General features: G+C 70.6%; 58 protein-coding genes and 4 tRNA genes (2 of these 62 only partly in view). 24 read left to right on the top strand and 38 right to left on the bottom strand.

Annotated elements, in window-relative coordinates:
• A protein-coding gene (locus BLT36_RS08445; protein ID WP_139166407.1) for a copper resistance CopC family protein crosses the window boundary here: on the top strand, window positions 1-306 show its final stretch. It extends 363 nt beyond the left edge of the window; only the last 306 of its 669 coding nucleotides appear in the window; the start codon falls outside the window, past its left edge; the stop codon is at window positions 304-306.
• A gap of 85 nt (window positions 307-391) precedes the next feature.
• On the opposite strand, the gene BLT36_RS08440 is transcribed toward BLT36_RS08445, so the two are convergent.
• The 5 genes from BLT36_RS08440 to BLT36_RS08420 form a co-directional block, all read right to left on the bottom strand.
• A complete protein-coding gene (locus BLT36_RS08440) occupies window positions 392-1,051 on the bottom strand; it encodes an ATP-dependent Clp protease proteolytic subunit (protein ID WP_092093929.1) in 660 nt (219 codons plus the stop codon).
• A gap of 26 nt (window positions 1,052-1,077) precedes the next feature.
• Window positions 1,078-1,707, bottom strand: a complete 630-nt coding sequence (locus tag BLT36_RS08435; RefSeq protein ID WP_092093927.1) for an ATP-dependent Clp protease proteolytic subunit — start codon at window positions 1,705-1,707, stop codon at window positions 1,078-1,080.
• 156 nt (window positions 1,708-1,863) lie between these two features.
• Window positions 1,864-3,171: a trigger factor gene (gene tig / locus BLT36_RS08430; protein ID WP_175529546.1), complete on the bottom strand. Its 1,308-nt coding sequence runs from the start codon at window positions 3,169-3,171 to the stop codon at window positions 1,864-1,866.
• A 52-nt stretch (window positions 3,172-3,223) separates the two neighbouring features.
• Window positions 3,224-3,300: transfer RNA gene (locus tag BLT36_RS08425), tRNA-Pro, on the bottom strand.
• Window positions 3,301-3,357: 57 nt separating this feature from the next.
• Window positions 3,358-3,669 (bottom strand): hypothetical protein, encoded by a 312-nt coding sequence (locus BLT36_RS08420; protein ID WP_092093924.1) that lies wholly within the window; start codon window positions 3,667-3,669, stop codon window positions 3,358-3,360.
• Window positions 3,670-3,723: 54 nt separating this feature from the next.
• On the opposite strand from BLT36_RS08420, the gene BLT36_RS08415 reads away from it, so the two are divergent.
• Window positions 3,724-3,794: transfer RNA gene (locus tag BLT36_RS08415), tRNA-Gly, on the top strand.
• A gap of 265 nt (window positions 3,795-4,059) precedes the next feature.
• Here the strand turns inward: BLT36_RS08415 and BLT36_RS08410 are convergent.
• From BLT36_RS08410 to BLT36_RS08365, 10 genes are all read right to left on the bottom strand, one after another.
• Window positions 4,060-4,362 (bottom strand): DUF4190 domain-containing protein, encoded by a 303-nt coding sequence (locus BLT36_RS08410; RefSeq protein WP_092093923.1) that lies wholly within the window; start codon window positions 4,360-4,362, stop codon window positions 4,060-4,062.
• A gap of 78 nt (window positions 4,363-4,440) precedes the next feature.
• Window positions 4,441-4,854, bottom strand: coding sequence for a PIN domain-containing protein (locus tag BLT36_RS08405; protein WP_092093921.1), 414 nt, complete (start codon window positions 4,852-4,854; stop codon window positions 4,441-4,443).
• 38 nt (window positions 4,855-4,892) lie between these two features.
• On the bottom strand, window positions 4,893-5,219 hold the full coding sequence (locus BLT36_RS08400; protein WP_092093919.1) for a hypothetical protein: 327 nt from the start codon (window positions 5,217-5,219) through the stop codon (window positions 4,893-4,895).
• A 323-nt stretch (window positions 5,220-5,542) separates the two neighbouring features.
• Window positions 5,543-5,833 carry a DUF1905 domain-containing protein gene (locus tag BLT36_RS08395; RefSeq protein ID WP_092093918.1) on the bottom strand — a complete coding sequence of 97 codons (291 nt, stop codon included), beginning with the start codon at window positions 5,831-5,833 and terminating at the stop codon, window positions 5,543-5,545.
• Window positions 5,834-5,966: 133 nt separating this feature from the next.
• On the bottom strand, window positions 5,967-6,926 hold the full coding sequence (locus tag BLT36_RS08390) for an endo-beta-N-acetylglucosaminidase H (RefSeq protein WP_092093916.1): 960 nt from the start codon (window positions 6,924-6,926) through the stop codon (window positions 5,967-5,969).
• Between the two features lie 84 nt (window positions 6,927-7,010).
• On the bottom strand, window positions 7,011-10,019 hold the full coding sequence (locus BLT36_RS08385) for an alpha-mannosidase (RefSeq protein WP_092093915.1): 3,009 nt from the start codon (window positions 10,017-10,019) through the stop codon (window positions 7,011-7,013).
• 25 nt (window positions 10,020-10,044) lie between these two features.
• A complete protein-coding gene (locus tag BLT36_RS08380) occupies window positions 10,045-11,400 on the bottom strand; it encodes a glycoside hydrolase 5 family protein (protein ID WP_092093913.1) in 1,356 nt (451 codons plus the stop codon).
• Window positions 11,400-12,362 (bottom strand): carbohydrate ABC transporter permease, encoded by a 963-nt coding sequence (locus BLT36_RS08375; RefSeq protein WP_217638270.1) that lies wholly within the window; start codon window positions 12,360-12,362, stop codon window positions 11,400-11,402. The genes BLT36_RS08380 and BLT36_RS08375 overlap by 1 nt, the downstream gene beginning before the upstream one ends.
• Window positions 12,359-13,237, bottom strand: coding sequence for a carbohydrate ABC transporter permease (locus BLT36_RS08370; RefSeq protein WP_092093911.1), 879 nt, complete (start codon window positions 13,235-13,237; stop codon window positions 12,359-12,361). The genes BLT36_RS08375 and BLT36_RS08370 overlap by 4 nt, the downstream gene beginning before the upstream one ends.
• 19 nt (window positions 13,238-13,256) lie before the next feature.
• Window positions 13,257-14,549: an ABC transporter substrate-binding protein gene (locus tag BLT36_RS08365; RefSeq protein WP_092093909.1), complete on the bottom strand. Its 1,293-nt coding sequence runs from the start codon at window positions 14,547-14,549 to the stop codon at window positions 13,257-13,259.
• 147 nt (window positions 14,550-14,696) lie between these two features.
• Between BLT36_RS08365 and BLT36_RS08360 the strand changes: the two genes are divergently transcribed.
• From BLT36_RS08360 to BLT36_RS18705, 3 genes are all read left to right on the top strand, one after another.
• On the top strand, window positions 14,697-15,728 hold the full coding sequence (locus BLT36_RS08360; RefSeq protein WP_092093906.1) for a LacI family DNA-binding transcriptional regulator: 1,032 nt from the start codon (window positions 14,697-14,699) through the stop codon (window positions 15,726-15,728).
• Between the two features lie 90 nt (window positions 15,729-15,818).
• On the top strand, window positions 15,819-16,142 hold the full coding sequence (locus BLT36_RS08355; protein WP_092093904.1) for a hypothetical protein: 324 nt from the start codon (window positions 15,819-15,821) through the stop codon (window positions 16,140-16,142).
• Window positions 16,143-16,243: 101 nt separating this feature from the next.
• The gene (locus BLT36_RS18705) at window positions 16,244-16,396 is read left to right on the top strand and encodes a hypothetical protein (protein WP_175529545.1); all 153 of its coding nucleotides are present in this window, start codon (window positions 16,244-16,246) and stop codon (window positions 16,394-16,396) included.
• 33 nt (window positions 16,397-16,429) lie between these two features.
• On the opposite strand, the gene BLT36_RS08350 is transcribed toward BLT36_RS18705, so the two are convergent.
• Genes BLT36_RS08350 through BLT36_RS08340 form a run of 3 tightly spaced genes read right to left on the bottom strand, consistent with a single transcriptional unit; the run spans window position 16,430 to window position 19,529 of the window.
• Window positions 16,430-17,308 carry an EamA family transporter gene (locus BLT36_RS08350; protein WP_092093901.1) on the bottom strand — a complete coding sequence of 293 codons (879 nt, stop codon included), beginning with the start codon at window positions 17,306-17,308 and terminating at the stop codon, window positions 16,430-16,432.
• Between the two features lie 10 nt (window positions 17,309-17,318).
• Window positions 17,319-17,981, bottom strand: coding sequence for a response regulator transcription factor (locus tag BLT36_RS08345; RefSeq protein WP_092093899.1), 663 nt, complete (start codon window positions 17,979-17,981; stop codon window positions 17,319-17,321).
• A gap of 39 nt (window positions 17,982-18,020) precedes the next feature.
• Window positions 18,021-19,529 (bottom strand): sensor histidine kinase, encoded by a 1,509-nt coding sequence (locus BLT36_RS08340; protein WP_092093896.1) that lies wholly within the window; start codon window positions 19,527-19,529, stop codon window positions 18,021-18,023.
• 97 nt (window positions 19,530-19,626) lie between these two features.
• On the opposite strand from BLT36_RS08340, the gene BLT36_RS08335 reads away from it, so the two are divergent.
• Entirely contained in the window at window positions 19,627-20,208 is a 582-nt protein-coding gene (locus tag BLT36_RS08335) for a hypothetical protein (RefSeq protein WP_092093894.1), read from the top strand.
• A 23-nt stretch (window positions 20,209-20,231) separates the two neighbouring features.
• Here BLT36_RS08335 and BLT36_RS08330 read toward each other — a convergent pair whose 3' ends face one another.
• Window positions 20,232-21,635 carry a serine hydrolase gene (locus tag BLT36_RS08330; RefSeq protein ID WP_092093891.1) on the bottom strand — a complete coding sequence of 468 codons (1,404 nt, stop codon included), beginning with the start codon at window positions 21,633-21,635 and terminating at the stop codon, window positions 20,232-20,234.
• A 33-nt stretch (window positions 21,636-21,668) separates the two neighbouring features.
• Between BLT36_RS08330 and BLT36_RS08325 the strand changes: the two genes are divergently transcribed.
• Together BLT36_RS08325 and BLT36_RS08320 are read left to right on the top strand one after the other, a co-directional pair.
• The gene (locus tag BLT36_RS08325) at window positions 21,669-22,295 is read left to right on the top strand and encodes an FMN-binding negative transcriptional regulator (protein WP_092093889.1); all 627 of its coding nucleotides are present in this window, start codon (window positions 21,669-21,671) and stop codon (window positions 22,293-22,295) included.
• The gene (locus BLT36_RS08320; RefSeq protein WP_092093886.1) at window positions 22,292-23,809 is read left to right on the top strand and encodes an amidohydrolase; all 1,518 of its coding nucleotides are present in this window, start codon (window positions 22,292-22,294) and stop codon (window positions 23,807-23,809) included. Before BLT36_RS08325 ends, BLT36_RS08320 begins: the two co-directional genes overlap by 4 nt.
• A 24-nt stretch (window positions 23,810-23,833) precedes the next feature.
• On the opposite strand, the gene BLT36_RS08315 is transcribed toward BLT36_RS08320, so the two are convergent.
• From BLT36_RS08315 to BLT36_RS08305, 3 genes are read right to left on the bottom strand one after another with little or no spacing between them, the layout of a single operon-like run.
• Window positions 23,834-24,763 (bottom strand): Fpg/Nei family DNA glycosylase, encoded by a 930-nt coding sequence (locus BLT36_RS08315; protein ID WP_092093884.1) that lies wholly within the window; start codon window positions 24,761-24,763, stop codon window positions 23,834-23,836.
• A gap of 28 nt (window positions 24,764-24,791) precedes the next feature.
• Window positions 24,792-25,280 (bottom strand): ribose-5-phosphate isomerase, encoded by a 489-nt coding sequence (locus BLT36_RS08310; protein ID WP_092093881.1) that lies wholly within the window; start codon window positions 25,278-25,280, stop codon window positions 24,792-24,794.
• A gap of 22 nt (window positions 25,281-25,302) precedes the next feature.
• On the bottom strand, window positions 25,303-25,911 hold the full coding sequence (locus BLT36_RS08305; protein WP_092093878.1) for a helix-turn-helix domain-containing protein: 609 nt from the start codon (window positions 25,909-25,911) through the stop codon (window positions 25,303-25,305).
• On the opposite strand from BLT36_RS08305, the gene BLT36_RS08300 reads away from it, so the two are divergent.
• A complete protein-coding gene (locus BLT36_RS08300) occupies window positions 25,910-26,437 on the top strand; it encodes a GNAT family N-acetyltransferase (protein ID WP_092093875.1) in 528 nt (175 codons plus the stop codon). The two genes, BLT36_RS08305 and BLT36_RS08300, sit on opposite strands and share 2 nt — an antisense overlap.
• Window positions 26,438-26,447: 10 nt before the next feature.
• Here BLT36_RS08300 and BLT36_RS08295 read toward each other — a convergent pair whose 3' ends face one another.
• From BLT36_RS08295 to BLT36_RS08285, 3 genes are all read right to left on the bottom strand, one after another.
• On the bottom strand, window positions 26,448-27,200 hold the full coding sequence (locus BLT36_RS08295; RefSeq protein ID WP_139166405.1) for a hypothetical protein: 753 nt from the start codon (window positions 27,198-27,200) through the stop codon (window positions 26,448-26,450).
• 285 nt (window positions 27,201-27,485) lie between these two features.
• Entirely contained in the window at window positions 27,486-27,941 is a 456-nt protein-coding gene (locus BLT36_RS08290; RefSeq protein WP_092093870.1) for a hypothetical protein, read from the bottom strand.
• 200 nt (window positions 27,942-28,141) lie between these two features.
• A complete protein-coding gene (locus tag BLT36_RS08285) occupies window positions 28,142-28,702 on the bottom strand; it encodes a mycothiol-dependent nitroreductase Rv2466c family protein (RefSeq protein ID WP_092094507.1) in 561 nt (186 codons plus the stop codon).
• Window positions 28,703-28,907: 205 nt separating this feature from the next.
• Between BLT36_RS08285 and pepN the strand changes: the two genes are divergently transcribed.
• The 3 genes from pepN (at window position 28,908) to BLT36_RS08270 (ending at window position 33,099) form a co-directional block, all read left to right on the top strand.
• Complete coding sequence (pepN, locus tag BLT36_RS08280) at window positions 28,908-31,487, top strand: aminopeptidase N (RefSeq protein ID WP_092093867.1); 2,580 nt, start codon at window positions 28,908-28,910, stop codon at window positions 31,485-31,487.
• Window positions 31,488-31,564: 77 nt separating this feature from the next.
• A complete protein-coding gene (locus tag BLT36_RS08275; protein ID WP_092093865.1) occupies window positions 31,565-32,641 on the top strand; it encodes a mechanosensitive ion channel family protein in 1,077 nt (358 codons plus the stop codon).
• 47 nt (window positions 32,642-32,688) lie between these two features.
• Window positions 32,689-33,099, top strand: coding sequence for a globin (locus BLT36_RS08270; RefSeq protein ID WP_092094505.1), 411 nt, complete (start codon window positions 32,689-32,691; stop codon window positions 33,097-33,099).
• A gap of 80 nt (window positions 33,100-33,179) precedes the next feature.
• Here BLT36_RS08270 and BLT36_RS08265 read toward each other — a convergent pair whose 3' ends face one another.
• Window positions 33,180-34,022: an NAD(P)H-binding protein gene (locus tag BLT36_RS08265; RefSeq protein WP_092093862.1), complete on the bottom strand. Its 843-nt coding sequence runs from the start codon at window positions 34,020-34,022 to the stop codon at window positions 33,180-33,182.
• 37 nt (window positions 34,023-34,059) lie between these two features.
• The gene (locus BLT36_RS08260) at window positions 34,060-34,761 is read right to left on the bottom strand and encodes a DUF8185 domain-containing protein (RefSeq protein WP_092093859.1); all 702 of its coding nucleotides are present in this window, start codon (window positions 34,759-34,761) and stop codon (window positions 34,060-34,062) included.
• Between the two features lie 110 nt (window positions 34,762-34,871).
• Here BLT36_RS08260 and BLT36_RS08255 point away from each other — a divergent pair, with 110 nt between their 5' ends.
• Window positions 34,872-35,729 carry an acyl-CoA thioesterase gene (locus BLT36_RS08255; RefSeq protein ID WP_092093857.1) on the top strand — a complete coding sequence of 286 codons (858 nt, stop codon included), beginning with the start codon at window positions 34,872-34,874 and terminating at the stop codon, window positions 35,727-35,729.
• 52 nt (window positions 35,730-35,781) lie between these two features.
• Here the strand turns inward: BLT36_RS08255 and BLT36_RS08250 are convergent, their stop codons facing one another.
• Together BLT36_RS08250 and ettA are read right to left on the bottom strand one after the other, a co-directional pair.
• The gene (locus BLT36_RS08250) at window positions 35,782-36,237 is read right to left on the bottom strand and encodes an acyl-CoA thioesterase (protein WP_092093854.1); all 456 of its coding nucleotides are present in this window, start codon (window positions 36,235-36,237) and stop codon (window positions 35,782-35,784) included.
• Between the two features lie 29 nt (window positions 36,238-36,266).
• On the bottom strand, window positions 36,267-37,952 hold the full coding sequence (gene ettA / locus BLT36_RS08245) for an energy-dependent translational throttle protein EttA (RefSeq protein ID WP_092093851.1): 1,686 nt from the start codon (window positions 37,950-37,952) through the stop codon (window positions 36,267-36,269).
• 129 nt (window positions 37,953-38,081) lie between these two features.
• On the opposite strand from ettA, the gene BLT36_RS08240 reads away from it, so the two are divergent.
• Entirely contained in the window at window positions 38,082-38,804 is a 723-nt protein-coding gene (locus tag BLT36_RS08240) for a hypothetical protein (RefSeq protein ID WP_092093849.1), read from the top strand.
• 37 nt (window positions 38,805-38,841) lie between these two features.
• On the opposite strand, the gene BLT36_RS08235 is transcribed toward BLT36_RS08240, so the two are convergent.
• The 3 genes from BLT36_RS08235 to msrA all read right to left on the bottom strand — a co-directional run bounded on the left by BLT36_RS08235 (window position 38,842) and on the right by msrA (window position 40,375).
• Window positions 38,842-39,447, bottom strand: a complete 606-nt coding sequence (locus BLT36_RS08235; RefSeq protein WP_092093846.1) for a single-stranded DNA-binding protein — start codon at window positions 39,445-39,447, stop codon at window positions 38,842-38,844.
• 143 nt (window positions 39,448-39,590) lie between these two features.
• The gene (locus tag BLT36_RS08230) at window positions 39,591-39,809 is read right to left on the bottom strand and encodes a hypothetical protein (protein WP_092094503.1); all 219 of its coding nucleotides are present in this window, start codon (window positions 39,807-39,809) and stop codon (window positions 39,591-39,593) included.
• 38 nt (window positions 39,810-39,847) lie between these two features.
• The gene (gene msrA / locus BLT36_RS08225; protein ID WP_092093844.1) at window positions 39,848-40,375 is read right to left on the bottom strand and encodes a peptide-methionine (S)-S-oxide reductase MsrA; all 528 of its coding nucleotides are present in this window, start codon (window positions 40,373-40,375) and stop codon (window positions 39,848-39,850) included.
• A 163-nt stretch (window positions 40,376-40,538) separates the two neighbouring features.
• Here msrA and BLT36_RS08220 point away from each other — a divergent pair, with 163 nt between their 5' ends.
• Window positions 40,539-40,805 (top strand): hypothetical protein, encoded by a 267-nt coding sequence (locus BLT36_RS08220; RefSeq protein ID WP_092093841.1) that lies wholly within the window; start codon window positions 40,539-40,541, stop codon window positions 40,803-40,805.
• A gap of 114 nt (window positions 40,806-40,919) precedes the next feature.
• Window positions 40,920-42,221 (top strand): hypothetical protein, encoded by a 1,302-nt coding sequence (locus BLT36_RS08215; RefSeq protein ID WP_092093838.1) that lies wholly within the window; start codon window positions 40,920-40,922, stop codon window positions 42,219-42,221.
• 97 nt (window positions 42,222-42,318) lie between these two features.
• Here BLT36_RS08215 and BLT36_RS08210 read toward each other — a convergent pair.
• The 3 genes from BLT36_RS08210 to BLT36_RS08200 form a co-directional block, all read right to left on the bottom strand.
• Window positions 42,319-42,391: transfer RNA gene (locus BLT36_RS08210), tRNA-Arg, on the bottom strand.
• 14 nt (window positions 42,392-42,405) lie between these two features.
• A complete protein-coding gene (locus BLT36_RS08205) occupies window positions 42,406-42,966 on the bottom strand; it encodes a P-loop NTPase family protein (protein WP_092093836.1) in 561 nt (186 codons plus the stop codon).
• A gap of 56 nt (window positions 42,967-43,022) precedes the next feature.
• A complete protein-coding gene (locus BLT36_RS08200; RefSeq protein WP_092093833.1) occupies window positions 43,023-45,362 on the bottom strand; it encodes an ArnT family glycosyltransferase in 2,340 nt (779 codons plus the stop codon).
• 143 nt (window positions 45,363-45,505) lie between these two features.
• Between BLT36_RS08200 and BLT36_RS08195 the strand changes: the two genes are divergently transcribed.
• From BLT36_RS08195 to BLT36_RS08185, 3 genes are read left to right on the top strand one after another with little or no spacing between them, the layout of a single operon-like run.
• A complete protein-coding gene (locus BLT36_RS08195) occupies window positions 45,506-46,255 on the top strand; it encodes an acylneuraminate cytidylyltransferase family protein (RefSeq protein WP_092093831.1) in 750 nt (249 codons plus the stop codon).
• The gene (locus tag BLT36_RS08190) at window positions 46,252-47,124 is read left to right on the top strand and encodes an N-acetylneuraminate synthase family protein (protein ID WP_092093828.1); all 873 of its coding nucleotides are present in this window, start codon (window positions 46,252-46,254) and stop codon (window positions 47,122-47,124) included. Before BLT36_RS08195 ends, BLT36_RS08190 begins: the two co-directional genes overlap by 4 nt.
• The gene (locus BLT36_RS08185; protein ID WP_139166404.1) at window positions 47,121-48,584 is read left to right on the top strand and encodes a DUF6716 putative glycosyltransferase; all 1,464 of its coding nucleotides are present in this window, start codon (window positions 47,121-47,123) and stop codon (window positions 48,582-48,584) included. The genes BLT36_RS08190 and BLT36_RS08185 overlap by 4 nt, the downstream gene beginning before the upstream one ends.
• On the opposite strand, the gene BLT36_RS08180 is transcribed toward BLT36_RS08185, so the two are convergent.
• Together BLT36_RS08180 and BLT36_RS08175 are read right to left on the bottom strand one after the other, a co-directional pair.
• Window positions 48,528-48,788 carry a thioredoxin family protein gene (locus tag BLT36_RS08180; protein ID WP_092093823.1) on the bottom strand — a complete coding sequence of 87 codons (261 nt, stop codon included), beginning with the start codon at window positions 48,786-48,788 and terminating at the stop codon, window positions 48,528-48,530. The two genes, BLT36_RS08185 and BLT36_RS08180, sit on opposite strands and share 57 nt — an antisense overlap.
• Window positions 48,789-48,816: 28 nt before the next feature.
• On the bottom strand, window positions 48,817-49,107 hold the full coding sequence (locus BLT36_RS08175; protein WP_092093820.1) for a hypothetical protein: 291 nt from the start codon (window positions 49,105-49,107) through the stop codon (window positions 48,817-48,819).
• A 75-nt stretch (window positions 49,108-49,182) separates the two neighbouring features.
• Between BLT36_RS08175 and BLT36_RS08170 the strand changes: the two genes are divergently transcribed.
• The 5 genes from BLT36_RS08170 (at window position 49,183) to BLT36_RS08150 (ending at window position 52,786) form a co-directional block, all read left to right on the top strand.
• A complete protein-coding gene (locus BLT36_RS08170) occupies window positions 49,183-49,665 on the top strand; it encodes a MarR family winged helix-turn-helix transcriptional regulator (RefSeq protein ID WP_092093816.1) in 483 nt (160 codons plus the stop codon).
• Window positions 49,662-50,900: an MFS transporter gene (locus BLT36_RS08165; protein ID WP_092093814.1), complete on the top strand. Its 1,239-nt coding sequence runs from the start codon at window positions 49,662-49,664 to the stop codon at window positions 50,898-50,900. Before BLT36_RS08170 ends, BLT36_RS08165 begins: the two co-directional genes overlap by 4 nt.
• Window positions 50,901-51,513: 613 nt before the next feature.
• Window positions 51,514-52,152 (top strand): oligoribonuclease, encoded by a 639-nt coding sequence (gene orn, locus BLT36_RS08160; protein ID WP_092093811.1) that lies wholly within the window; start codon window positions 51,514-51,516, stop codon window positions 52,150-52,152.
• 75 nt (window positions 52,153-52,227) lie between these two features.
• Window positions 52,228-52,303 (top strand) — tRNA-His (locus BLT36_RS08155).
• Between the two features lie 138 nt (window positions 52,304-52,441).
• Window positions 52,442-52,786 carry a metallopeptidase family protein gene (locus BLT36_RS08150; protein WP_070416619.1) on the top strand — a complete coding sequence of 115 codons (345 nt, stop codon included), beginning with the start codon at window positions 52,442-52,444 and terminating at the stop codon, window positions 52,784-52,786.
• A 71-nt stretch (window positions 52,787-52,857) separates the two neighbouring features.
• Here BLT36_RS08150 and BLT36_RS08145 read toward each other — a convergent pair whose 3' ends face one another.
• A protein-coding gene (locus tag BLT36_RS08145; protein WP_254787445.1) for an acyl-CoA dehydrogenase family protein crosses the window boundary here: on the bottom strand, window positions 52,858-54,015 show its 3' portion. It continues 132 nt past the right edge of the window; the window shows 1,158 of its 1,290 coding nt (coding positions 133-1,290); its start codon lies off the right edge, out of view; it ends in the stop codon at window positions 52,858-52,860.

The following is a 54,015-nucleotide window of genomic DNA, read 5'->3' as shown; positions in this document are numbered from 1 at the left end:
TGGCAGATCATCTCCGCCGACGGCCACACGGTGTCCGACGAGTACTCGTTCACGTGGGACGCCCCCGCCGGGTTCCGGCCCGCGACCGGACAGACCAAGCCGCCGACCTGCGCGACGGACGAGGGCAACGCTGACGGGAGCGCCAGCGCGACCACGGGCACAGCCTCGGGCGAGACGGACTCGACGACTTCCGACGCGATCTGGATCGGCGCCGGCGGCATCGTCGTGGTCGGCGTGGTCGTCGCCGTCCTGCTCCTCCTCCGCCGCCGTCCCGCACCCGCGCAGGACGACACCGACGAGGACTGAGCACCCCGCGGGGCCGCCCGCCGGACCCGGAGTACGACGAAGGCCCCGCACCATCGGTGCGGGGCCTTCGTCGTACTGGCTGTCGTTACTTGACGAGCGCCGGCAGGTTCTTGCGGCTCGTGAGGACCTGGTCGATCAGGCCGTACTCGAGCGCCTCTTCGGCGGACATGATCTTGTCGCGCTCGATGTCGTTGTTCACCTGCGCCGGCGTGCGGTTCGAGTGCTTCGACAGGGTCTCCTCGAGCCAGGTGCGCATGCGGAGGATCTCCGCCGCCTGGATCTCGATGTCGGAGGCCTGACCGCCACCCTGCTGGACAGCAGGCTGGTGGATGAGCACACGGGCGTTCGGCAGGGCCAGACGCTTGCCGGGGGTGCCGGCAGCGAGGAGCACCGACGCGGCCGAAGCGGCCTGGCCGAGGCACACCGTCTGGATCTGCGGACGGATGTACTGCATCGTGTCGTAGATCGCCGTCATCGCGGTGAACGAGCCACCGGGCGAGTTGATGTACATCACGATGTCGCGGTCCGGGTCCATCGACTCGAGGACGAGCAGCTGGGCCATGACGTCGTCGGCCGACGCGTCGTCGACCTGGACGCCGAGGAACACGATGCGGTCCTCGAAGAGCTTCGCGTACGGGTCCTGCCGCTTGTAGCCGTAGGCCGTGCGCTCTTCGAAGCTCGGCAGGATGTACCGATCAGTGGGGGCCGGGACGTTCTGCGCGCCACCGAGCATGGGGAGATGCATTCTCGTTTCCTTTTCTTCGGTGGGGGTCAGGACTGGGCGTCGGGCTCGGCGGCGTCGGTCTGGGTCTCGCCGTCGCCGACGGTTCCACCGCCACCGATGACCTCGGTCGAGGACGCGCGGAGGTGGTCGACGAAGCCGTACTCGAGGGCTTCCTGCGCGGTGAACCAGTTGTCGCGGTCGTTGTCCTTGAGGACCTGCTCGATCGTCTTGCCGGTCTGCTCCGCAGTGAGCTCCGCCATCCGCTGCTTCATGTCGAGGATGACCTTCGCCTGCGTCTGGATGTCGGCAGCGGTGCCGCCGAAGCCACCGGACGGCTGGTGCAGCAGCACCCGCGCGTTCGGCGTGATGTAGCGCTTGCCCGGCGTGCCCGACGAGAGCAGGAACTGCCCCATCGAGGCGGCGAGGCCGATGCCCACCGTGACGATGTCGTTCGGCACGAACTGCATCGTGTCGTAGATCGCCATGCCGGCGGTGATCGAACCACCGGGCGAGTTGATGTAGAGGTAGATGTCCTTCTCAGGGTCCTCGGCGGCGAGCATCAGCAGCTTGGCTGCGATCTCGTTCGAGTTGTCGTCGCGGACCTCGGAGCCGAGCCACACGATCCGGTCTCTCAGAAGGCGGTCAAAAACACTGGGGTTCAGTGTTGCTTCGGCCATGGAAAAGCTCCCGTTCAGTTGTCGCTTGATGTCGAACTTATCGGGTGCAACGCACCACTTCTCGTCTGTTCGCCGACAGCAATGCAGCCGGCCCCGAAACGGACTGGAGGCGCGGTGCCAGCTGGCACCGCGCCTCCAGTCAGAAGGTGGTCGCGACTACTCCGCGTCCTCCGACGGGGTCTGCGCGACGCCCGCCGTGAAGGCGGACAGGTCGACGTCGTCGCCGTTGGTGTCCTTGACGGTCACCTTGGCGAGGACGGTCGCGACCGCCTTCGAGCGGGCGACCTCGCCGACCATGCCGGGGATCTGACCGTTCTGGTCGATCACCTTGATGAACTCGCCCGGCTCCATGCCGTACTGCGCAGCAGCCTGGATGAGGTACTGGGTGAGCTCTTCCTGCGAGACCTGGATCTCTTCCTTCTCGGCGATCGAGTCGAGGAGGATCTGCGAGCGGAAGGCCTTCTCGCTGGACTCGGAGACCTCCTTGCGGTGCTCGTCGTCCTCGAGACGGTTCTCCTGCTCGAGGTGACGGTGCACCTCGTCCTCGATGAGCTTCTCCGAGATCGGGATGTTGACGTCCTCGATGAGCTTCTCGACGAGCTTGTCGCGAGCCGCGGCGCCCTGACCGAAGGTCTTGGACTTCGCGATCTGCTCCTTGAGGTCCGCCTTCAGCTCGTCGATCGTGTCGAACTGGCTGGCGATCTGCGCGAACTCGTCGTCGGCCTCGGGGAGCTCGCGCTCCTTGACGGCGGTGACGGTCACGGCGATCTGAGCGGTCTCGCCCTCGCGGTCGCCACCGACGAGCTTCGACTCGAAGGTGGTGGACTCGCCAGCGGTGAGGGACTCGAGCGCCTCGTCGATGCCCTCGAGCAGGTCGCCCGAGCCGATCTCGTAGGAGACACCGGTGGCCGAGTCGACCTCGTCGTCACCGATGGTGGCGGTGAGGTCGATCTGGGCGAAGTCACCCGTGGTCGCCGGACGGTCGACCGTCACGAGGGTGCCGAAGCGGGTGCGCAGGTTCTGCAGCTCCTCCTCGATCTCCTCGTCCGACACCTCGACGGCGTCGACGGTCAGCTCGTACTTGTCGTACTCCGGCAGATCGAACTCCGGACGCACGTCCACCTCGAAGGTGAGGACGAGGTCGCCGGTGAAGTCCTTGACGTTCGGGAGCTCGGAGACGTCGGCCTCGGCGCGACCGAGGATGCGCAGCTCCTGCTCCTCCACCGCCTGGCGGTAGAAGTTGTCGATCGCGTCGCCGACGGCGTGGTTCAGGACCTCGCCGCGGCCGACACGCTGGTCGACGATCGCCGGCGGGACCTTGCCCTTGCGGAAGCCGGGGATGTTGATCTGCTCGGCGATGTGCTTGTACGCGTGGTCGATGCTCGGCTTGAGATCTTCCGGCGTCACGTTCACGGTGAGCTTGACGCGGGTGTCGCTCACCTTGTCGACGGTGCTGGTGGCCAAGGGATGTTCTCCTGTTGGTTGACGTTCGTGTGGTCGGTGCTTCTCGAAGACCTGGTCGGGGCGACAGGATTTGAACCTGCGACCTCCCGCTCCCAAAGCGGGCGCTCTACCAAGCTGAGCTACGCCCCGTTTGACTGGGCCAGGGTGCGCGCGCACGCCGAAGCGGCGCGTGCGACGCCGACGAGTCTAGCGGTCCCCCGGTGCTCGGTTCCCGGGAGCTTCCCCGTCGTCCTCCGCCGCGTGTCGGAGACCCTGCCGCCACTGCACGCCGACGACGACCTGCACGCCGAGCGCGGCCACCCCGAGCACGATGCCGGCGACGATCCGCCACACGTGCAGGAGTGCGTGCGCGGGCTGCCCCTGGGGATCCCCGAACAGCTCCGGCCGCAGCGAGAACACCACCGCCGCGAGGAGCACCAGCACGTACGAGAGGACCCGCGACCGCCGGATCGTCCGCTCGGCGGAACCGTCCGGCTTCGGGATGACGCGCCCTGGCATGTCACTGCTCGTTCGTCCGCTACGATGATCTGGCTGCGCCTGGTGCGCAGGCGCGGGGATGTAGCTCAATGGTAGAGCCCCAGTCTTCCAAACTGGCCACGCGGGTTCGATTCCCGTCATCCCCTCTGTATGGGTAGGCGCTTCGCGCGAGGTCGTCAGTCTTCTGCACCGAGGCCGCTGGGCGGCGGCGTTTTGTGGCGAGACTCCGCGCCGCGGACAGTCCGCGCGGAGGGACGGACGCAGGGTGTCCGTCGCGCCGAGTCTCGGCGACGGCCAGTGCGGTCGGGCCGCACCACAGCGTGACACCACCGCCACGTGGCGGGGATCTCCACGTGGAACGGCAACGGCCCGCCAGCAGGACGCTGACGGGCCTGGGTCACGGACCGGTCGTCACCAGATGGTGCCGGCACCGAGGAACACGCTGAGGAAGGCGATCCCTCCGAGGATGAGACCGGTGAGGGCCATCCCGAAGCCGACTCCGACCCGGCGGGCACGGACGATCCCGGTGATGCCGAAGATGATCGCGAGGATGTTCGGGATGCCACCGAGGAACAGCCCGATGAAGAAGGGGATGCCGGTGAACAGGAATCCGGCGATGCCGAGGATCAGCGCGGCGACGGCGAGACCGTTGCCCTGACGCTGCTGCACGAGGTAGGGCTGAACGGGAACCTGCGGGGCGTGAAGATCACTCATACTTCGACTGTAGGAGAACACACAGGCGGCATACAGCCCCCGTCCGGGGGCGCCGGGGTAGGCCGCCTTCGAGCAACGTCAGGACGGCGTGGTCTCAGCAGCCAGGGCAGACGACGGACTGACTGCGATCATCCCGTCTGCCGCAGCGAGGAGAGTCGGGTCCGCGGTGACGAGGGCGTCGGCCTGCAGCATCGCGACGGCGAGGTACTCCGCCGGCCCGATCTCGTCCCAGCCGAGCTCCGTCGCCACCCTCCACGCCGTCGCCCGGGACACCCTGTCCCCGAGAAGCCGGATCCGCAACCCCGCGAGCCCGTCGAGCTGCTGCCGCGCCGCGCGCTCGTCGAGCGCCCCGGACCGGACCTCGCGGTAGATCGCCGCCATCACGTGGGAGCGCAGGACCGCCGGCCCGACCAGCCGGTGTGCGGCGTCGACCACCACCTCGCCGCGGATGATACGCAGCGCGAACGTGGCGTCGATCCCGAACCTCGTCATGTCCGCAGTCTCCTCCGCGGCTCCCGCCTGCGACCGGCTCAGGCGTGAACGGAGCCGCGCGAGTCCGCTTCGATCTCCTGGCGGAGCATGCGGTAGTGGTCCTCCCAGCCAGGAGTCCCCCCACCGGCCGCGTGCAGCGCACTCCGGACGGCACCGATGCCCGCTTCGAGCGCGTGGACTTCGCTCGAGGCATCGACGTTGAGCGAGAAGGTCAGCGTCTTGCTCGCGATGTCCACAGCGAGGTCCTGGTCGAAGACGTCCTCATCGTCGAAGAAGGCGTCTGCCACCGCATCGACATCCGATCGGATCGTCTGGTCATCGGCGTCAGTCGCCTCGCACTCGAGACGAAGGGAGTATGTCGTCATGATGGCCTCCAGTCACCAGCAGTCTAGGCGCGAGCATCGGTGGGCGAGATTGGCGAGGTAGCGACGACTCGAGGGCGTCAGGTGCACCATGTGCAGGTGCATCCCACAGGGGCACAGCCCCTTGTAGTGCTTCTTGCCCTTCACGAATCGCCAGCCACGAGCTTCCGCAGATTGCATGAAGCGCTCGATGTCCTTCTTCGGATGCCGCGGACGTTCCACCATCTCTCACCCCTTCTCGGCTTGTCACCGTAAGGAGCGTTCGGACGTGTTTCGAGGGCGGGCTCAGACATGTGGAGAGCAGGTTGCTCTCCACAAGAGCGTTCCTACGGACCGCCGAGCTCGAGGGTGATCGTCGGGGCATCGCCGAGCTCGACCTGGGCACGTCGACGTTCGGCAGCGCGGAGCGGCACGAGGTACCCGCCGTCCTTCGGGAACAGCGAGGTCGTCCAGGTCACCGCGCCGATCGTCACCCGTGCCGGGATCACACCCCAGCCGTAGGTGAGCATGGGGGCGAGTTCGTGGATGACCTCGGCGGCGTCGGGTGGCACGACCGCGTAGAAGAACGGCGCCGGCCCGCGCCACTCGATCACCTCGCCGCTGAACTCGAGTTCCACGTCGCGATCGTACGACCGGTTTCCCAGTCCGGATCCGCCATCCGGGGAACGGAACCCGGCATCGGACGCGCCCCGCGCCTCCAGGCCGATGCCGAGGAGACGCGGGGCGCGAGCCGCCGCTGCGGACCGGACGTCAGTGGCACGTCGCGGCCTGCCCGTAGAGCACGTTCGTGAACGAGGAGACGTACGCGGACTCGTCGCCTCCCGGCAGGTTGTACGTCATGAAGACGCCGTACCCGTCGGCCTTCGTGCGCTGTGCGAGCGACACCGCGGTGGACTGCGGGGTGTTCTGGATGTCCACTGCCGCGGCGGACAGCTTCGACTCGTCGAGCCCCGGGATCGACGGTGCCGAGTAGGTGCCGTAGTAGGGGTTCCAGGCGTAGTCGAGTTGCGAGCCGATCGTGCTGCTCGACTGCGACAGCGCCGAGGACGCCGGGCCGATGTCGTAGAACGAGATGAGCTTGCCGGGCATGTCGGCGCGCAGGGCGCTGATGAGCCAGCCGATCGACTGCTGGTTCGGCTGCGGCGTGCCGTTCGTGCCGTAGTCGGAGTACTCGTCGTCGAGGTCGACGCCGTCGAGCCCGTACTTCGTCACCGTGGCCGAGACCTGCGCGGCGAAGTCCGCAGCGGCGGCCTGGGTCGGGAAGTTCGCGATCCCGGCGCCCTGGTGGTTGCCGAGGATCGACAGCGACACCTTGATGCCCTTCGCCTGCAGCGGCTTGATCTGCGTGGCGGCGTCGTCGAGCGTCGCCTGCACCTTGTCGTTGTTGTACAGGACGGCCTTGGTGCCGTCCCAGTTGATGTTCGCGGCGAAGATGATCGCCACGTCGAACGCGTTCGCACCGTCGGCCAGCTGGTACCGGCCGACGTTGGCGAGCTCGTCGTTGTTCACCTCGACGTAGGCGATGCTCGTCGGCCCGCTCTTCGCCGGGGCGGTGTGCGGCTGCTTGCCGTGGCCGACGCCGTGGACGGCACCCTTCCCGTGCGCGAGACCGGTGGGTGACGGTGCCGCGGAGGCAGCCGCCGGCACCATGGGCGCTGCGACCATCGCGACGATCGCCACGGCGATCCCGAACTTCATCGACTTCTTCATGACACTCCTCATCGAGTGATGAACCGGCCGGCGGTCGCCGACCGGAGCCGGCGCCGGGACACCCGAAGTCCCGGCGCCGGGGTCTCAGGCGCGCTCGCGCGGGAACCGGAAGGTGCGCACCTCGTAGGCGTCCACCGCGAACGAGGACGCATCGGTGTCGGCCAGCGGCTCCTCGAGCAGCGTGACCTCGGCTGCGGGTCCGAACGGCCCGTCCACCGCGATGCCGCCCGTTCCCCGGCGCCCGACGGGTTCGTAGACGCGGACGACCAGGTCGCCCGACCGGTCGTCGGCGAGCTTGACGCTCGACAGCACGACGTCGCCGGAGACCTGCACCAGCGGGTCGAAGCCGTGCGCTCCGGTGATCGTCCGCGCACCCGCGTTCATCCGTACTCCAGCCGACGTGGCACCGAGCTGGTCGGTGCCGATCACGAGGCCGTACCGGTGCGTCTGCACGCCCTGGTCGGTCTCGGGGTCGGGGAACCGCGGTGCCCGCAGCAGCGAGAGCCGCACCGTGGTGGTGACGTGCCCGTCGACGGCGTCGCGCGTGGTGTCGAAGCCGTGGATCGAGTCGTTCACGAGGGCGACGCCGAAGTCCGGCTCGGACACGAGCACGTAGCGGTGCATCGAGGTCTCGAACTTCGCAGCCTCCCACGACGTGTTCGTGTGCGTCACCCGCTTCTGCGCGCCGAACTGCGTCTCGGCGACGGTGTGCTCGGCGCGGACGTCGAGCGGGAACGCCACCTTGAGGAACTTCTCGGTCTCGTGCCAGTCGGTGGTCTGGTCGAACTCGAGGGTGCGGGAGTCCGGCGCGAGCGTGATCTCCTGCCGGACACTCGAGTCGCCGAACGCCCGCTCGACGATGATGCGCGCGACACCGGTCCGCTCGTCGACGTCCGCCGTCACGCTGGACGCGTCGACGAGGTCCTCGACGCGGTTCCGGTAGTACCGGTCGACGTCCCACGCGTCCCACATGTTCGGGAAGTCCTGGTGCAGCTGGAGCAGGTTCGCGACCTGTCCGGAGGCGATCGCCTCGCGTCCGGTGGTGAGGTCGACGGCGCTGGTGACGAGGCCGCGCGCGTCCACGACGACGCGGACCAGGCCGTTCGTCAGCACGTGGCCGCCGTCCTGCTCGGTGACGGTGACCGCGGTCGGCTCCGGCAGGTCGGTCGCGGGGACGGCGCCCTGCGCGGGTGCGCCGGCCTGGAGGAACGGGGCCGGGTTGACGACGACCGTCCGGTCGCCGGCACCGGCGAGCGCCGACAGCGCCTGCTCGATGATCGTGGTCAGGCTCGCGGCCGTCTCGGCGTACTTCGCGACCGCTTCGCGGTGCACCCAGGCGATCGAGGTGCCCGGCAGGATGTCGTGGAACTGCTGCAGGAGGACCTGCTGCCAGAGGGCGTCGAGCTCGTCGTACGGGTACGTGAAGTCGGTCCGTGCGGCGGCGGTCGTGGCCCACAGCTCGGCCTCGAGGAGGAGCTGCTCGCTCCGGCGGTTGCCCTGCTTCGTGCCGTGCTGGCTCGTGAGGGTGGCCCGGTGCAGCTCGAGGTAGAGCTCCCCCACCCACACCGGCGGGTCGGTCAGCTCGGACTTCGCGCGGTCGAAGAAGGCGTCGGGGTGCTCCCAGCGGACCTTCGCGCTGCCCTCGAGGTCGGCGAGCCGCTCGGCGGTGCCGGTCATCTCGCGGGTGGTGCCGCCACCGCCGTCACCCCAGCCGACGGGTGCGATCGACCCGGTGGCGAGCCGGTTCTCGCGGAACTGCCGGGACGCCTTCGCGACCTCGGAGCCGGAGAGCCGGGAGTTGTACGTGTCCATCGACGGGAAGTGCGAGAACACCCGCGAGCCGTCGATGCCCTCCCAGAGGAAGGTGTGGTGCGGGAACTTGTTCACCTGGTTCCACGAGATCTTCTGCGTGAAGAACCACTCGAACCCCGCGCGGCGCATGAGCTGCGGGAGCGCCGGCGAGTACCCGAAGCTGTCCGGCAGCCAGACGCCCTTGGGCCGGATGCCGAACTCGCGCTCGAAGAACCGCTGGCCCTGCGAGAACTGCCGCACGATGCTCTCGCCGGTCGGCATCACGGTGTCCGACTCGACCCACATGCCGCCGAGCGGCAGGAAGCGCCCGGCCTCGACGGCCGCCTGCACGCGGGCGTACACCTCGGGACGGTGCTCCTTGATCCACGCGTACTGCTGAGCGCTGGACATCCCGTACAGGAAGTCGTCGGTCTGGTCGATGAGCTCGGTCATCGTCGAGGTGGTGCGGGCGACCTTCCGGATCGTCTCGCGCACCGGCCAGAGCCAGGCGGAGTCGATGTGGGCGTGCCCGACGGCGGAGATGGTGTGCGCGGAGGCCTCGGCCGGGGCGGCGAGCACCTCGGCGAGTGCCGCTCGGGCGTCCGCCGCGGTCTCGGGGATGTGCTGCAGGTCGAGGCGGTCGAGGGCGTCGTCGAGGGCCTGCAGGATGCGCATCCGCCGGGGCCCCTCGGGGAGCTCGGCCTGGAGTTCGAGCAGCACGTCGATGTCGAGGGCGAGCTCGTGCACGTCCGACTCGAACACCGCGAGGTCCATCCGGCGGCTCGTGTAGAGGCGCTTCGACGACGAGGTCTGGATGTCGCCCTCGTGCGTGACGAGGAAGGGGTGGTAGTCGAGCAGGACGGGGTTCGACGCGGCCTCGACGAAGAACTCGACGGTCTCGCCGCCCTCGGCCCGCTCGGTGACGAGTACCCACTGGTTCCGGGGGTTGATCGACTTCACCGGGGTGCCGTCGGCGAGGTACACGAGGCCCTCGCACTGGAACCCGGGCATGTTCTTGTCGAAGCCGAGGTCGATCACGGCCTCGACCCGGCGTCCGGCCCAGGCCTCGGGCACGGTCCCGGTGAGCCGGAACCACGTCGTCCCCCACGCCGCGCCCCACGTCGTGCCGACCTCGTACGGCTCGAACGTGAGCGCGAGCCCCTCGGTCGGCGGGATCGGCTCCCCCGGCAGTTCGTGCCAGGCGGTGTCGAGCGGTGTCGCCGTGGCGTGCACGGCGGGCAGGATCCGCTCGTCGAGGACACGTCGTGCGCGGCCGGTGGTGAGGGGGATGTCGTCGTGCATGGTGCCTTCCGGGGGCTGGGGAGGGTCAGGGCATGGTCGCGGGGTGCGCGACCGAGATCGGGGTGTGGGTGGTGTCCGTGTCGAGGTCGTCCGGCACGTCGACGCACGTGGTGATCCCCCGCGCAGCCAGCATGCCCGTGTCGGCGAGCCGGGAGCGGAGGACCACCTGGGGTCCGCGTCCGTCGGTCGAGGCGGTCGCGAGGGCGAGCCACGCGGCGGCGAAGCGCCCGCCCGGAGCGCAGTCGGACCGTGTGCCGTGGCGTTCGGCACCGTCCGGCAGCACGTCGTCGAGGACGAGCGCGGTGGACGGTGGTGTCGCGGCCCCGCCGGCTCCGGAGCGGGCGATCGCAGCGAACGCCTCGCCCGCGGGCTTCAGCCGGCCGTCGTTCGTGAAGAGCCCGAGGTCGTACTCGAGCTCGGGGAAGTCGGCGAGCGACCGGGAGACGTCGTGCGAGCACCACCACGTGACGCCGAGCACCTGCTGCGCGTCGAGCACGTGGCGGATGGTCTGCTCGGTGAAGGACGCGGCGTCGGCGGGGTCGACGACGTTCGTCGGGGCGCCGACCTCCTGCAGCCAGTTCGGCCGGGCGGGGTCGCGGTTCCACGCGGCGGCGAGCTGGAGGAGGTACTCCCCGTGCCGGACCGACCCGGGGCCGAGCGCACCGTGCAGGGCGGCCGAGCCGTTGAACACCCACGAGTGGGTGACGGTCGCGTCACCGTGGTCCGCCGCGTGCTCCGGGCCGAACGGCTGCGCGTCGTCGTACCAGGCCGCGTCGTACTGCGCGACGGTGACCAGCGGCAGTGGACGCGACTCGTCGCCGGACCCTGCCGACGGGGCGGAGCCGAGCCGCGCCTCCAGGCCGGACCGCGCCGCGGCGACCATCGCCGCCGCCCACGCGTGTCCCTGCTCCGCCGTGATGGTGTGCGGCGCCGGGTGCGGTGCGTGCGCGAACTGGTTCACCTCGTTGCCGATGGTGATCCCGAGCAGGTTCGGCCGGTCCGCGACCGCCGTTGCCAGCGCACGGACGTACGCCGCGGTCGACGCGACCACCTCGGGGTCGGTGAACATGTTCCGCCGGTGCCAGCTGTCGAGCCACGACGGCACGAAGTCGAAGCTCGACAGGTGCCCCTGCAGCGCGTCGACGTTGACGTCGAGTCCGAACGACCCGGCGATGTCGACGACGGTCGCCACGTCGTCGAGCGCCTGCTGCCGGATGAGCGTCCGGTTCGGCTGCACGACCGGCCAGAGCGGGAAGACCCGCACGTGGTCGGCGCCGAGCGACGCGATCGCCTCGAGGTCCCGCGCCGTGTCGGACGGTGAGAAATCGAGCCACGAGTGGAACCAGCCGACGGAGGGGGTGTAGTTGACGCCGAACCGCATCAGCCCTTCACACCGCCTTCTTCGACGCCCTTGAAGAAGAAGCGCTGCAGGACGGCGAAGATCACGGCGATCGGGATGAAGGCGATCATGGTGCCGGCCGCGATCATCCGCTGGTCGGTGGCGAACGTGCCCTGCAGGTACTGCAGGCCGACGGTGAGGGTGAGGTTCTGCGGCGACTGCAGGACGATGAGCGGCCAGAGGAAGTCGTCCCACGCGCCGATGAACGAGAAGATCGCGATCACGGCGATGGTGCCCTGCACGGCGGGCAGTGAGATGTAGCGGAGGCGCTGCATCGCGTTCGCACCGTCCATCACGGCGGCCTGGTCGATCTCCTCGGGGATCTGCCGGAACGCGTTGAACATGAGGAGCACGTTGAGCGCGGCGATCATGCCGGGCAGTGCCACGCCGACCAGGTTGTCGGCGAGGCCGAGGTCCTTCACGGTGACGAACTGGGAGATGATCGTCGCCTCGCCGGGGAGCACGAGCGTCGCCAGGAACAGGCCGAGCACGAGCTTCCGGAAGCGCCACTGCAGGCGTGCCAGGGCGAACCCGGCGAGGGTCGCGAACAGGATGTTCCCGAAGACGTCGATCGCGGCGACGAGCAGCGAGTTGCCGATGTAGCGCCAGACCGGGATCGCGGCGGCGACCTTGAGGTAGTTCTCGATCGTCGGTTCGGTCGGGATGAAGGACGGGTTCGCGGTGTAGATGTCCTCGCCGGCACCCTTGAGCGACGTCGAGAGCTGCCAGAGGAACGGGCCGATCGTGATGAAGAGCACCACGATGAGGAGGACGTAGCGGATCACCTTCTCGCGCGTGGACATCACGCCCCACACCACGCGACGCGGTTTGCGGGGCGGCCGGGAGGCCCGTCCCGCGTCCGTCGCGCCGGTCAGGTCCGGCGTCGGGCTGGCTGCACCGCGGGCCCCGCCCAGGGCGGGTTCGGTTGTCGTCGTGTTCGTCACTTGTCCGCCTTCGAGTTCATCCGCGCGAGGGCGAGCATCGGGATGAGCGTCACCACGAAGAGCAGGAGGCTCAGGGCGGACGCGTAGCCGAGGTTGCCGGTGAAGCCGCGGGCGTACTGCTGGATGAGCATCACGAGCGAGTTGTCCTGCCCGCCTGGTCCGCCGGTGCCGTTGGTGAGGATGTAGAGCTCGCTGAACACCCGGAGCGCGCTCACGCACACCAGGATCCCGACGAGGGTCATCGTGCCCCGCACCCCCGGCATGGTGACCGACCAGAACCGGCGGACGGAGCCGGCGCCGTCGAGCGCCGCGGCCTCGTGCAGGTCCTTGCCGACGTTCCCGAGGGCGGCGAGGAAGATGATCATGTAGTAGCCGAGGCCCTTCCAGACGGTCAGGCTGATCGCGCTGATGAGCAGCAGCCACCGGTCCGTGAGGAACGGGATGCTGCCCTGCACGACCCCGAGCGCCTTCGCGATCTCGTTGACGACCCCGCGGTCGTCGAGGATCCACGTCCAGATCAGCCCGACGACCACCGCGGAGGCGATCACCGGCGTGTAGTACGCGGTGCGGAAGAAGGCGATACCGGGCAGTTTCTGCTGCACGAGCACGGCCATGAGGAGCGGGAGGACCGTCAGCAGCGGCAGGCAGATCGCCATGTAGATGACGCTGTTGAGCAGCGCCTCCCACACCTGCGGGTCGGCGAACAGGGCCTCGAAGTTCTTGAACCCCACCCACTGGCTGACCCCGCCGAGGGGGCTGGCGTTGGTGAACGACAGCCGCACCGTGTTGATCGACGGCCAGAGGCTGAACGCGACGAGCCAGACGAGTGCCGGCAGGACGAGCAACCAGGGTGTGAACCAGCGGTTCGCGCGCATGACGATCCTCCCGTTCCGACTAGCCGTTGGCCAGCAGGGTGTTCATCTTGGTCTGGGCCGTCTGCAGCGCCTTCTCCGGCGTCACCTGGCCCTTCATGGCGAGGGCGAGCTGCTGGTCGAGGAAGTCCGTCATCGCGGAGTTCGCCTGCACCGGGTTGATCACCTTCGCCTTCTTCAGCGCCTCGTTCGCGAGGACACGGGCCTCACCGTTCACGGTGCCGTCGTCCTTCGAGAAGTACGGGTCGGACTGCGACGACGTGGTGGACGGGAAGATGTTCACCAGGTGCGCGAAGGCCTCCTGGTTCTTGGCGTTCGTCATGAACTGCGCGAACGCCTCGGCGGTGGCGAGGTGCTTGGACTTGCTCGACACCGACAGGCCCTGCACGTACAGCGGCGGGGTGTCGAGGGCCGGCGAGACCGTGACCTTGCCCTTCAGCGACGGGTTGTTCTTCTCGAAGTCGGCGAGCGAGGTCGCACCGCCGGTCGTCCACGCGACCTTGCCCTGCGTGAACAGGGTCGAGTTGCCGAGGTAGTCGCTGTTGAGGACGTTGGAGGGCATGTAGCCGTCCTGGTAGGCGGTCTTGTACCGGCTGATGAGGTCGGCGGCCTTCGACGAGTCGGCGAAGGTGAACTTCGTGCCGTCGGCGTTGAGCACCTTGACGCCGGCGAGCGTGAAGTCGCCGAGACCGGGCTTGCGGCTCATCAGGTAGTCGGTCGGGCAGTTGTCGTGCATGGTCTTCGCCTGCGCGAACAGCTCGTCCGTGGTCTTCGGCGGGTTCTTCGCGTCGAGGCCGCACTTGGCGAACATGTCGCTGTTCCAGTAGTCGACGTCCGTGTTGAGGTACCAGGGGTACCCGTACGTGCCGTCGAGCCCCTTGTAGTCGTACGAGTCGAGCGCGCCGGCGACGTAGGTCTTCGAGAGGTCCTTGTCGTCCTTCGACACGTCCTGCAGGAACCCGCGCTTGGCGAGCGGCAGGGCGATGTCCGGCGGCAGGTTGATGACGTCGGGCAGGGTGTTCGACGACGCCTGGCTGAGCACCTTGTCGGCGTAGCCGTCACCGGGCTGGTCCTGGAGCGTGACCTTCGCGTCCGGGTGGGCCTTCTCGAAGTCCTTGATGACGCCGTTGAGGTAGTCCGTGTAGGTCGGCGTGAGCGCCCAGGTCTGCAGGGTGATGGACCCGCTGACGTCTCCGCTGCCGGCGTCGCCACCGCTGCTGCCGCTCGAGCAGCCGGTGAGGACGAGGGCGGTGGCTGCGGCTCCTGCGAGCAGCGCGATCGCGCGGCTCGTCGTCGTTCGTGTGGTCGGTCTCATCGCGTCGGACTCCCTTGTGCTGACGATGTCTGCTGACGCGGTGCTCGCCAGGGAGCACCGTGATGTGCTGCTCAAACGGTTCAGTTGATCGCCCCGAACCGGTGTGTGGCAGCCACTGTGAACGACTAAAGCGCTATAGTCAAGCCCATGGCCAGCAAGCGTCGGACGACGATCGCCGACATCGCCGCGCGCGCCGGCGTGTCGATCAGCGCGGTGTCGTTCGCGCTCAACGACCGCCCCGGTGTCTCCGACGAGACACGGCGGCGCGTGCGCGACATCGCCCGTGAACTCGACTGGCAGCCGCACACCGCGGCACGGGCACTCGGCGGTGCGCGGGCCGGTTCGATCGGCTTCGTGCTGAACCGCCCCGCCCGCACACTCGGCACCGAGTCGTTCTTCGGCGACCTCATCTCCGGCATCCAGCTCGGGCTCGCCGGCAGCCACGTCGGCATGAACCTCCTCGTCGCCCGTGACGCCGCCGAGGAGCTCGAGACCTACCGCGACTGGTGGCGCGGGCACCGGGTCGACGGCGTGATCGTGATCGACCCCCGGCGCGACGACGAACGGCTCGCCCTGCTCGCCGACCTCGGGATGCCCGCGGTCGTCGTCGGGTCGCACCCCTCACCCGACGGCGCCGCGCCGACCGTGTGGATCGACGACTCGGACGCGACCGACACCGTGCTCCGCTACCTGCACGCCCTCGGACACCGGCGGATCGCGCACGTCGCCGGCCGGCCGGAGTTCGAGCACACCGCGATGCGGATCGACCGCGTGCGGGCCTTCGCCGCCGCCGAGGGGCTCGAGGGCGCCGTGTCGATCCCGACCGACTACTCCGCCGACGCCGGTGCGAGCGCGACCCGCACCCTGCTGTCGCAGAGCACCCGGCCGACGGCGATCGTGTACGACAACGACGTGCTCGCGGTCGCCGGGCTCGGGGTGGCGAGCGAGATGGGCGTCGCGGTGCCGGGCGACGTCTCGATCGTGTCGTTCGACGACTCGGCGATGATCCGGCTCGTCCGGCCCGCGATCACCTCGCTGACGCGCGACACCGTCGAGCTCGGCCAGCGCGCGGCCACCCTGCTCCGGGCACAGATCGACGGCGGCGTGGTGCTGCCGTCACGCCCGGGCCCGTCGCTGACCCTGAGCGTGCGCGAGTCGACCGCCCGCGCGCACCCCTGAGCACCGCCGACACGCCGATCCCGGCGCCGCCCCGCGCGTTCCGGGCGCGGCCGACTTGACGCGCGTTCGAACACACGTTCGAATACTGTCGTGGGACGGCGTCGCGAGAACCGGTGGCAGCCCCCGGAACACCCGGAGGTCGAGCGTCCGCGCGCCTACTCCCTGTCCGAGGACGCCCGCGGGCCGGACGTCTGCCACGCGGTCACCCCGGTGCCGGTCTGGGCCTGGATCCAGTTCCCGACGTTCCACGTCCGGGTGAAGGCCTTCGCGAAGAGCTGGACGCGCGATGCCGTCCTGGTCGAGTGGGCGCAGTTCGGCCAGCAGGCGGACGCGTGGGTGTGGCGGTCCGCGGTGAAGCACCGGATGCTGCGGGCCGACCGCGCCTCGCGGAGTCCGCAGAACGCACCGCATTGACTTCCCCCACCATCACGAGGATCGTTCCACGAGTACCGGTTCAGCAAACAACTCGATGATCGAGACATTCGGTCGGAGTGCTGGAACGGGAAGGAGGCACCATGAAGAAGAACGAGGTGCCGTCCTGGGTCGCCCACGTGCTCACCCCGCCCGAGGTCATCGCGGCCTACGTCGAACGACGGGTCAACGACCCGGCGCTCCTGACGGGTGAACACTCGGAACCCACGTACGCGGACTTCCTCCGCGGCGAGTAGACGGGTCTTCCAGGAGGCGCGGATCCGGTTCCGTCACGACGGAACCGGATCCGTGCCTCCCCTTCCACTTCCCCGCGCACGACGCGCGGACAGCGTCACGCCGACGCTCGCCGCGGTGACGCACACGAGGGCGACGATCTCGAGCGGCGCGAGTCCCTCGTGCAGGATCGCCAGTCCGGCGAGTGCGGCGATCGCCGGGCCGAGGCTCTGCAGCACCCCGAAGACGCGGGTCGGCATCCGCCGCAGTGCGAGCATCTCGAGCGCGTAGGGCAGGACGCTCGACAGGACGGCGACGGCGCCGAACACCGCGAGCAGCACCGGTTCCCGCACGACGCCGTCCACGGCGGACCGCAGCCCGAACGGGAGCGAGACGACCATTGCGACGAGCATCGACACCGCCAGTCCGTCCACGCCGGGGATCGCGGCGCCGACGTGCCGGTTCATCACGATGTAGCCGGCCCAGCACCCGGCTGCGAGCACGGCGAACACCACGCCCCCGACGGCCGTCACCGCGGTCGGCCCGACGCCGAGCAGCACGACGCCGGCGAGCGCCAGCACCGCCCAGGTGACGTCGCGCCACCGCCGGGTGTGCACGAGCGAGAGCGCGAGCGGCCCGAGGAACTCGATGGTGACGGCGACCCCGATCGGGATGCTCGCGAACGCCACGTAGATGAAGACGTTCATGCCGCCGAGCGCCAGGCCGAGCCCGACCGCGCCGAGCCACTGCGCGCGGGTCCAGTGCCGGACGCGGGGCCGGACGAGGAGGGCGAGGACGACCGCGCCGATGACGAGCCGGAGGGTGGCGGCGCCGACGGGACCGACGTCGTCGAACCGGGTCTTCGCGACCGCGGCGCCGAGCTGGACGGAGATCATCGCGGCGAGTGCGAGGACCGGTGCCGGGACCCTGTTCACGGGCGCCGGATCACCCGAGGTAGGCGAGCACGGCGAGGACGCGGCGGTGGTCCTCGCCGGTGTCCTCGAGCGCGAGCTTGCCGAAGATGCTGGAGACGTGCTTCTCGACCGCGCCGGTGCCGATGACGAGCGCGCGGGCGATCGCGGCGTTCGTGCGGCCCTCGGCCATCAGCCCGAGCACCTCGCGCTCCCGCGGGGTGAGGGCCTCGAGGGGGTTCCGGCGACGGCTCATCAGCTGCGTGACGACCTCGGGGTCGAGGACGGTGCCACCCGCGGCGATGCGGCGGACGGCGTCGTCGATCTCCTCGAGCCGGGTGACCCGGTCCTTGAGGAGGTAGCCGATGCCGGTGGCGCCGGCGGCGAGGACGTCCTCGGCGTAGGTGGCCTCGACGTACTGGGACAGCAGGAGCACACCGGTGCGCGGGGCCAGACGGCGGGTCTCGACGGCGGCGCGGACGCCCTCGTCGGTGAACGTGGGCGGCATCCGGACGTCCATCACGACGACGTCGGGGGCGTGGTCCGGCAGGCTCGCGAGGAACGACGTGGCGTCGGCGTACTGCCCGATGACGTCGATGCCGGCTTCGTCGAGGACCCGCGAGAGTCCTTCGCGGATGAGCACGGCGTCGTCGACGACGACGGCCCGGATGCGTGCTGCATCCGGGCCGTCGCTCATGCCGACCAGCCTAGTGGGAGCGGAGCCGCCCCCGCGGGGTCACCGCCGGGCGACGGGCACGCCGTTCAGGGCACCGAGCGGGATCCGCGCGGTGGCCTCGGTGGGGCCGCCCTCGGGGCTCGAGACCGTGAGCTCGCCGTCGAGCGCACGCATCCGGCCCATCAGGCCCTCGATGCCGTGGCCCTCCTGCGGACGGGCACCGCCGCGGCCGTCGTCGGTGACGCTCACCGTGAGGTACCAGATGCCGGCGGCGTCGATGACGAGGCCGAGGTACACCCCGGCGGTCGAGGCCCCCGCGTGCTTCGTGGTGTTCGTGAGGAGCTCGCTCACCGTGAAGTACACGTTCCGCTGGATCTCGGTGCCGAGCTCGAGGCCCTCCGGCAGCCGGACGTCGAGGCCGACCGGGATCGGCGTGCGGGCCACGAGCGCTTCGAGGGCGGCGACGAGCCCGCGGTCGAGCAGGATCGGCGGTGCGAACCCGCGGGACAGGGCACGCAGTTCGTCGAGGGCGTCCTTGGCGTGCTCGGACGCCTCGCCGATGAGCTGCTTCGCCTTCTCCGGGTCCTTGTCGAAGGCGCGCTCCGCGGCGGACAGGTCCATCCGGAGCCGGACGAGGCGCTGCTGCGGGCCGTCGTGCAGGTCGCGCTCGATCTGCCGGAGCGCCTGGCCCTCGGCGGTGACGGCGCCGGCTCGCGAGGCCTGGAGGCCGGCGACCCGCTGCTCGAGCTGCTCCGCACGGAAGCCGCCGAGCAGGCCGAAGTCGATCCAGTAGTGGGCGATGACCGACCCGCGGGCCCAGAGCGGGAAGAGCACGACCGACGCGGCCATCGAGAAGAGCCCGAGCAGCCCGAACCCCAGGACGGACGCCGAGTCCCAGCCGAAGTACTGCGCGCTGACACCGTTCACGAACGCGAACCCGGCGAGGACGATCGGCCAGGAGAACCCGACGAGGAGGATCGCGCCCGCGCCGACCGTGAAGAGCGCCGCGAGCGGGTACACGACCGCCGCGTGCAGCAGGTAGAGCCAGTAGTGCGGGTTCGCGACCGCCGAGCCGGTGCGGGTCCACCAGTTCTGCTGCCAGCGGGGCGTCCAGTCCACCGGGCGGATCGGACGCGGATCCGCCCACCCGATCCGGAGCTTCTCGAACTGCCCGAGCCACCGCGCGACGAACAGCGCGATGAAGAACATCAGCAGCACGAACGGGTTGAACAGGTCGCGGAAGCCACCGCCGAAGATCGCCGCCGGGAACGCCACGTACAGCGTGCAGAGCAGCACCGCCGTCAGGGCCATGTAGCCGAGGTCGCGCGGCAGTCGGCGCCACGCCTCGCGGTAGAACGCGCCCGCGGTCATGCCGGAGCCGGACCCCGTCCCGGCACCGCTGTCGGTCGGCGGCGGGGTCGAGGACCACGACGACGGGGTCCGGCCAGCCGGGGCGGCGGCCGGCCCGCTCTGGTTCGGCAGCGAGGGCATGGGTTCGGTGGCTCCTGGTGGGACGGAGTCGTGCAGCGGGACGGTCTCGGCCTGGTCGAGGCGGGCGGTGTCGGTCATGACACCAAGCCTCGCGATCCCGGGCGCGTTCCCCCATCCTGCCCCCTCCCGGACCCGTGGTGGGGTTATCCCCCCCTCCCCGCGTATCGTGTGCCGCATGGGGAACATCACCGGGGGACGTCTGACCGCACTCGCTGCCACCGTGGCGACCGTGATCGCGGGCTCGAGCGGCGTCGCGACCGCGGTCGTGCTCACCCAGTGGGACCCACCGCGGGCGGTGCTCGTCGCGGGTGCGGTGCTCGCCGGGATCGCAGCGGTCGTCGCCGGAGTCGTGGCCTGGCGGGTGCGGGACCGTGCCCTGCTCGCCGTCGCGGTGTCCGTCCTGGCGTACGCGCTGTCGTCGGCTGTCCCCGGCGTCGCGATCACCGTGCTCGTCGTCGTCGCACAGGGCGCCCTGCTGGCGTTCGGCGTCATGGTCGCCCGGGGTGCTCTCGGCGCACGTCGCGTCCTCGGGTGGGTCGTCGCGGTCGCCGCGGCCGGGTGGTTCGTGACACTGCTGGCCCTCTCCACCATCCCCCTCACGGAGCTGCCCCAGGCCGCGCTCGACGTCGCCGTCTCGCTGCCGTACCTCCTGCAGGCGGTCGCGTACCTCGCGGCCGCCGTCCTCGTCGTCACGCCGCTGTTCCGCCCCGTCCGCGCCGGGGTCGCCCGCCTCTGGGACACCGCCGAGGTCCGCTGACCCGTCCCCCCGGGCGCCGCGGCTCAGACGAGGCCTGCGGCGACCTCGGGCGTCTCCTCCGGGATGACCCACCGTTCCGACGTCATCCCGCCACCCGCGCGGATCGAGCGCGCGGTGCCGTCGACGTCCCGCGCGTACACGACGTCCTCGTCGACGGATGCGAACCGGTTGCCGTGGGTCATGCGCAGCGTGTCCGCGTCGACGACCTCGAGCCGTGTCGGGCTCTCGAGCGGCGCCGGTCCCGACGGGTCGATCTCGACGAGCCGGTCGCCGATGCGGGCGATGTCGGTCACGCCCCAGGGGTTCGCGAACCGACCCGTGAAGGTGGTCGCGTCGACGTCGTCCGGGATCGGCGTTCCCGGGGCGGCTCCGTCGGCGGCCGCGTCGAGCAGTGTGACGATCGCCGTGGCGATGAGGGTCGCCGGGCCCGACGCGGCACTCGTCAGCACCGACACGACCAGGCCCGAAGCGGGGTCGAACAGCGACTGGGTGATGTGCCCGGGGAACCCTCCCGAGTGCCCGCGGACCTCCCTCCCGCCGATCCGGTCGACGATGAAGCCCGCTCCGTAGCCGCGTCCAGCCGGGTCGTCCGTGGCGCTCCACGCCTTCCGCTGCGCGAGCCGCTTCGAGTGGTCGTCGAGCAGCGTCCCCTGCCCGATGACGTGCTGGGAGAAGTACCGGACCAGGTCGGACGCCGTGCCGTGGAACCCGGTCGCGGCGGCCATGGCGTGGGTGTCGACGTGGTCGATGCGGTGCCGCTGCCGATCCGCGTGGAACCCGGAGTACCCGACCACGAAGTCGTCCGCACGGGCCGGGTCCCAGTCGGGGCCGGTGTTCCGCAGCCCCAGGGGTCCGGTGATCGACTCGCGGACGAAGTCGCCGTACGACTGCCCGGTCACCGCGGCGATCACCATCCCGAGCAGCGAGTAGCCGAGGTTCGAGTAGTTGAACGACGAGCCGGCGGGGACCTTCTGCCCGCGGTCGAGCACCAGCGCGAGGAGTTCCTGCTCGTCCGGGAACGGGCGGAGGAGGGACCAGTAGTCGCCGTCGTGGCCGTCGCGGATCACGCCAGCGCCCATCTCCATCAGCTCGCGGATCGTGGCGTCGGCGAGCGGCGAACCCCCGTCGACGAGCGCGGGGACGTAGGTCCCGACGGTGTCGTCGAGCCGCAGCGACCCGCGCTCGGCGAGCTGCAGGAGCGCGGTCGACGTGAACGTCTTCGAGTGCGATGCGATCCGGAAGAGGTCCGTCGTGGTGAGGCGCCGACCCGCTTCGACGTCCGCGTAGCCCCACGCCTCGTCGAAGAGCACCTCGCCGCCGTACCCGATCGCGACCTGGACCCCCGGGACCCGCAGCTGCCAGACCTTGTACGCCACCCACTCGCGGACGTAGGGAAGCACGGTCTCGTAGGCGGCACGGTTCGGCATGACGATCAGACTCCCATGTGCCACGCTCGACGCATGCGACACACACCGCACTTCCTGATGACGGACGTCGACGAGGTGAAGCGCCTCGTCGACGGCAACCCGTGGGCCACGATCGTGTCGCACACCAGCACCGGCCTCGTCGCATCGCACTACCCGTTCCTGCTCGAGGACAGCACCGACGACGGGCTCGTCCTCGTCTCGCACGTCGGCCGTCCCGATGAGCAGGCGCACGAACTCGGGCAGCACGAGGTCCTCGTCGTCGTGCAGGGACCGCACGGCTACGTCTCTCCCGCCTGGTACCCGCCCGAGCAGTTCGTGCCCACCTGGAACCACGTCACCGCGCACCTCTGGGGAACCCCGGAGATCCTGTCCGACGACGAGAACTTCCGCGTCCTCGGCGAGCTCGTCGACCACTTCGAGCGGGTCATGCCGTCCCCGGTCTCGCTGCGGGTCGACGAGGAGACAGCTCGGCGGATGGCGAAGGGCACCGTCGGGATCCGCATCCGCGTCACCCGCTTCGACGCCCGGGCGAAGCTGTCGCAGAACAAGGCACCCGAGGTCGTCGACCGGATCATCGCGGGGCTCCGCGGCGATGGCCCGTACGCGTCGCCGGCGCTCGCCGACGAGATGGCACGAGCGCACGGCCTGGAGGAGCGGTGAACGACGTCCTCCTCCGCACCGTCCGCCGGGTGGGCACCTCGGGTGCCCCCGTGGACGTGCACGTCGTCGACGGGCGGGTCGCCTCGGCCGCGCCGGCCGGCACCCTCGACCCGACCAGCGTCGACACCGACGTCCTCGAGGCCGCCGGCGCCTGGCTGGCGCCCGGCCTGGTCGACCACCACACCCACTTCGACCAGTGGGCCCTCGTCCGCCGTCGGGTCGACGTCGCCGGCTGCGACTCGGCCGAAACGACCGCCGCCGTCCTGGCCGAGGTCGCCCGCACCGGCGTCTCGGACCCGGTGCTCGTCGGACACGGCTACCGCGACGGGTTGTGGCCGCGGCCCGCACGACGCGAGCTGCTCGACGGAGCCGCCCCGGACCTCCCGGTCGTCGTCATCAGCGCTGACCTGCACGCGGTCTGGTGCAACGCCCGCGCCCTGGAGCACTTCTCCGCCCTGGTGGGCCGCCCGCTCGGCGCCGGCGACGACGGGGTCCTGCGCGAGCAGGACGCGTTCGACGTGACCGGGGCGCTGTCCCGCGTGCCGGACGAGGTGCTCGACGGGTACGTCGCCGACGCCGTCGAGGCGGCGGCCGCCCGCGGGGTGACCCGCGTGGTCGACCTCGAGATGGTGTTCGGCCTCGACCGCTGGCGACGGCGGGTGCACGACGGGGTCGACGGCCTGCGCGTCGACTCCGGGGTCTACCCCGCCGAACTCGACGCCGTGATCGCGCGCGGGCTCCGCACCGGCGACGTGGTCGACGGCACCCGGGGGCTCGTCCGGATGGGACCGTTCAAGGTGATCACCGACGGGTCGCTCGGCACCCGCACGGCGGCGAACGCGGACGGCTCCGGGATGCTGACCTGGCCGTTCGAGGACCTCGTGGCGGTCACCCGTCGCGCGGTGGACGCCGGGCTCGTGCCGGCGATCCACGCCATCGGCGACCGGGCCAACACCCTCGCCCTCGACGTGTTCGAAGCCGTCGGCGCCCGCGGGACGATCGAGCACGCGCAGCTCGTGGCGGACGGCGACTTCGACCGCTTCGCACGGCTCGGCGTCGCCGCGTCGGTGCAGCCCGAGCACGCCATGGACGACCGGGACATCGCCGACCACTACTGGGCGGGGCGCACCGAGCGGGCGTTCGCGTTCGCCACGCTGGATCGTGCCGGGGCGCGACTGCTGCTCGGGTCGGACGCACCCGTCGCGCCGCTCGACCCGTGGGTGTCGATGGCGGCCGCGGTCGGGCGAGACCGGGACGGCCGGGATCCGTGGCACCCGGCGGAGCGGCTGTCCGCGCTGGCCGCGTGGCGGGGGTCGACGGACGGCCGGGTCGGGGTGTCCGTCGGGGACGTCGCCGACCTGGTGCTGCTGGAGGAGGACCCGCTCGCGGTGGCGGTCGGGTCCGGGTCCGGGTCCGGGTCCGGGTCCGGGTCCGGGTCCGGGTCCGATGCGCTCCGCTCGATGCGGGTGCTCGCGACGGCGATCGCGGGGCGGTTCACCCACCGGGACGTGTGAGCGCCCCGCCGCTTCGGCCTCGGACTACTTCTGGTCCTTCGGGCACCAGTACAGCTTGCGCCCGGCCATGTCCGCCATCCGGATCTCGGTGCCGCACACCCGGCAGGGCTCCCCTTGGCGGTGGTACACCCAGTGGCGGTCCTTTCGGGAGCGCTTCGCCTTCGCGAGCTCGGCGTCGGACAGTCCGTCCATGGTGAGCATCAAGCCGTCGCGGACCCCGGCGTGCAGGAGCGTCGACCAGTCGTGCCAGAGCGCCTTCGCCTGCTTGACCGTGAGCTTCTTGCCCGGCTTGTACGGGTCGATGCGCTGCCGGAACAGCAGCTCGGCGCGGTAGATGTTGCCGATCCCGCCGACCACGGCCTGGTCCATCAGCAGCTGCCCGATCGCGACGTTCCGTTTCCGGACGTTGTCGACGAAGACCTTCTCGGCGTCGGGCCCGTCGTCGTTCATCGGGTCCGGGCCGAGTTTGTCGAGCGCCCGCTGCACGCCGGCGGGGTCCTCGACGACGCAGGCCGTCGGACCGCGGAGGTCGGCCACCGTGTCGTCGGTGAGGATGCGCACGCGGACCTGCCCGACCGGGTCCGGCGGGAATGCCTCGATCGGGTCCTCGACCTTCTCCTGCTCGGCCATCCGGTAGCGGGCGAGGCGCGGGGCGCCGATCGAGGTGAGGGACTCTTCGCCGTCGTCGTCCGCCGACAGCGCGGTGGCGGTCGACAGGTCGCCGGCGAAGTCCCACGCGCCGTAGAGGCCGAGGTGCACGCGGAGGAACAGGTCGTCCTCGAACTCGAGGAACATCTGCTTCGCGACGGCACGGGCTGCGATCATGCGCTTGCCGTCGAGCTGTGCGGCACCGGCGGTGAACCGGCCCTGCGGGCTCGACACCTCGCAGCGCTTGCCGACGAAGTGCCTGGCGAACTGGTTGGCGATGCGGTGGACGGAGTGACCCTCGGGCATTGCTCTTTTCTACTCGCAGCCGCTGACGTTACTGGTCGATCTGCTTGCCGGCGATGCGGCCGGTGGTCTCGTACTCGGCGAGCTGCGCGATGCGGCGGGCGTGACGCTCCTCGCCGGAGAAGGGCTCGGCGATGAAGAGGTCGACGAAGCGCATCGCCTCGTCCTCGGTGTGCTGGCGGGCGCCGATCGAGATGACGTTCGCGTCGTTGTGCTGACGGGCGAGGAGCGCGGTGGACTCGTTCCACACCAGTGCCGCGCGGATGCCCTCGACCTTGTTCGCGGCGATCTGCTCACCGTTGCCCGAGCCGCCGAACACGACGCCGAGCGCCTGGACGCCGGCGCGCTGGTCCTCGACCACGGCGTGCGCGGCGTTGATGCAGAACGAGGGGTAGTCGTCGAGCGCGTCGTACTCGGTCGGACCGTGGTCCACCACCTCGTGCCCTGCTTCGGTGAGGTGCGTCGCGAGGGTCTTGTTGAACTCGAGGCCGGCGTGGTCCGTTCCGAGGTGGATGCGCATGGAACCGATCTTATTCCTGCGCCTACCGGGTGCTGACCACGACGACGACGTACCGGACGGTGTCCTCGCCGGGGTTCCGGTAGGCGACGTCGGCGGGTTCCCCGAGCTCGATCCGGTCACCCGCTGCGAGGCGCGTCGGCTCGCCGGCGACGACGACCTCGAGCACGCCGTCGACCACCCAGATGCAGTGCCGCAGGAACGCGTACGCGGACGCCGGGTACGCGACTTCGCGGCCGGCCGGGAGGCGCACCTCGGTGACGTCCGCGGGGAACGCCGCACTCGAGAGGGGACGGCGGCGGTACCCGGTCTCGGGATCGGTCCAGGAGTCCGCGGTCGCGCCACGCTGCACGCCGCGCGCTTCGTCCGGGTCGGATCCCCGTGGCACCTCGTGGTCGAGCGCCTCGTCGAGGAGCTGCGAGACCGTCAGGCCGAAGGCGCCGGAGAGCCGGCCGAGGATCGTCGCGGTCGGGCTGGACACCCCGCGTTCGACGCGGTTGATCATGGCGCGGGAGACGCCGGACTCCTCGGCGAGCTCGGTGAGGCTCCACTTCCGCTCGGTGCGGAGGCGCTGGAGTCGCTCCCCGAGCGCACGTTCCTCGACGCCCGTTCCGTCGTCTACGATGTGAGACATGGCGACAGCATATGCGACGAACGCAGCGGCTCCGGTCACCGTACGGGACTGCGAACCGCGCGACCTCGACGTCGTCCACGCCCTCCACATCGACGCCGTCCTGCACTCCACCGCGATCTGGCAGGAGGAGCCGCACCCCCGCGCGTACTTCGACACCTGGCTCGCGGAACGACAGGCGGACGGGTACCCCGTGCTCGTCGCCGAGGTGGACGGCGAGGTCGCCGGCTACGCCTCCTACTCGCAGTGGCGGCCGCACCAGGGGTACCGGCTGACCGTCGAGCACAGCGTCTACGTGGTCGAGGCGTTCCGCGGACGTGGGGTGGCGACCGTCCTGATGGGTGCCCTGGTCGAGCGCGCGACGACCGAGGGACGGCACGTGATGATCGCTGGGATCTGCAGCACGAATACGGGGTCGATCGCGTTGCACGAGCGGCTCGGCTTCACGACGGTGGCGGTCGTGCCCGAGGTCGGCCGGAAGTTCGACCAGTGGCTCGACCTCACCCTGATGCGCCTGCCACTCGCGTGACGGGGGCAGATCACTCCGGCATCGGGACCTCGAGCGGCGGCGGTGACGGACGGAACGGCGGCGCGGTGTCACCGTGCGGGGCCGGGCGGTGGTCGGCGAACCAGCGGTACGCCACCGATTCGTCTGGTTCGGCCGGGCTCTCGTCGAGGCAGTCGTTGCACCTGGCGCGCCACCCGTCCTCGTCGTGCCACCGGTGCGGGTGCCCCTTCGCGACCCAGTCCGGTGACCACTTCACGTCGAAGGCGTAGACGATCTCCGCGGCGATCCCCCACGCCACGCTCTTGAGTGTCTTCTCGTCGATGCCGGCGTCCCAGGCGAGCTGGCCGTACCGGAGCTCGGTGAACACGTTCTCCGCGAGCAGCTCGTGGTTCTTGTCCTCCCAGCCGTCGCTCTCGGACTTGACGACGACCGCCGGCGCTTCCGATGGCGCTTTCGGCGGCGTCGAGTCCTCGTCACCCGAGTACTGCTGAGTCTCTCCACTGTGGGTCCGCGCGTACCGCTCGCCCGCGGCCGTGTTCATCAGCCAGAGGCTGTTCGCGAGCGCCTCGTCCGATTCACCGCAGGCCGGTGCGCTGACGTACCGGGAACGCACGGTCGCGATGCGGTCCTCGACGGTCCGTTCGGGCTCGACGAACGCGAGGTCCGAGCCGGCGCGGACGAACATGCCGCTCGTCAAGAGACCGCGGCGGACACTGATCTCGACCAACCGGAGCGCCATCGCCCGGGCTCGGGGCCCGTCGGGATCGTGGTCCGTCCGCGCCATGCGGTGCAGCGCGCGGAGGTCAGTGGCGCACCCGTTCCGGTTGAACTCCGTGAGTTCGAGGAGCAGCTGTTCTTCGGGAGTCCGGGGCGCCGGTTCGGTGCTGGGGTCAGGCCGCTGTCATGCCGGACACTGCGCCGCTGGACCCGGGGATCCTCGGCGTCGACGGGTGGGACGACGTCGATGTACGCCTCGTGACCGGGGAGTGGTTCCCGCATCGCCGCGATCGACCCGTCGGGCATCGCACGGACTTCCTGTGCCGGGAACGGCACGTACTCGAGGCTCGCGTCAGACAACGATCTCGTCCCCGTGCGGCTCGATGACGCTCCCGTCCTCGTCCCAGATCCCGCCGAAACGGTCGTTGACGTGCGCCCACGGGTCCTGACCCGCAGCCTCCCGACGTGCTTCTTCCGCTTCGAAGATGCGCACTCCTCGTGGTGTTGCCGCGGCAAGGAGGTTCCAGACCGTGTCGGATCTCCCGTAGCGGGCCGCAGCACGTTGGACGAGCTCGTCGACCTCACCGAGCCAGTTCATCCAGACGCCTCGGCCGGCTTCGTCCGCTTCGATCGAGCCGAGACCGATCAGGTCCGCCTCGAGCAACTCGCGGATGTAGCCGAGGATCCGGGCCTCCACGACGGCCTCAGGTTCCCGCGTTCGATTGGCGATCCCGATGTGCCATCCGTAGATGTCTTCGCCGATCTCGTCAGACACGTCCGCGAGCAGTTGGTACGTCAACTCGTTCATCGAGCCTCCTCGGGTAGGTCATGTCGTGGAGATCTCTTCGGGAGATGGATCTTGTACTTGCTGTTGCCACCGGCGTTGATCTCGATGGTCGGTCCGCCCGATTGGCTGTCGGGGCGCCACTGCACGCGAGATCCGTCGGGGAGCTCGACTGACGTCGAGTCGGGAGCCCCGTGGCGGCGCCGCCACGTGCCTCCAGTCCGTCAGTCGGTGGTGTCGAAGATCGGGCCGACCGTGCGCGAACGCTTCAGCTCGAAGAACCCGGGGTAGCGCGCGGCGGCGACCACGCCGTCCCACAGGTCGAGCGCCTGCTGACCCTTCGGGGCCGGGGAGATCACGGGGCCGAAGAAGGCGGTGCCCTCGACGGCGATCACGGGGGTGCCGACGTCCTGGCCGACGCGGTCGATGCCGTCCTGGTGGCTGACACGCACGGCCTGGTCGACCTCGTCCGTCCAGGCGTACTCGAGCAGGTCGGCGTCGAGGCCGAGCTCCGCGAGCACGGCGGGGACGACCTGGTCGGGGTCCGACTCCTGCCGGTGGTGGATGTGCTCGCCGAGCGCGTCGTACAGCGGCTTGACGACGTCCTGCCCGAGGCGGAGGCGCGCGGCGGTGACGATGCGCGGGTAGAGCTGGCCCCGCACGATGCGCTCGCGGTACGACTCCGGGATGTCCTGGTCCTCGTTGAGGACGAACAGGCTCATCACCTTCCACGTGACGTCGAGGTCACGGTGCTGCGCGACCTCGCCGACCCAGCGGCTCGTCATCCAGGCCCACGGGCAGTTCGGGTCGAACCAGAACTCCACAGCGGTTCGTTCGTCGGTCGTCTTGTCCACAGTCGTGTCCGTCACGCTGCGACACTACGCCTCGTCGCTAGGCTGGAACCCACGTCCCGCCCGGCGCACGACGCCTGGACGGGGCTCCCCCACGCGGACATCGATCGTCCGCGCCGACTGCGAAGATGGAGCGTCCGTGCCCGGAGAGAACCTCACCCGAATCGAAGCCCAGGAACGTGCCGCGATCGTCGACGTGCAGACGTACGACGTCGAACTCGACCTGACCCGCGGGCCTGCGACCTTCGGCAGCACGACCCGCGTCCGCTTCACCGCGACCCCGGGCGCCTCGACCTTCATCGACGCGGTCACGAAGACGGTGCACTCGATCACGCTGAACGGCACGGCGCTCGACGTCGCCGCGGTGAACGACGGCGTCCGGATCCAGCTCGACGGGCTGCAGGAGCAGAACGAACTCGTCGTCGTGTCCGACGCGCTCTACACGAACACGGGTGAGGGCCTGCACCGCTTCGTCGACCCGGTCGACGACGAGGTGTACCTGTACTCCCAGTTCGAGGTACCGGACTCCCGCCGCATGTTCGCGGTGTTCGAGCAGCCCGACCTCAAGGCCGAGTTCACCTTCACGGTGACGGCGCCGTCCCGCTGGCAGGTCGTCTCGAACTCCCCCACGCCCGAGCCCCACGTCGACGGCGACGTCGCCACGTGGTCGTTCACCCCGACGGCGAAGATCTCCAGCTACATCACCGCCCTCGTCGCCGGCCCGTACGAGGTCGTGCGCGACGAGCTCACCAGCCGCGACGGCCGGACCATCCCGCTCGGGGTGTTCGCCCGCAAGTCGCTCGCCGAGTACCTCGACCCCGAGTACGTCTTCGACATCACCAAGAAGGGCTTCGCCTACTACGAGGAGAAGTTCGACGTCGCCTACCCGTTCGAGAAGTACGACCAGCTGTTCGTGCCGGAGTTCAACGCCGGCGCGATGGAGAACGCCGGCGCGGTCACCTTCACCGAGACCTACGTCTTCCGGTCGAAGGTCACCGACGCCATCAAGGAGCGTCGGGTCGTCACGATCCTGCACGAGCTCGCGCACATGTGGTTCGGCGACCTCGTCACGATGAAGTGGTGGAACGACCTCTGGCTCAACGAGTCCTTCGCGGAGTGGGCCTCCACCATCGCGACGGCCGAGGCCACCGAGTGGACCGAGGCCTGGACCACGTTCCAGGCGATGGAGAAGTCCTGGGCCTACCGCCAGGACCAGCTCCCCTCGACCCACCCGATCGTTGCGACGATCAACGACCTCGAGGACGTACAGGTCAACTTCGACGGCATCACCTACGCGAAGGGCGGCTCGGTCCTCAAGCAGCTCGTGGCGTGGGTCGGCATCGACGCGTTCTTCGCCGGGGTGTCCGCGTACTTCAAGAAGCACCACCACTCGAACACCGAGCTCCGCGACCTGCTCGTCGAGCTCGAGGCGACGAGCGGCCGTGACCTCTCCGACTGGTCGGCGCTCTGGCTCGAGACCGCCGGGGTGAACACGCTCCGCCCGGAGATCGAGACCGACGAGTCCGGTGTGATCACCTCGTTCGCGGTCCTGCAAGAGGCCCCGGCCGACTACCCGACGCTCCGGCCGCACCGCCTGGCGATCGGCGTCTACGCGTTCACGCAGGACGCCGAGGCCCCCTTCGGCGCCGACACCGCGTCGGCCGGCGGCAAGCTCGAGCGCGCACACCGCGTCGAGATCGACGTCGACGGTCCCCGCACCGAGGTCCCCGAGCTCGTCGGCGTGCACCGCGGCGACCTCGTGCTCCTCAACGACGACGACCTGGCGTACGCCAAGATCCGGCTCGACGAGCACTCGCGCCGCACGGCGATCGAGCACCTCGCGTCCATCGCGAACCCGCTCGCCCGGTCGATCGTCTGGGGTGCGATGTGGGACGCCACCCGCGACGCCGAGTCGCCCGCCAGCGACTACGTCCGTTTGGTGCTCGGCAACATCGCGACCGAGACCGAGTCGACGACGATCCGCACGACGCTCTCGCAGCTGCTCCTGACGGCTCGGAACTACGTCGACCCGGCGAAGTCCGACGCCACGATCCGCACCGTCGGCGAGACGCTCTGGCAGCTCGCGTCCTCGGCCGAGGCCGGCTCGGACGCGCAGTTCCAGTTCGTGAAGTTCTTCGCGCAGGTCGCCTCGACGCCGGAGCACGTCGCCACGCTGAGCGGGCTCCGCGACGGTTCGGTGACGCTCAACGGGCTCGAGATCGACACCGACCTCCGCTGGGAGCTGCTCGAGGGCCTCGTGCTCGCGGGTGCCGCCGGCGACGCCGAGGTCGACGCCGAACTCGCCGCCGACAAGACCGCGTCCGGCGAGCAGGCTGCCGCCCGTGCCCGCGCGACGATCCCCACGGCCGAGGGCAAGCTCGCCGCGTTCTCGTCGCTGGTGGACTCGTCGGAGCTCCCCAACGCGATCGTCCGCCAGACCACGGTCGGGTACCAGCACGTGAACAGCCCGGTCGTGCTCGAGGGGCTGGTGCCGAAGTACTTCGAGGTGCTCACCCGCATCTGGGCCGAGCGCAGCTACCACATCGCCGACACCATCGTCACCGGCCTCTACCCGGCGCCCCTCGCGTCGGTCGAGCTCCGTGACGCTGCCGTGGCGTGGCTCGAGGCGCACCCGGAGACCCCGGCCCTGCGCCGCATCGTGTCCGAGGGCCTGGCGGGCACCGAGCGTGCCCTCCGCGTGCAGGCAGCGGACGCCTGATCACCTGGTGACCGTCGGCGGGGTCCCGGCGTCCCTCCAGGGACGTCGAGGCCCCGCCCTCTAGCATCGACCGGATCATGATCTTGGCTGCACCCCCGTCCCCGACACCGACCGACGCCGCCCAGGCCGTCACACAGACGTTCGGCGAGTTCGTCGACACCTGGCACGTGCCGATCACGATCGTCATCACGCTCCTCGCCGCGGTCGTGCTGCGGGTCATCCTGCGCCACTCGATCAAGGGCGTCGTCGACCGGGTCGTGAACGGCGTCAAGAAGCGGCAGGGCGCAACGGACACCCAGGCGCTCATCGCCTCGCCGATCCAGACCGCCCGCGTCGTCCAGCGCACCCGGACCCTCGGCAGCGTGCTCGAGAACCTCGCGACGGTGATCGTCGTTGTCCTCGCGCTCGTCGTGATCATCCCGCTCGTGATCCCGAACGCTGCCGTCGGCATCGTCGGCGGTGCGTCCCTCGTGGCGGCGGGCCTGGCGGTCGGTGCGCAGAGCATCGTCCGCGACCTGCTCTCCGGCATCTTCATGATCCTCGAGGACCAGGCCGGCGTCGGCGACGTCGTCGACACCGGGCAGGCCACCGGCGTCGTCGAGAACGTCGGACTGCGCGTGATGCAGATCCGCGACGTGAACGGGATCCTCTGGTTCGTGCCGAACGGGCAGATCCTCCGCGTCGGCAACCTGTCGCAGGGCTGGTCCCGTGTCCTCGTCGACATCACCGTCCCCTACGACACCGACATCGACGCCGTGCAGGACGCCCTGCTGAAGGCCGCGGTGACGATGTCGCAGGAACCGCGGTGGCGACAGCGGATCGTCGAGAAGCCGGAGATCTGGGGGCTGCAGTCGATCTCCGACGCCGGCATGGTGTTCCGTCTCGTCGTGAAGACCCGGGCCTCGGAGCTCGACGTCGTCGGCCGTGAACTCCGTATCCGCCTGAAGCGCTCCGTCGACGAACTCGGCGTGACACTGCCCGCGATGGCGATGATCATGCCGGCGGGCTGGGAGAACGCCACCTCGATCAACGGCCTGCGCACCGTCCGGACCCAGCCGACCCCGGCCCCGACGAAGCCCCGCCGCCCCCGCAAGAACATCCTCGGTCAGTCGATCCAGAGCGACGACCACGACGCCGGGAAGGACCCGCAGTGACCGACCCCACCCCGCCCACCGGCATCGGGAACGTCCCCGCCCAACCGATCACGCTCCGGGTCGGCGAGCACGGCGCCTCGGCGACGGGGTCGCTCTTCGACCGGATCGGCGGCGCACCGACGTTCGACCGGCTGGTCCGCCGCTTCTACGAGGGCGTCCAGCAGGACGACGTGATCTGGCCGATGTACCCGGCGGACGACCTCGAGGGGGCGATCTGGCGGCTCTCGGCCTTCCTGCAGCAGTACTGGGGCGGACCAGGGACCTACAGCGAGGAGCGCGGCCACCCGCGGCTCCGGATGCGCCACAACCCGTTCCGCATCACGTCCGAGGCACGCGAGCGCTGGCTGCTGCACATGCGCGAAGCCGTCGAGTCGCTCGGGCTCGCGCCGCTCGACGAGGCCGAGCTCTGGGCCTACCTCGACCGCGCGGCGCACGCCATGACGAACACCTTCGACTGACGCGGCTCGCGTCGTCGACGTGACGGCCTGGAGGCGCGGGGCGGGGCCCGCCACGCGCCTCCAGGCCGTCAGCGGCTGGCTCAGCGGACGTAGGACCCGTCTGCCAGGTCCTCGACCAGGGACGGACGGGTCGGGTTCCAGCCGTAGGCGGCGCGTGCGTGCGCGCCGCTGGCCTCCTGGTGCATGAGCAACGCGTCGGCGTACTCCGCGCCGAGACGCTCGCGGCTCGCGTCGGCGCTCTCCGGCACCACCGGGGAACCGTGCGCCCCGGCTTCGGCGATCTCACGCACGGTCGGGTTGTCACCGCTGGCGGCGAGGACGAAGCCATCCTGCTCACCCCGGTGCAGCGCGAGCACGTACAGCTCGCCGAGGTCGTCGATGTGCACCGTCGTCCAGCGTTGCGAGCCGTCCCCGACCAGGCGGACCTCGCGCTCGCCGTCCCCGACGAACATCGCCGGGATGCCGGCTCCGCGCCCGTAGACGATGCCGGGTGCGACGATCGTCGTCCGGACGGCACTCGAGCGGACCGCGTCCTCGTTCGGCTGCCGCCACGCGGTCATCGCAGGAGGCGAGACCGGCGACTGCTCCGAGATCGACGTGGAGTCACCGAACGTGAAGATCCCGCCGGTGTGCACGAAGGGCTTCGGGGTGCCGTCGAGCGCCGCGAGCACGGTCGCGATGAAGTCCGGGTCGACGCCCTTCGCCGATGCGGTGTGCACGACCGCGTCGGCTTCGTGCGTGAGACGACGAACGACGTCGGTGTCCGTGACGTCGCCGACGAGCGCGCGACCGCCGGCGTCACGGACGGCCTGCGCCTTCTCGTCCGACCGCACGAGTGCGGTGACCTCGTGCTCGTGGGCGACGAGCGCCCGGAGGACCGAGGAACCGATGTAGCCGGAAGCGCCGGTGAGGAAGACATACATGGAGCCAGACTGTCACGCACCCGCCGGGAGGACGCTGCTACGTGCTCAGGGTCCAGGCGCGACGCTTGACCAGGACGTGCCCACGCGACGTCGTCAGGCGGCTCCACGGACCGGTCTCGAACAGCCGGACCGGGTCGTGTCCGAGGAACCCGAGGCTCTCGCCTGCGAACCCGGCGCCCGCCGGGAGGTGCTCGATGCCCGCGACGGGGCGACCCCACACTTCGGCGCGGACCTTCCGGACGATCGCATCGCCCGCGTTCGACGGCACGGCGTCGGCGACCTCGGCGATGCCGTCCCGAGCGGCTCGGCGGAGGAGCTCCGGGGACACGTCCGGCAGCGGCACCCAGCCTCCCCGCGGCGGGGAGATGGCTGCCCACGTCACGGTGTGCACCTCGTGCGGGAGCTCGACCTCGATCGGGGTCGCCCGTGTCGGATCGGCACCCTCGGCGCGCTCGGCGTCCTGCGTCTCGGCCAGCAGGCGGAGTCGCTCCTGCATCGAGGCCAGCGGCACGACGGCGTCGATCGTCGCGGGCTGCGCAAGCGAGAACGTCCGGAGGCCGAGCACCGTCGGCAGCTCGTCGAGGAGGCCGAGCGGGTAGAGGATCGCCGTGTACACGGCGAGGACTCCGGAGTCGGCGATGAGGCGGACGGAACCGTCCTCGATGCGGGCGGCGCGTCCGAGGTACGTGCGGAGGTCCCCGAGGGAGGCGGCGTCGGGAAGCGTGAACGAGGTGCCCATGTCACCACGGATCCTACCGGGCGCGACTGGGTCCGACGGGGCGCCCCCGGGCTCTCGGGTCGGCCCGTGTCCGGTCGTCGTCGGCAGCGCACGTTCGTAGACTGCAGGACGTGACTGGCGAACCGGACTTCCTGCGCACCCTCCGACTCGAGGACACCGGCGCGAGCACGGGTGAGACGATCCTGACCGGGGCGAGCCACTGGTCCCCCGGCGGCCGCGTGTTCGGCGGGCAGGTCCTCGCGCAGTGCATCGTCGCCGCACAGGCCACCATCGAGGGCCGCGACATCCACTCGATGCACGGGTACTTCCTCCGCCCCGGCGACATCGACCTGCCGATCACCTTCGGCGTCGAGCGCATCCACGACGGCCGATCGTTCGCTGCCCGGCGCGTGCAGGCGTACCAGCGAGGCGTCCCGATCTTCTCGATGATCGCCTCGTTCCAGGTCCCCGACACCGGGGTGGAACACCAGGACCCGTTCCCGGTCGACACCCCGTCGCCGGAGTCCCTGCCCTCGGCCGCGTCGATCCTGTCCGCGATCGACCACCCCGTGGCCCGGGCCTGGGCCGAGCGCTCGATCGACCTCAGGCACGTCGAGGGGTCGGTCTTCGTCGACGTGCAGGGTGAGCACGTGCCGCACCAGGCGGTGTGGTTCCGGGTCGAGGGCGACCTGCCGGACGACCCGGCCCTGCACCGCGCGATCCTCGGCTACGCGAGCGACCTGTCGATCCTCGAACCGATCATGCGGCGGCACGGGGTGGCCTGGGGAACGCCCGGCGTGAAGAGCGCGAGCCTCGACCACGCCATGTGGTGGCACCGCGACGGGCGCGCCGACGAGTGGGTCCTGTACACGCAGGAGTCCCCGAGCGCACAGGGCGGTCGGGGACTCGCGTTCGGTCGGATGTTCTCGGAGGACGGGCGCCTGCTCGCGACCGTCGCCCAGGAGGGGATGATGCGCGTCCCGCGCTGACCGGGTGCCGGGCTGCGTCCGGCGTCCGGCGTCAGGCGTCAGGCGTCAGGCGTCAGGGGCGGGAGAACTCGACCGGCGCCTCGGTGTACGGCGCGCACGCCGCGCGTTCGTCCTCGGTGAGGCGACGTGGTCGGTTCGTTGCCGCGTCCACCATCACGAGCGCCGTCGTGGCACGCGTGTAGAGGACCGCCGGCTCGTGGCCGACCGGGGACCACACCTCGTACGAGACGTCGATGCTCGCGCCGCCGATCCGCCCGATCCACATCTGGATGTCGAGCGGCTGCCGGAAGTACGGGATCGACGCCAGGTACTCGAGGCGCTGCGCCGCGATCACGGTCATCGTGCCCGACCCGGGCCGACCGTCGATGATCGGCTCGGGGATCGACCCGTCGGACTCGAGTTCTTCCGGGTCGGGGCCCCAGAACCCCACGATGCGCGCCTCTTCGAGGAGGCGCAGCATCGCGGAGTTGTTGACGTGGCCGTACGCGTCGATGTCGCTCCACCGCATGCGGATGGGAGCGTGCAGCCTCGCCACGGTCAGTCGCGCGTGAGCTTGCGGTACGTCGCGCGACCGGGCTTGGCCGCGTCGGCACCGAGCCGCTCGATCTTGTTCTCCTCGTAGGCCTCGAAGTTGCCCTCGAACCAGTACCAGTTCGGGGTGCCGTCCTCGTTGAGGCCTTCCCAGGCGAGGATGTGCGTCGCGATGCGGTCGAGGAACCACCGGTCGTGGGTGATCACCACGGCGCAACCGGGGTACTCGAGCAACGCGTTCTCGAGGCTGCCCAGCGTTTCGACGTCCAGGTCGTTCGTCGGCTCGTCGAGGAGCAGCAGGTTGCCGCCCTGCTTGAGCGTCAGTGCCAGGTTCAGGCGGTTGCGCTCACCACCGGAGAGGATGCCGGCCCGCTTCTGCTGGTCCGGGCCCTTGAAGCCGAACTGCGACACGTAGGCGCGGGACGGGATCTCGGTCTTGCCGACCTGGATGTAGTCGAGTCCGTCGGACACGACCTCCCACAGGTTCTTGTTCGGGTCGATACCGCCACGGCTCTGGTCGACGTACGAGATGTCGACCGTGTCGCCGATCTTCAGCGTGCCGCCGTCGAGCGGCTCGAGGCCGACGATCGTCTTGAACAGCGTCGTCTTGCCGACACCGTTCGGGCCGATGACCCCGACGATGCCGTTGCGGGGCAGCGTGAAGGACAGGTCGTCGATGATGACGCGCTCACCGAACTGCTTGTGCAGCTTGTCCGCGTCGATGACCTGCGAGCCGAGGCGCGGACCGACGGGGATCACGATCTCCTCGAAGTCGAGCTTCCGCGTGCGCTCAGCCTCGGTCACCATCTCCTCGTAGCGAGCGAGACGGGCCTTCGACTTCGCCTGACGGCCCTTGGTGTTGCTCCGGACCCAGTCGAGCTCTTCGGACAGGCGCTTCGCGAGCTTGGCGTCCTTCTTGCCCTGGACTTCGAGGCGGGCGCGCTTCTTCTCGAGGTAGGTCGAGTAGTTGCCCTCGTACGGGTAGAGACGCCCACGGTCGACCTCGGCGATCCACTGCGCCACGTGGTCGAGGAAGTACCGGTCGTGGGTCACGGCGAGGACAGCGCCGTGGTACTGCTGCAGGTGCTGCTCGAGCCAGAGCACGCTCTCGGCGTCGAGGTGGTTGGTGGGCTCGTCGAGGAGGAGCAGGTCGGGCTTCTGGAGCAGGAGCTTGCAGAGCGCGACGCGGCGCTTCTCACCGCCGGACAGGTGCGTGACGAGCTCGTCCCCCGGGGGGCACTGGAGCGCGGCCATGGCCTGCTCGAGCTGCGAGTCGAGGTCCCACGCGTCCGCCGCGTCGATCTCCTCCTGCAGGGTGCCCATCTCGGCGAGCAGTGCGTCGAAGTCGGCGTCGGGCTCGGCCATCAGCGCGGAGATCTCGTTGAAGCGCGTGATCTTCGCGTGGATCTCGCCGACGCCCTCTTGCACGTTCTCGAGCACGGTCTTCGACTCGTCGAGCTCGGGCTCCTGCATGAGGATGCCGACGGTGAACCCCGGTGTCAGCTTCGCCTCGCCGTTGGACGGCTGGTCGAGGCCCGCCATGATCTTCAGGATCGTCGACTTGCCCGCACCGTTCGGTCCGACGACGCCGATCTTGGCGCCGGGGAGGAACGACATCGTGACGTCGTCGAGGATCAGCTTGTCGCCGACCGCCTTGCGGGCGCGGACCATCTGGTAGATGTACTCAGCCATATCCCGACAAGTCTACTGAACGCACGCCGGAACCCGCACGGGGGCTGTTGTCTTCGCCCACTTCGACGTACCGTTGCCCCCGCTCACCCACCACGAGCCCGGTCGTCCGACCGCAGAGAGGATCTGGACATGCTCACGGAACGTCTTCGCCGATTCGCACTGCCGCTCGTCGGAGCCACCGCACTCGCGGTCGCCCTGGTCGCCCCCGCCACGTCCGCCTCCGCCGCGTCTCCGGTTCCGCACGGCAAGCCCTACGTGCAGTACACGGCGCACCTCATCGAGAGCGGCTCCGGATCGGGCTACTCGTCGTACATCAACGTGCACGACGCCCACAACAACGCCTTCGCCGTCGGGATCCAGTCGGACACGGGCTCCACGATCAGCAAGGGCAACCCGCGCTTCATCTGGGAGCGAGTGCAGAACGGGAAGTTCACGTACGGCTACATGGGCGGCGCGTCGCACAGCAAGACCTCGGTCGGGCTGCGCTGGTACAAGAACGACGTCGCCTCGGTGATCCTCAACAACCGCACGGTCGGCACCGTCGCGGTGAACCTGGACGGTCGACTCTTCTTCAACGCCGAGGCCAACGCCCGCCTGAACGGCGACGTCGTGCACTCGCAGGTCAACGACATCTCGATCGCCGTCGGCGACAAGGCCGGGCAGACCGGCCTCGCCGGTACCTGGAACACCGGGTTCTCGTTCCACGGGCTGAAGGCGAAGCAGACGAACGGCACGAAGGTGCAGGGCGCGAGCTTCTCGATCGACGGCCGTGTGTCCGGCCTGCCGCGCGGCGGCAACTGGGACACGACCGAGGTCGCGGGCATCGCGATGATCGCGCAGAACTGGCGCTAGCCCAGCAGATCGGCTCGACGGCGGTGCCGTGCGGCGGTCAGGCCGCCGCACGGTCCGCCTCGTCGTGCTCCTGCGCCGCCGGCGGCACCAGGTCGAACTCGTGCCCGTTGACGGCAGCAGTGTGCTGTGCGGCCTCTGCCGCGTCCGGCAGGTCCTCGCGCGCATCGGTCTCGGGTGCGGTGCTCTCGTGGTCCGGTCCCAACCCGGAGACCTCGCCGGTGTTGGGGTCGACGTGCGGCGCCAGACCGGCCGAGCTCCCTGGTGCGGCTGTCGCCTCGCTCGCGTGACGTGGGACCCGCACCCAGTTGCTGATGCCCCAGGCCAGGTCGTGACCGAGGCCCTCGGCGTCGATCTCGACGGAAGTGCCACCCCGGCCGTCGCGCTCCCACGTGCGGATCCGCACCCGGCCGGTCACGACGATCCGGTCCCCTTTCTTGAGCGACCGGTGCACGTTGGCAGCCAGGGAGCGGAACGCGGTGACGGTGAACCAGTTGGTCGCGCCGTTGGTCCAGGTCGAGGTGGCGCGGTCCCAGCGACGGGACGGCGAGGCGAGGCGCATGCTCGTGATGGCGATGCCGGTGTCGGTGACGAGGTGGCGCGGCTCGGTGGCGATGATCCCGCAGACGGTGATGGTGTCGTTCATGGGTCGAGCGTGACGGAGCCCCGGGGTGCGGAAGCACCCCGGGGCTCGATCTGTGACTCGTCGTCTCGATCAGGCGACCTGTGGAGGAAGAGTCCCCCGTGCCTCCAGGCCGACGACGGCGACCACGCGCAGCCGCACGACGGTCAGTGCGCGTGGAACTCGGGCCGATCGGCCAGCGGGCCGAGCGCGGCGTGGACCGCGCCCTTCGCGGACTCGAGCGACGGGTACGTCCCGCCGGAGCCGCTCCGGTTGTAGAGCTCGACCCGGTAGCCACCCTCGCCACGGTGGATGCTGCCCACCGCTCCGGCAGGGCCGACCGCGACCCAGGTCCCCGTGCTGCTCGTCGATGTGTTGTTCGTCATCGTTCCGACCACCTCCTCGTGGCCCCGACGCCCGAGTCTCAGGACGCCAGGATGTACTGACTGTAGGCCTTGCGGACCTTGTTCACCTTCGGCAGGGCGACCGCGAGGCAGTAGCCCTGTCCGGGGTTCTTCGCGAAGAAGTCCTGGTGGTACTCCTCGGCACGGTAGAAGGTTCCGAGGGGCTCGATCGTCGTGACGATACCGCCGTCCCAGATGTCCGAAGCACGCTCGATCGCGCGCTCGAACAACGCACGCTGCTCGTCGTCCGCGGGGAACATCGCGGAGCGGTACTGCGTGCCGACGTCGGCGCCCTGACGGTTGAGCTGGCGCGGGTCGTGCAGCGTGAAGAAGACGTCGAGGATGACGTCGGCCGGGATCACCGTCTCGTCGAAGGTGACCGCCACCGCCTCGGCGTGACCGGTCGTGCCGGTGCACACGAGCTCGTACGAGGGGTCGTCGACGCTGCCGCCGACGTATCCGGACACCACGTCCTGCACACCCTGGAGCGTGCGGTACACGGCGTCGAGACACCAGAAACATCCACCTGCGAGCACGAACGTGGTCATGGGTTCAACCTACCTTCCTGGGCTCGGTGCGAGCCGCGATCGGGGGACCACTCCTCCACAACGACGGTGCACGGTCGGGTGTTCCACCGTCTGACCCGGATCCCTCGGCGTGTCGGTGGTCGCCCGTACCGTCGACCACACACCGACGAGCAGGAGGCACACGATGCAGACGACGACCGAACCCGCACTGCGGATCCGCACCGTCCCCGTCGCCCGTGCACGCGGCGACCTGCGCATCCTCGACGTCCGCGACGACCTCAGCCGGGTGACCCGGGCGAACGGCGAGATCGTCGGCTACGTGGACCGGGTCGACGTCGCCGGCGGCACCGCGTACCGGGCACGGCGCTACGTCTCGACCGAGCGTCGGTTCGTCGAACTCCCGAGCGTCTGGTCCGCCGACGATGCGGTGGACTGCCTGCGCTGGGGCTGAGGACCCGCCGCGCCGCGCATCCGTCGCGCCGCGCGTCCGCCGCTGGCCGTCCGGCCTGGCGGAACGCCGTCCGACCTCCCCGATGGCTGACCGTTTCGTATGTAAGGTACGCGCATGGACTGGTGGAACGACCTGACCGACTGGATCTCGTCGAACGACGGCTGGCGCGTGATCTCCGGCGCGATCATCCCCTTCATCGCGATCGTCGTGGCGGGGGTCATCGCTGCCCTCATCGGCCGCGGTGCGACCAAGCGGGTCGTCGCGATGCAGGAGCGCGAAGCCCGGAACGCCGCAGTCGCGGGGATCGTCTCGGCCGCACGCAAGGCGGCCGCATGGGGATCCCTCGGACACGACGAGCGCGCCTACGCGAACCACCTGACCGAGGACGCCGACATCCGGCTCCGACTGCTGCCGGTCGCGGGCGCGCCGCTCGCCGCGAACTGGACGCAGCACGAGATCGCCGACATCAAGAAGAACTCGTCGACGTTCAGCTTCCAAGCCGATCAGTCCCTCGCCGAGTTCCGCGACCGGCTGCTCGAGTGGCAGGCACGTCCGGGTCGAGCCCGGAAGCTGTTCAAGAGCGACCTCGAGCGCTGGAAGTTCGACTCCCCGGACCCCGACGCCGAGCTGATCACACGGCAGCAGGACTGGAACGCCGACCAGACGGCCGCGCGTCCCGCAGACTCCGCCGCACCGACGACCCCCGCTGCACCCGCGGCAGCAGACCGACCCACGCCGACCACGACGTCGCTCCGTCCGACGCTGCGTCCTGGAGGCGCGCCCTCCCCCGCCACGTCGGCACCGTCCGGCACCACACCGGCACCGGCAGGAGCCGCCGCGGCGCAGACCGCCGGGGCCGGCTTCTCGGTCACCCGCGGTGCCGCCGCCCCGACGGACCCGAACGCGACCACGCCGATCTCGGACACGAACGCAGCCAACGCGACGACGCCCATCGCCGACGGCAACGCCACCCGCGCCTACGGTGACACCCCGACAGGAGCGGTGCGCCCGACGCTCGGCTCTCCGGTGTCCCCCGCCCGCTCCGCGTCGACCACGCCGATGACCTCTGCGAAGGAGCCGATGACCTCCGCGAAGGACACGGACGCCGACAACGCCGACGCCGTGGACGACACCCGCTCCCCCGGCTCGACCGCCGCGTCGCGCCCGACAGCCGGCAGCCCGGTCCCGCCGCGTGTCGCGACGCCGACCTCCGCCGACGCCCACGTGAACCGCACCCCGAACGGCGACGCATCGCAGGCCGAGGCGTCCAGCACGACGAGTACGACCTCGATCCCGACCCGGATCCAGGACGCTCCTGCTGAGCCGGCCGACGCGAACGAGACCTCGGAAGCGCCGTACACACAGCCGATCAGCGCGAGCGAACTCCGCCGTCGCGCCGCCGACGACGACGAGTGACGGGCGACCGACCGGCTGGGTGACCGCCCACGCGGTCCACGTCTGATCCGCAGCACGAAGGCCGCCGCCCCGAGGGGACGGCGGCCTTCGTCGTCGGTGCCCCCGGCAGGAATCGAACCCGCGGCACGGTGGGTAGAAACCACCTGCTCTATCCACTGAGCTACGGAGGCGGACGGCCACGATTCTATCCGCGGCCTCCACCGAGGTGCTGCACGAACCGATCGATCTCCCGCTGTGACCGGAGCCGCACGATGCGCAGGTGCGGTGCCTCGACGGCGAGTTCCGGGATCCTGCTTCGTGTGGTGTTCCGCGTGCTGATGCCCCAGCGGAGGATGTTGCCCGGGTCGGTGAAGAACGTCCAGAGCGGCGGTTCGACGTTCCCGTTCCACATCTCGATCCGGCGGAGTCGCCGGCGCAGGGTCCGGCGGAACAGCCGCCAGAACGCCACGGCGTTCGGCAGGTCGATCCAGACCACGGTGTCCGCACGTTCGGCAAGGAGTGCCCGCACGGGCGTGTACTGCCACTCCGTGATCCACGTCGGTGCGCTGGTGAACGCCTCGACGTCCGCGACGAACTGCTCGCGAGGCTGCCAGTCCGGGCCGTGGAACAGCGCGTCGATCTCGGTGTGCGGGAGGCCGAGGGCTCGTCCGATCCTCGCGGCCGTGGTGGTCTTCCCGACGCCGGAGGTACCCGCCACGAGGACGCGGCGCGGGGTCGGGTCCAGCGGGTCGTCGGCTCCGAGCATCCCTCGACCATAACGGGATCCGGACACAGCTCCGACGCCGGGCCGGTCCCGGAGTGTCATCCAGCGCTGAGGTCGTACACCGTGACCCCTCCGATCGTGGTCGCCGTGAAGTTCGCCGCCACCCAGGCCGAGATCTCGGACGCCGCGTCGCTGCCGCCGTTCGATCGCCCGATGCTGCCGCCGATGAAGTAGTGGATCGAGCCCGCGGCGACGTCGGCCTTGAACTCGGCCAGCGTCGGCGAGGGGTCCGATCCGTTGAAGCCACCGATGGGCATCACGGCCTCTCCCGTGGCGAGCTGGTAGGTCGCGGCGCTGTTCGAGCCGATCGTCGCTGCCACCCAGGTGTAGTCGTCGGCGTTCGCGGACAGGGCCTTCCGCAGCGCGGAGGACACCTCGGTGGACCCGCCGAGCAGGCTGCCCGCACCGCCGCCGAAGCCACCCCGCCCGCCGCCGGTCCCGTCGGAGCCGGTCCCGCCGGTGCCGGCGCCGCCGGTCCCACCAGGCCAGCCCGTCCCACCGGGCCCGGCGACCCCACCAGGAGCACCCGTCCCGCCGGCGCCACCCGTGCCTCCAGGCCTTCCGAACCCGCCCTGCCCGCCGCCGCCCGGACGGCCACCGAACCCGCCGCGCCCGCCGAAGCCCGCTCCCGCGACGCTGGGCCCTGCAGACGGCAGGGAACCCGTGTGCGCCGTCGTCACCGTGTCGATCGAGTACGCGGCCGGACCGAGCAGTCCCGTGATGACCGCGCCGACCACGATCACTCCCGCGAGGGGCCGTGCCCATCGCGACGGCACGCCCCGCGTGGCGCGACGGTCGTCCGTGCCGATCACCGGGACGTCCGTCCACCCGTCGACAGAAGCCGGAGCCAAGGCACCCGCACCGCCAGCGGCAGCATCCAAGGCACCCGCACCGCCACCAGCAGCATCCGCCGCACCCGCGCCCGCACCCGCACCCGCGCCCGCACCCGCACCGGCGATCGCCCCGGCAACACCAGCACCGGCAGCACCCGCCCGCACCGGCACCAGCAGCGCCAGCGCCGTGAGCACCCCGGCGACCAGCACGACCCACCGGATCCACGGCTGCCACGTCCCCGCGGCGGTCAGCAGGTGCCACTGCCACACCACCGTCACGAGCACGGCGAACGCGGCGACCCCTCGCCACCACCAGACCCCGCCCCGCCGCCACCAGACCACGTCGGCACCGGAACGCGTCTGGGTCCAGGTCCGGGGAAGGGCCCGGCCCCGGGCCCGGTCCCACAGGATCCCCGAGCCGATCCCCACCAGCCCGGCGATGTACGGCGCCAACGCGACCGTGTAGTACGCGTGGAAGATCCCGCCCATGAAGCTGAACACGAGCCCCGTCACGAGCAGCGCACCGCCCAGCGCGAGCACGGTGGCGAGCTGCGGCGAGGTCCGGCGCCGGAACCCGATCGCGACGAGCGAGGCGACGAGGAGCACCAGTGCGGTGGGCAGCAGCCAGGTGATCTGCCCCGCGAACTGGGACCCGAACAGCCGGAGGATCCCGGTGGCGCCCCAGGCGCCGCTCCCAGCCGCACCGCCGCCACCTCCGGTCACGCTGCCGGTCTCGTCCCCGGTGACCCGGCCGAGGCCGTTGTATCCGAAGGTCAGCTCGAGGAACGAGTTCGTCTGCGATCCGCCGACGTACGGGCGGTCCGAGGCGGGCACGAGCTCCACGATGGCGACCCACCACCCGGCCGAGACCACCACGGCGAGCGCCGCCCACAGCAGGTGCACCAGACGCTTCACGAACGGCAGTGACGAGCAGTACAGGTACACGCCGACGAGGACGGGCAGCAGCAGGAAGCCCTGCAGCTGCTTCGTGAGGAACGCGAACCCGACGGCGACGCCCGCCCACACGACGTACCGCAGTCGGCCGGTCTCGACCCCGCGGAGCACGAGCCAGAGCGACAGCACCATGAGCAGGGTGAGGAGCGCGTCCGGGTTGTTGAACCGGAACATCAGGGTCGCGACGGGCGTCGTCGCGAGGGCGGCCCCGGCGACGAGCGCCGAACCGGCCGAGAAGCGCCGCCGGACGATCGAGTACAGCAACGCGACGGCGAGCACGCCCATCAGCGCCTCGGGCACGAGGATCGCCCACGAGTTCAGCCCGAACAGGCGCACCGACAGACCCATCACCCACAGGAACGCGGGCGGCTTGTCGACGGTGATCGAGTTCCCGGCGTCCGAGGAGCCGTAGAAGAACGCCTCCCAGCTCTGGCTCCCGGCCTGCACCGCGGCCGAGTAGAACGCGTTCGCGTACCCGTTCACCCCGAGGTTCACGATGTACAGCACCCCGGTCGCGAGGAGCAGCCCGAGGAAGGCGGGGCGTTCCCAGCGCGGTCGCTGGACGGTGGGCGTGCGGGAGGTGGTGCGCATGGTCCCAGCGTCACCGGCCCGGCTTTCGGCTTCCGTTGGCAGCGCTGTGCAACGGCCGGGAGGCGCGGATCGCCTCCCGCGGTTCGGCACGCGTCTGTCTGGTGTTCGCCTCCGCGCCACCGGCGCTTCGTAGCGTCCGGAGCATGCGCTCCACCGGTTCCGTCGTCGCGGTCGTCCCAGCCCGTGCGGGTTCGAAGGGGATCCCGGGGAAGAACCTCCGCCCGGTCGCCGGGCGCTCGCTCGTCCGCCGTGCCGTCGAGGCAGCGCTCGCCTCCGCACGCATCGACACCGTCGTGGTCTCGACCGACGGGGACGCCATCGCGGCCGAGGCGGTGGCCGCCGGGGCCCGGGTGGTCCGGCGCCCCGCGGAACTCGCCGGCGACGAGGCCTCGTCGGAGTCGGCGCTGCTGCACGTCCTCGACGAACTCGCACGCTCGGGCGAGGAGCCCGACGTCGTCGTGTTCCTGCAGGCGACGTCCCCGTTCATCGACCCCGCCGATCTCGACGCCGCCGTCACGCGCGTGCGAGACGGCCACGCCGACGCGGTGTTCGCCGCCGCGCCCTCGCACGCGTTCCTCTGGCGGATCGCCGACGACGGCACCGCCAGCGCGGTGAACCACGACGCCGCGGTCCGACCCCGGCGGCAGGACCGCGAGCCGGAGTTCCGCGAGACCGGCGCCTTCTACGCGTTCCGCACGGACGGGTTCCGGCAGCACCGGCACCGGTTCCACGGTCGCGTCGAGCTCGTGGTCGTCGATCCCCGCGGCGCGGTGGACGTGGACGACCCCGCCGACCTCGCGCTCGCGTCCGCGTTGGCCCCGCAGCTCGACCAGCACCCCTCCCCGCGTGCGGCGACCCCGCCCCGCGCCACTGCACCGAACGGAGCACCATGAGCGTCACCATCGGCACGTCCACCATCGGAGCAGGTCACCCCGCCTACCTCATCGGCGAGATCGGCCTCAACCACAACGGCGACGTGGACATCGCGAAGCGGCTCATCGACGTGGCGGCCGACGCCGGGCTGCAGGCCGTGAAGTTCCAGAAGCGGACCCCGGCGATCTCGACGCCCGAGCACATGAAGTCGGTCCCGCGCAGCACGCCGTGGGGCGAGATGACCTACCTGGAGTACCGCTACCGCGTCGAGTTCGACCGCGACCAGTACATCGAGATCGGCGACCACGCGACCCTGCGCGGCCTCGACTGGTTCGCGTCGCCGTGGGACGAGCCGTCGGTGGACTTCCTCGAGGACCTCAACGTCATCGCCTACAAGATCGCCTCGGCGTCGGTGACCGACCTCGGGCTCCTCGCCGCGGTCGCCGCGACCGGGAAGCCCGTCATCCTGTCGACGGGCATGTCCACGCTCGAGCAGATCGACCGCGCCGTCGAGGCCCTCGGCACCGACCGCCTGGTGCTCCTGCACGCCACGTCCACCTACCCCCTCCCCGCCGAGGAGGCGAACCTCCGCATGATCGACACGCTCGCGACGCGGTACGCCGGGGTGCCCGTCGGCTACTCGGGACACGAGCCCGGCCTGCAGATCTCGATCGCGGCCGTCGCCCTCGGCGCCACCGCAGTGGAGCGGCACATCACCCTGGACCGCACCATGTGGGGCTCCGACCACGCGGCATCGCTCGAGCCGCACGGGCTGCAGACGCTGGCACGGGACATCCGCATCATCGAGTCCGCACTCGGTGACGGCGTGAAGCGGGTCATGCCCGGCGAGCTGGCCCCGCTCGCGAAGCTGCGCCGCGTCGGCGCGTGACCAGCGGCGCAGTGGACGCGGCCGCCGGTGGCGGCGAGGCGACGGGCGGACTGGAGGCGCGCCTCCAGTCCGGCGCATCACCACGCGTCCGACGCGTGGTCGGCCTGGTCGACACCGACTCGTTCGCGAAGTGGGGTGCCCACCTGCTGGCGACCGCGCCGGCGCACTGGCAGCTCGAGCTGCTCACGGTCGCGACGCCCCGCTCGGCGAGCCGGGCGCAGCTGCGGTCGGCGTTCCGGGGCCTGGACCCGCGGCTCGGCCACCTCGCCGCCGCACCGCCCGAACCGCTCGACGTCGATGCGATCGTCGAGCGGCTGCGGGAGGACCCGCCGGACGCTGTCCTCGTGTCGCTGATCGGGCCGGTGGCGGAGCTCGTCATCGACGAGGTGCACCGTCGGGTGCCGCGGCGGCCGGTCCTCGTGACGGGACTGCCGGGGATCTCGTTCCCGGCGAAGTGGAAGGGGATCTTCTTCCGGGCGCGCGCCGACCTGTTCGTGCTGCACAGCCACCGCGAGGTGCGGGCGTACGAGGAACTCGCGACGGCCGGGGGTGTCGCGCCGCACTTCGCCCTGGCGACGCTGCCGTTCGCGCGGCCAGACGCCGGGCGTGCCGCTGCCGCTGCTGGTCGACGTCCGCCCGTCCGTGACTCGGTCGTCTTCGCCGCGCAGCCGAGCGTCCCCGCGGACCGTGCCGACCGCGCACGAATCGTCGGCTGGCTCGCCGACACCGCACGGCGGCACCCGGAGTGGCGCGTCGTGATCAAGGTGCGGGCCGGCGCCGGAGAGCACCAGACGCACCGTGAGCAGGACCCCTACCCGGACCTCGTGCCGGCGGACGCCCCACCGAACCTCGTCGTCGAGAGCGGTCCGATGGCGGACCACCTCGACCGTGCCGTCGCCCTCGTCACGGTGAGCTCGACGGCCGTCCTCGAGGCCGCGGCCCGCGGCGTCCCCGCACTCACCCTGACCGACTTCGGCATCGGACGGCACCTCATCAACGAGGTCTTCGTCGACAGCGGGCTCGAGGGCGACGCGGTCGACCTGGTCGACGGACGCTTCGGGACGGTGCGACCGGAGTGGATGCACGACAACCACTTCCACCCGGAGTCCGAGAACGACTGGGCGGATCGGACCGAGACGCTCATGGCGCGGCGCGACGACGGGTCGCTCGTCGACCGACCGGCAGCGCGCCGGAGTCGTGGCGGCGTGCTCCGGCGGGCGTGGGAGCGGAAGAACGCACTCGGGCCGGACGACCGCAGTGCCCTCGGGCGGGTGGCCCTGGTGATCGGGGAGCCGGTGCGGGCCCTGAAGCGGCTCGGACGGCAGGTGCGCGGGCTCGTGCGGCCGACGGAGGCACCGGTGCTCCTGGCGCCGACGAGTCAGCGTGTCTCCGGTGCTGGGCTGTCAGAGCGCCTTCGCGACCGCGAGCAGGAGCTGGTCCCGGGTCGGGACGCCCGGTGAACGGAAGACCTCGGCGCCGTCGTCCCGCCGCACGATGATCGTGGGGGTCGACCGGATGCCGAGGTCCTCCGCCTGGTCGGGGTGGTTCGCCACGTCACGCTCCTGCACCTGCAGGCCCGGGACGAGTGCCGCCGCCTCGGCCGAGACCCGGCGGGCTGCGGCGCACGGCGCGCAGAACGCGGAGGTCCAGAGGTCGAGCTGCATGGTGTGGTGAACCCGGCGAGGGTGCGATCTACTCCCGATCGAACTCGCCGCTGCGGTCGCCGCGGTCCTGCAGGTCGTCGACGGGGTCGGACTCGCCGGGCACGTACTCGAACTCGGCGGAGGTCTGGTCGAGCACCTGGCGCGACTTCGTGATGCGGTACGTGAAGGCCGTCTGGAGGCCTTCGACGTCGGCGAACACCGTGACCTCGTCGTCCAGCGCGTCGCTCGTCGCCGTGCGGGTGTCGGTCGTGCCGTCGAAGGGACCGCCGTGGAAGATCGCGGTGTACTCGTCGCCTTCGTGGATGGTGATGTCGCTCATGTCTTCCCTTCTACCAGGCGCGCCTGTCCGCCGCTGTCGCTTGCATGATTCATAGCATCGCTATATAGTTCTGCTATGGAAACATCTCGTGAGCAGACGATCGAGACGCTCCTCGTCTCGGTGAACCGTCTGATCCGCACGGCCGCCCAGGCAGCGGGGAGCACCACGTCCTCCGCAGTCTGGCGAACCCTCGGCATCCTCGAGACGGACCAGCCGCTCCGGCTCGGCGAACTCGCCGCAGCCTCCCGGGTCGCGCAGCCCACGATGACCAGGCTCGTCGCCGGCATGCTCGCCGACGGCCTCATCTCGCGCACCGTCGACCCGGACGACTCCCGCGGGCAGCTGATCGAGATCACCGACGCCGGACACACCCGGCTCGTCGAGTGGCGAGCGACCCTCGCCACCACCGTCGGCCCGATGTTCGCCGACCTCGACGACGACGACTGGGAGACGCTGCGCCACGCGGCGGCCCTGATCGCCGAGCGTGCGAGCACCACCCCCACAGCCCTGAGCACCACCGCTTCGAGCACCACCGCCAGAACGGAGACCACCGCGTGAACGCCCACGCACCCGCCCAGTCGGGCAGCATCCTCAAGCAGTCGTCCGCGGTCTGGGCGATCGCCTTCGCCTGCGTCGTCGCCTTCATGGGCATCGGCCTGGTCGACCCGATCCTCCCCGCGATCGCCGCCTCCCTGAAGGCCACCCCGGCGCAGACCGAGCTGCTCTTCACGAGTTACCTCGCCGTCACCGGCGTCGCGATGTTCTTCACCAGCTGGGTCTCCAGCCGCATCGGGGCGAAGAACACCCTGCTCATCGGTCTCGCGCTCATCGTGCTCTTCTCGGTGCTCGCGGCGACGTCGAACAGCGTGTGGAGCATCATCGACTTCCGCGCCGGCTGGGGTCTCGGCAACGCGCTCTTCATCTCCACTGCGCTCGCCACCATCGTCGGTGCAGCCTCGGGCGGCACGGCGTCCGCGATCATCCTGTACGAGGCGGCGCTCGGACTCGGCATCGCCGTCGGCCCCCTCGTCGGCGGTCTGCTCGGTTCGGTGAGCTGGCGCGGCCCGTTCTTCGGCGTCACCACCCTGATGGCCATCGCGTTCATCGCCATCGTCACGCTCCTCAAGACGAAGAACCTCGAGAAGCCCACCCCGACGAAGCTCTCCGCCCCGTTCCGCGCCCTCGGACGCCCCGCCCTGGCCGCCCTCGCCGCGACCGCGCTGTTCTACAACATCGGCTTCTTCGTCCTGCTCGCCTACACGCCGTTCCCGCTCGGCTTCGGTGCGCTCGGCATCGGTTTCACGTTCTTCGGCTGGGGCGTCGGCCTGGCGATCACCTCGGTGTGGGTCGCACCGATGCTCACCGCTCGTCTCCGCCGGACGACCGTGCTGAAGATCGCGCTCCCGCTGCTCGCGCTCGACCTGTTCGCCGCGGCCGTGGTCGTGGACAGCCAGGCCGGCCTGATCGTCTGCGTGATCATCGGCGGCCTCGTGCTCGGCGTCCTCAACACCGTGCTCACGGAGTGCGTCATGGAGGCCACCGACCTCCCCCGCTCCGTCGCCTCGAGCGCCTACTCGGCCGTCCGCTTCATCGGTGGCGCCATCGCCCCGCCCGTCGCGACCCTGCTCGCCGACGCCTACTCCCCCTCGGCCGCCTACGTCTTCGCCGGGCTGTCCGTGGCCGTCGCGTTCGTCGTCGTCCTGTGCACCACCAAGGTCCTGCGCCGCGTCGACGACGGCGCGGAGCCCGAGCGCGTCGAGGCCGAGGCCATCTCCGCCGGCGAGATGTCCTAGCCCTCACCTCCGCGCGCTGCGCCGCGAGCGGGCGGAATGCCCGGGTCCGTCACACGACGACCCCGGCATTCCGCCCGCTCGCGCGTTCGCGCGCCCTGTGCCGAGCCCGCCCCACGCCGAGCGGGCCAAAGCGCGGGGTCCCGCAACCCGCGCACGCGGGCAATTCGCCCGCTCGCGCGTTCGCGGACCGCGCCGAGGTCGTCCGACGCCGAGCGGGCCAAAGCGCGGGGTCCCGCAACCCGCGCACCCAAGGAATCCGCCCGCTCGCGCGGTCGCGTACGCGCCGAGGTCGCCCCACGCCGAGCGGGCCAAAGCGCGGGGTCCCGCAACCCGCGCACCCAAGGAATCCGCCCGCTCGCGCGTCCGCGGAGCGCTCGGCTCTCGGGGGCCACGGCGAGCGGGCGGAAGGGCGGGGTGCGTCCGCAGGACGACCCCGCCCTTCCGCCCGCTCGCGAAAGCGGGTCGCGGCCGGGCCGGACGGGGTGCGGCAGGCGGGGTGGACGTGACGGCCTGGAGGCGCGGCGCCGGCCCGGCGGGGCGGGTCGCGCCTCCAGGCCGTCACCTCCGGCACCCCGCGTCGGCGGCGACCCAACCGCAGAATAGGATCGACGTCATGGCAACTGCGAACGACCGCCTCGTCTGGATCGACTGCGAGATGACGGGCCTCGACCTCGAGGTCGACGAACTCGTCGAGGTGGCCGTGGTCATCACCGACTTCGACCTCGTGCCCGTGCACCCCGGCTTCGACATCGTCATCAAGCCGGACCAGTCCGCGCTCGACAACATGAACGAGTTCGTGACCAACATGCACGTGACCTCGGGGCTGCTCGAGGAGATCCCGAACGGCGTGAGCCTGGCGGACGCCGAGTACCAGGTGCTGGAGTACATCCTCCAGCACGTGCCGGCCGAGGGCTCCGCACCGCTCGCGGGGAACACCATCGGCACGGACCGGTCGTTCCTCGCGAAGTACATGCCGCGGGTCGACGGGCACCTGCACTACCGCAGCGTCGACGTGTCGAGCATCAAGGAGCTCTGCCGTCGTTGGTTCCCGCGCGTGTACTTCAACGCTCCGGAGAAGCACGGCGGACACCGGGCCCTCGCGGACATCCTCGAGTCGATCCGCGAGCTCGAGTACTACCGCCGCGCCGGCTTCGTCGCCGAGCCCGGGCCGAGCACCGACGACGTGCGCGCCGTCCAGGCCGAGGTCGTCGAGAAGTGGGCGCCGCGGCTCGCACAGCCCGCAGCCGAGTAGCGACACACCTGGTCCGACCGGGCCGCGGCATGTACTACTATTGAGTGGTCGCGCCGGTCAGCCGGTTCGAACATGGTGGATATAGCTCAGTTGGTAGAGCGCCTGGTTGTGGTCTAGGAGGTCGCGGGTTCGAGACCCGTTATTCACCCCAGTCGAGGGAGAGTCCTGTTGCGTGTGACGCAACCGGGGCTCTCCCTCAGTGTTTGTCTGGGCACCTCAGGCGCCGTGCGGCTTCGCCGCGGTTGGTCAGCCGCGAGTGGTCAGCGCAGTGTGGGACGATCCCCACGTGATGGAGATGTCCGCCGACGCGTTCGAGCAGCTCGTGACCGACGAACTCGACCTGCTCCCCGATGAGATGGTCGACGGGCTCGACAACGTGGTGTTCGTTGTCGAGGACGAACCGGAGAATGGCGAAGAGCTCTTCGGCGTGTACGACGGCATCGCGGCGACCGAGCGCGGGCAGTACGGGTTCGGCGAGCTCCCGGACCGGATCGTGGTGTTCCGGAAGCAGCACCTCGCGGAGTGCGACACACTCGAGGAACTCAAGGACGAGGTGCACACGACGCTCGTCCACGAGATCGGACACTTCTACGGCATCGACGACGAGCGGCTGCACGAGCTCGGCTGGGCGTAGCGGCGCAGCGGCGCAGCGGCGCAGCAGCCAGCGGCGAGCGAACGCACGCGCAAGCGACCGCCCACCACCCCTCAGAACCGCGTCGGCCCCACCTCGTGGTACTTCTCCCACGCGTCCACCGGCCCCCGCCCGTGCAGCACGTACTCCCCCACGAGCCGCTCCTTGTACACGGCCGGGTTGTGCGACGCGACGACCCGGGCGTTCCGCCAGTGCCGGTCGAGCGCTCGACCACGATCCGCGGCGGACGCGCCACCGACCTCGAACAGCTCGGACGCCGCGCGCAGCACCCGCGGCCCGATCTCGACCTGCGCCTGGTACACGGCGTTCTCGGCTGCGTCGAGCAGGCCGTGGTCGACACCGGCACCGGGTTCGTTCGTGGCGACGACCTCGTCGAGCGAGCCGGCAGCGGCGGCGATGAGCGACCGTGCGGTGAACGCCCCGGCCGACAGCCGTCCGATGACGGCCAGCACCTGCGGGTCGTCGCCCGGACGGGCGGCGTTGGCGTGGATGTACGTGCGGGTCCGCGGCCGGACGAACGCGACGGCGTCGTCGACGACGGCTTGCCCGATCCCCGCGAGCACCGCCAGCAGGTACAGCTGGTAGAAGGCCTGGATGTGCGAGAGCGGCGCGTCCCGGTAGGCGGAGACCACGCCGGGGTCGACGGCCACACCGTCGAAGACCGTCGTCCCGGAGGCGGTCAGCCGCTGCCCGAACCCGTCCCAGTCGTCGACGCCGGTCACGCCCGGCGCGTCGGCGGGGACGGCGAACGTCACCCGTTCCCCGGAGCGGTCGGCCGCCAGGTAGATCCAGTCGGCGTAGAGCGTGCCGGTCGAGTAGTACTTGGTCCCGTCGAGCCGGAGGGCGTCCGCGTCGTCCGGCCCGGCGGCCGTCACCGTCGTCGAGATGTCGGCGAGCGTCGTCCCGGTGCGCTCGGAGGTCGCGTTCCCGATGATCGCTCCGCCGACGATCCGGTCGAGCCATTCGTCGCGCGACGCCGAGTCGGGTCGGAGGAGCACGAGCTCGGTGTAGCCGAAGTGCCCGCGCCAGAGGTGTGCGATGTTCGAGTCGGCCGCCGCCAGGTCCGCCACGAGGTGCACGAGTTCGACGAGGGTCACGCCGAACCCTCCGCGGTCCACGGGGACGCGCAGCCGTCCGAACCCGGCGTCGGCGAGGGCGCGGACCTCGGCGTGCGGCAGGGGTCGGTCGCCGGGTGTCCCCGATGCGAGCTC

This window comes from Curtobacterium sp. UNCCL20 (genome assembly GCF_900101675.1).
Lineage (GTDB): Bacteria > Actinomycetota > Actinomycetes > Actinomycetales > Microbacteriaceae > Curtobacterium.
This window is presented reverse-complemented; position numbering and strand designations above follow the sequence as displayed.

Coding starts and splice junctions, on each gene's coding strand:
- BLT36_RS08440 (WP_092093929.1), bottom strand. CDS start 1,051: ATGCATCTCCCCATGCTCGGTGGCGCGCAGAACGTCCCGGCCCCCACT.
- BLT36_RS08435 (WP_092093927.1), bottom strand. CDS start 1,707: ATGGCCGAAGCAACACTGAACCCCAGTGTTTTTGACCGCCTTCTGAGA.
- BLT36_RS08420 (WP_092093924.1), bottom strand. CDS start 3,669: ATGCCAGGGCGCGTCATCCCGAAGCCGGACGGTTCCGCCGAGCGGACG.
- BLT36_RS08410 (WP_092093923.1), bottom strand. CDS start 4,362: ATGAGTGATCTTCACGCCCCGCAGGTTCCCGTTCAGCCCTACCTCGTG.
- BLT36_RS08405 (WP_092093921.1), bottom strand. CDS start 4,854: ATGACGAGGTTCGGGATCGACGCCACGTTCGCGCTGCGTATCATCCGC.
- BLT36_RS08400 (WP_092093919.1), bottom strand. CDS start 5,219: ATGACGACATACTCCCTTCGTCTCGAGTGCGAGGCGACTGACGCCGAT.
- BLT36_RS08390 (WP_092093916.1), bottom strand. CDS start 6,926: ATGAAGAAGTCGATGAAGTTCGGGATCGCCGTGGCGATCGTCGCGATG.
- BLT36_RS08385 (WP_092093915.1), bottom strand. CDS start 10,019: ATGCACGACGACATCCCCCTCACCACCGGCCGCGCACGACGTGTCCTC.
- BLT36_RS08380 (WP_092093913.1), bottom strand. CDS start 11,400: ATGCGGTTCGGCGTCAACTACACCCCCTCCGTCGGCTGGTTCCACTCG.
- BLT36_RS08370 (WP_092093911.1), bottom strand. CDS start 13,237: ATGCGCGCGAACCGCTGGTTCACACCCTGGTTGCTCGTCCTGCCGGCA.
- BLT36_RS08365 (WP_092093909.1), bottom strand. CDS start 14,549: ATGAGACCGACCACACGAACGACGACGAGCCGCGCGATCGCGCTGCTC.
- BLT36_RS08360 (WP_092093906.1), top strand. CDS start 14,697: ATGGCCAGCAAGCGTCGGACGACGATCGCCGACATCGCCGCGCGCGCC.
- BLT36_RS18705 (WP_175529545.1), top strand. CDS start 16,244: ATGAAGAAGAACGAGGTGCCGTCCTGGGTCGCCCACGTGCTCACCCCG.
- BLT36_RS08345 (WP_092093899.1), bottom strand. CDS start 17,981: ATGAGCGACGGCCCGGATGCAGCACGCATCCGGGCCGTCGTCGTCGAC.
- BLT36_RS08340 (WP_092093896.1), bottom strand. CDS start 19,529: ATGACCGACACCGCCCGCCTCGACCAGGCCGAGACCGTCCCGCTGCAC.
- BLT36_RS08335 (WP_092093894.1), top strand. CDS start 19,627: ATGGGGAACATCACCGGGGGACGTCTGACCGCACTCGCTGCCACCGTG.
- BLT36_RS08330 (WP_092093891.1), bottom strand. CDS start 21,635: ATGCCGAACCGTGCCGCCTACGAGACCGTGCTTCCCTACGTCCGCGAG.
- BLT36_RS08325 (WP_092093889.1), top strand. CDS start 21,669: ATGCGACACACACCGCACTTCCTGATGACGGACGTCGACGAGGTGAAG.
- BLT36_RS08315 (WP_092093884.1), bottom strand. CDS start 24,763: ATGCCCGAGGGTCACTCCGTCCACCGCATCGCCAACCAGTTCGCCAGG.
- BLT36_RS08310 (WP_092093881.1), bottom strand. CDS start 25,280: ATGCGCATCCACCTCGGAACGGACCACGCCGGCCTCGAGTTCAACAAG.
- BLT36_RS08300 (WP_092093875.1), top strand. CDS start 25,910: ATGGCGACAGCATATGCGACGAACGCAGCGGCTCCGGTCACCGTACGG.
- BLT36_RS08305 (WP_092093878.1), bottom strand. CDS start 25,911: ATGTCTCACATCGTAGACGACGGAACGGGCGTCGAGGAACGTGCGCTC.
- BLT36_RS08295 (WP_139166405.1), bottom strand. CDS start 27,200: ATGGCGCGGACGGACCACGATCCCGACGGGCCCCGAGCCCGGGCGATG.
- BLT36_RS08290 (WP_092093870.1), bottom strand. CDS start 27,941: ATGAACGAGTTGACGTACCAACTGCTCGCGGACGTGTCTGACGAGATC.
- BLT36_RS08285 (WP_092094507.1), bottom strand. CDS start 28,702: ATGACGAGCCGCTGGGTCGGCGAGGTCGCGCAGCACCGTGACCTCGAC.
- BLT36_RS08275 (WP_092093865.1), top strand. CDS start 31,565: ATGATCTTGGCTGCACCCCCGTCCCCGACACCGACCGACGCCGCCCAG.
- BLT36_RS08265 (WP_092093862.1), bottom strand. CDS start 34,022: ATGTATGTCTTCCTCACCGGCGCTTCCGGCTACATCGGTTCCTCGGTC.
- BLT36_RS08260 (WP_092093859.1), bottom strand. CDS start 34,761: ATGGGCACCTCGTTCACGCTTCCCGACGCCGCCTCCCTCGGGGACCTC.
- BLT36_RS08250 (WP_092093854.1), bottom strand. CDS start 36,237: ATGCGGTGGAGCGACATCGACGCGTACGGCCACGTCAACAACTCCGCG.
- ettA (WP_092093851.1), bottom strand. CDS start 37,952: ATGGCTGAGTACATCTACCAGATGGTCCGCGCCCGCAAGGCGGTCGGC.
- BLT36_RS08240 (WP_092093849.1), top strand. CDS start 38,082: ATGCTCACGGAACGTCTTCGCCGATTCGCACTGCCGCTCGTCGGAGCC.
- BLT36_RS08235 (WP_092093846.1), bottom strand. CDS start 39,447: ATGAACGACACCATCACCGTCTGCGGGATCATCGCCACCGAGCCGCGC.
- BLT36_RS08230 (WP_092094503.1), bottom strand. CDS start 39,809: ATGACGAACAACACATCGACGAGCAGCACGGGGACCTGGGTCGCGGTC.
- msrA (WP_092093844.1), bottom strand. CDS start 40,375: ATGACCACGTTCGTGCTCGCAGGTGGATGTTTCTGGTGTCTCGACGCC.
- BLT36_RS08220 (WP_092093841.1), top strand. CDS start 40,539: ATGCAGACGACGACCGAACCCGCACTGCGGATCCGCACCGTCCCCGTC.
- BLT36_RS08215 (WP_092093838.1), top strand. CDS start 40,920: ATGGACTGGTGGAACGACCTGACCGACTGGATCTCGTCGAACGACGGC.
- BLT36_RS08205 (WP_092093836.1), bottom strand. CDS start 42,966: ATGCTCGGAGCCGACGACCCGCTGGACCCGACCCCGCGCCGCGTCCTC.
- BLT36_RS08200 (WP_092093833.1), bottom strand. CDS start 45,362: ATGCGCACCACCTCCCGCACGCCCACCGTCCAGCGACCGCGCTGGGAA.
- BLT36_RS08195 (WP_092093831.1), top strand. CDS start 45,506: ATGCGCTCCACCGGTTCCGTCGTCGCGGTCGTCCCAGCCCGTGCGGGT.
- BLT36_RS08190 (WP_092093828.1), top strand. CDS start 46,252: ATGAGCGTCACCATCGGCACGTCCACCATCGGAGCAGGTCACCCCGCC.
- BLT36_RS08180 (WP_092093823.1), bottom strand. CDS start 48,788: ATGCAGCTCGACCTCTGGACCTCCGCGTTCTGCGCGCCGTGCGCCGCA.
- BLT36_RS08175 (WP_092093820.1), bottom strand. CDS start 49,107: ATGAGCGACATCACCATCCACGAAGGCGACGAGTACACCGCGATCTTC.
- BLT36_RS08170 (WP_092093816.1), top strand. CDS start 49,183: ATGGAAACATCTCGTGAGCAGACGATCGAGACGCTCCTCGTCTCGGTG.
- orn (WP_092093811.1), top strand. CDS start 51,514: ATGGCAACTGCGAACGACCGCCTCGTCTGGATCGACTGCGAGATGACG.
- BLT36_RS08150 (WP_070416619.1), top strand. CDS start 52,442: ATGGAGATGTCCGCCGACGCGTTCGAGCAGCTCGTGACCGACGAACTC.